A 49,784-nucleotide genomic window follows, 5' to 3' on the forward strand; every position below is an offset into this window, starting at 1 on the left:
GTACCGAATGAGAATCGTCTTTTTTTAATTTGATTTACCGTACTAGTTAGAAAAACGTGAGTTTTTCAGCAGCCTCACATTGTGTGCGGCCTTTTTTGCATGACATCCTTTTCAGTCGGTTTTGTCGTCTTAAGTGAATAGACCACCCCAATAAATATCAATGAAATACCCAAGATTTGAATCCTGTCCGGTTGAAATCCTGAAAACAGAATATCTAAAAGGATGGCCACTGCCGGATCGACAAAAATCATGAAAGATACTACATTTGTAGGTAAATGGCGGATACTATTAAAAAACAGAAGATACACGACACCTGTATGGATGATGCCGGTAAGTATAGTATAAAACCATTCGGAAGATTTTAGCGTTGTGTAGACTGAAAAATCGACAAAAGGAATCAGTAATAGAAATCCAATGAACATTTGCAGAAAAGTGGTCGCGTATACACTTGTCTTTGAAATGCTCTTTCCTAAAAGCATGGTTGCCGCATAGAAAAATGCAGCAATGACCCCATAAATAATCCCTTCCCATTCAGGGGTTGATGATCGAAATCCATCTGTTCCCATAATGAATAATGTGCCAATGAAGCAAAGTGAAATGGCCAGGATGGAAAATAAACTCATTTTCTCCCTGAAGATGAAGCTCCCGATAATGAGTACAATGATCGGCGCTAAATGATAAAGCGAAATGGCAATTGTCACCGATATCAGTTCGAAAGATTTAAAGAGGAATATCCAGTTTAACAAGTTGGCCACCGCGCAGAAAATGATGAGCATTATCTCTCTACCATTCCATATTTCGTTCTTGAAATGTCCTGTAATCATCCATGCTGCACATAAGAATATGGCAGCACAAATGCAGCGAACAAAAACCAGTTCCAATGCAGGAAGTCCTGATAGTCCTGAAAAGAAACCGACAGATCCAAAGATCGTCATGGCTAAAGACAGTTGAAGAAGTGCTATTTTATTCATTTAATTTCTCCTTATGAAATCACACATTATTTTACATATAGCTTATACTAAAAAGTAATCCAACCGGTAATGGGCTGAAAGAACTTCATGCATAAATGAAGAAAAAACAAGAATCCCCTTTTCATGAAAAAGGGGATTCTTGTTTTGCAGCTTATCACCCCAGGAATAGATCCAGCAGATTACTGCCTACAGTTGATTGCTTATTATAAAACTCCGAATAACCGCAATTCTTGCAATACACAACCGTAAATTGATTATTCTGGACATCGAACATTTTTGACAATCCTGTTCCAGTCATTGCTACGTCCTTCTTGGCAGCATCATTGCTTCCGCATTTCATACAACCCTTTTCGCTCATGATCCTTCATCTCCTAATTTATCCTAGATTCATTTTAAGTAACTAATTTATTAACAATTCTTCCTAGTAAAATCAATATATCTTGTTCCTTGAAAGGTTAAAGTGCCGACACCCCCTTCTGCAAGAACACCAAAATTCTTTCCTGAAATATGGAATTCTGATCGATCGCCATTCTCAAGTTCAAATGTAATATAATAAGTCGTAGAGGAGCTTTGCGAATGGAGATTGTTATTGTGACCGTATGAATGACCATTCCTAATAGTATTTGTTCGTTTGACTTTCACCATTGCAGGAACAGATAAATGAGGAGATTTCTCGTTCTTCTCCCATTGACTAAGACCAGAGAATATATTAACTATGATCATTATAAAAATGATAACAAAAATAATTCCTATAAATACCGGCGCACCTGTGAAAATCCAACACCGTACATTTGATATTCCTCCTCGCCACGATGACATAATATACGGATAAAATGGAAATAGGTTTCAAATTAATTTAAATTCCTTCCCCTTTACTCCCCTTTGATTAACCTATATTTCCACCATCTATTAAATTGGAGGTGCAGTTCAAAAAAAATGGGACCTTTTTATAACTCTCTCTTTTGGATTGGCTCCCTTTTTTATTTTCAATAGATTTCAAAGTAGGAAAAGTATTTGAAAATAATAGATTAGATAACGATAAGATTCTAATCATTCCTTCCCGGTAAAAAAAAGCATTAAATAACATCTGAATCATCCAATCGTATTTCTGCGACCCTTCCACCTTGAACACACCAAAATTCTAAAGTAATATTCCGTTTATGGTCAATGTAGCCGATAATATCCGCTCCCTGTTCATAACTTTTATAATAATGATCCCCATACTTCGAAAGAACGTCCGCTTTCTTACTTCCTAATTTAATACCTTTGCCTGTTTGAAGGGAACTTTCAAATAGATCGTCATCCGCACTTGAAATGATTAACCGCATTATTTTCCCTTTATCCTCGTCCGAATTGATAGTGGCCGTTTTTAACCCGCCTTTCCAATAATAATAATCATATGCATTGTTATTGTCTTGATCGATGGGTTCTCCATATTCTCTAATAAATTCTGGACTCGATATGTTATCCCAGACTTTATATCCCCCGATAGACTCATCAGACAAGTCCGTTGATTTTGTCAATTTCTCAGAGAATGCCGAGTACACATAGAAACCTAATGTTGTTCCAATAATAATAAGTACGATTACTAACTTACGTTTATCATGCATTTTTCCCATCTCTAAAATCTACTCCATCCATATCGGAAATGAAAATATTGGCTATACCGATTTCCTTATTAAACATTAACCTGACTTGAATAGGACGAATTGTTGGCGCGCAGGACGAATTGTTCATTTTCATTGATCGTCCCTGCTGTAAAACTCAAATGGAGCTACTAACTAGCAAACAGGAAGGAGCTGATCCCCATTATGTATCCTCCGCCTATCCTGATCGCAACGCCAAAAACCGTCCATTGTGATATGTAAATACCTATTAGAAATAAAATGAATCCTATAAATCCAATTAACAGAACCTTTTTTTTATTCATTTTGCACCCCTTGGCCAAAATATCCTTATACTATCTTATACGGATAAAATTGGATAAAAGTTTCATTCTATTACTAAATTGATGATTCATTGAAAGAAAGTCTAGTAAATAAAGTAGTTTCAAAAATTACCTGCGTTTTTTTGCCCATGATAAAAAGGCTGCCGCAGCAACCTTTATCTTGAAGGGGATTTTATCCCATTATTACAAATAGAAAAATTTCATTTTTCTCTCGGCGGCTTCAATAAGAAAAACCGAAATCAGCCACTGATTTCGGTCGTTCCCTCTATTTAATTAGTGATATCTTTTTTCTGGAAGAAGAAGAAAGTTAGCGCTAAAAAGATAAGATAGTAGATGCCAAGTACACCCATCGAGAATCCTAGTGTGGCTCCATCAAACATTTCCATGGTTCCGGAAATATAGCCCCTTAAATCAAGGTGGGGGAATAAGACGAATTTTAACCACTCGTATTTACCGATGAATGATTGAATGACCATATTTAATGTCGAAGAGGCAAATAGGATGAAAATGGATATACCTACTGCAAGTGCTTGGTTTTTAAATAATGTGCTTAACATGAAAGCGATGGTCGTGATGACCAAGAATCCTGGTATCCAGTAAACGATCATGTCCACGAAATATTCTCCGACTACCACCGGACTGAATTCACCGAAAGATGCAGGATCCATTATTTTGTCTGAATACGAACCATTTCCAAAGAATATGATCCCGATTAGATAACTGAATATAAGCAGGCTCGCAAGTAATAACGCCGCAAATAACAGGGAAGTAATATATTTGGAAAGTAGAATCTTCCAACGTTTATAAGGCCTGATCAACAGTTGTTTAATGGTACCATCCGAAAACTCCGAGGAAACTAGCGAGCTGCAAACAATAACGACGAATAAAGTGACAAATGACGTTAATGTTGTAGTCCATTCCGCCATATATGTCCAATTCGTGTTTAAGTCAGGGTTTATATTATCAGCTAAAAGTTGCTTATTTAGATCAATGTCAGCCATGATTTCGGCTTTTTCATCGTCACTGATATCAGTAGCTTCCAGTGCCTTTTGCTGTTCTTGGATATCTGCCTTTAACTCTTGCTTCCAATCCTTACCCGATTCGCCGGCACTTAATTTATAATCGATGACTGCCGCCCCTAATGCTGCCAATAAAAGAAAAGCGATGAATATATATGTTGATACTTTTGAAAAGATTTTCATCCATTCATTTTTTACTAAGGATATCATACAGACTCCCTCATTTCCTGCTCAGTGATTTCAAAGAATTTATCTTCCAGTGATTTTCTAGTAATGCCAATTTCATAGACATCCAGTTCATTTCCATTAAAACTCCTGTTTATATCAGCCGTTTGTTCTCGAGTAGCCGATACGGAGATTGTCTTCGCATCATATTTTAGAATCGTAATATCCACAAACTGTTCTTGAAGGATTTTTTTAGCTAGCTCCCCATCACTGACAGTGAATGAAACTTCATTTACCGTTTCGGTTTTTTCATCTACAATATGTTCTTTCGTATGTATCAGCTTTCCTTTTTCGATAACGGCAAAACTATCACACATCAATTGCATTTCCGATAGTAAATGTGATGAAATCAATATCCCGACGCCTTCACTTGCCAGTACTTTCAAATAATCACGAAACTCACGAATCCCTTGTGGATCCAAGCCATTCGTCGGTTCATCAAAAATCAATAACGACGGTTTATGTAAAATGGCCTGTGCCACGCCAAGGCGCTGACGCATTCCTAATGAATAGGTTTTAACCTTCTTATCGATGGCATGATCCAGTTTGACAAGCTTTATGACCTCTTCTATTCGCTCGTTGGATATGTCATTGGATGACATTCGGGCATAATGCAGGATATTCTTCCTGCCCGTCATGTACTTATAAAACTCCGGGTTTTCAACAATGGCCCCCAATTGATTCATCGCACCTTCGAAATCTTTATCGAGGTCACTGCCATTGATCATGACAGTACCGCCCGTACGGTTGATAAGACCAGTGATCATACGGATGATAGTGGTCTTACCGGCCCCATTCGGACCAAGCAAACCAAAAATTTCATTACTTTTTATTTCAAAGCTGACATTGTCTACAATGGTCGCTTTTCCAATTTTTTTAGTTAAGGATTGAACCTTAAGAACCGTTTCAGACATATAATACCTTCCTTTTTTTATATTTTCCAAAATCACACAAATCCAATATTACCATATTATGCATATTGTTACTATACTGATATTCTTCCATTTGGATAAAAGCATCCCTTGAATCAGCTGCAATCAATAGATTTGAATTTCACCGTTCTTACCGATGGACTACAAGGTTATGGCAGCCTCTCCGACATACCCATTTTCAAAATACCCAATGTTGGTTTCCGTATGCCGCTTCCCTTCCCTATCCTTATTGCGCAATAACATCGAACTCACACTAAAGTCTTCAGCCGGCGTCAGCTACCCGCCCTCATAATTCTCATTATCAATATCACTGCAATGACTTTTTTCATCGAAATAGCTATGTATCGTTTCTTTTTATTACGTTTCCGAATGAATAAAGTTACAGGTTTTTTTATATTAAAGGAAAATTCATGTTAATTATAAATAAAGCAACGTATAGGTAAAGCCGATGGAAATGGCCAGACCCACTGCAAAAAGAAAGATTCTTCTAATAAAAGAAGGGAAAAGTCTATAAACCATCATTAAAATAAAATCGATGAAATTCGTTGGTATTCCAGAGCCGAATTCTTTGACCACTTTCTTGTCACCAAAAACGGCGAACCACATTACAAAAAGACCACATAAAATGAAAATGAAGGAAAAAATCTTAAACCACATTCGATGTCACCCGTTCCTCATAACGATATTGTTTTAGTCTTATCTTAACTGGGTTTTAGGATTCAAGTTTTCAAAATGAATTCTTCAACCCATATGGGAATCCCCTTTGTCCTCACCAAATCTTTCAAATCCGCATTCTTCCGGCACCAGGATAGATCATAAATTATCCTTGACTGCCCGGGCATAAAGAGGACGAACATTTACTTTCGTCAAAAAATTGAGCCCTGTAGCAATTCCTTTACCCCAATATTGCTTCCCAAACCAGTAACTCACTCCTCGGTTAACAATTTTACAGAATATGGTCATTTTTTTTGAATATCCCGATTTGATGTGATATCCTTCCATCGAGTCAAAAACCACTTTGTCTAAACTTTCTAACCCTTCTATGAACAAAAAACAGGCAGTTATTTTTCGTACTCATATAGCTAGTAACCGCGGAAAGCTATCCATGAAAAACTCCATCATTGCTTTTCCTCTAAATTCCAACAACATTCTTCCAGGATACCTTACTAGTATCTGACTGCGCTCCCTCAAGATAACACTAATTGCCATAAAAGAAAGGACTAGCAACAAATTACATGAACAAAACTCCCAAATTAAACTTCACTTAAAATATAACGTTTTTTCATTAAAGCTGTCTTCATTTGGAAGCGGAAACCCTCAACTCCTCGTGATTTCTTGAGTACATATCGTTTTTATTGGAAGAAACCTTTAAAATTTTTCTTATAAAACAGAACGCCATATCTTTGCTTAAAGTCCGTAAATGAAAAGACCTGACTTGAAGGAGCGGATTATTGAAAAAATCTATCCCTCAACGATGTTGCCTGGATTTAGTACACTCAATTCTTTTCCTGATTCTTTTTAATAGAATCCAGAATCCGCTAATTACTAAGGATATGGTAACCCGTTCTCCGCCTCATTTCTTTTCTTTCACTAACATGTTTTAACAATTCCTTAGTGCCTTCGCGGTGTTTTTCCTTATCTGCGCCTAAAAGAGTGATCGTTTAACGAATGGTTTAATTGCAGGAAACAACGAGGAGGATAAACATGAAGAAAATTATAATAACGATCCTAACGGCTTCTGTATTCATTCTAGGAGTTTGCATGCCAACTAAAGGCGAAGCCGCTGCTTTGGATCGCACACTCTCATCAGGAATGAGTAATGGTGATGTAAAGGAACTACAAGAATTATTACTGACAAAAGGGGTTTTTCCCTATTATGAAGCAACAGGTTACTACGGACCGATTACAAAAGAATCCATAAAGAAGTTTCAGGAAAAATCAGGGCTGAAAGCCGATGGAATAGCAGGAACAAAAACGAATCAGAAAATCCAGGTACTGAAAAGCGGGGATATCGGAAGACCTGTAGCTGAACTGCAGAGGCTATTGAAAGCCTCGGATGTTTACACATCAACGATCGATGGAATTTATGGTACAGGTACAAAACAAGCAGTCATGAACTTTCAAAAGCAAAAGGGATTATCCGCTGACGGTATAGCCGGTGCACGGACTTTCAGTAAATTAGAAGAAAGAGCCAGTTTAGCAAGCTCGGCCGTTAAAGAACTGACGGTAACAAGTACTGCATATACAGCGAGCTGCGAAGGATGTTCAGGCACCACAAGAATGGGCGTCGATTTACAAAAATATGATGATGCCAAACTGATAGCAGTCGATCCGAACGTGATTCCGCTAGGCTCCATCGTTGAAGTCGAAGGCTATGGACAAGCAATCGCTGCAGACACGGGCGGCGCGATCAAAGGAAACAGAATCGATGTATTCATCCCAAAAGAAGCGGATGCTTTAACGTGGGGAAGAAAGCAAGTGAAGGTTAAAATAATTAAATGATGCATGACGGAAACATCGTTTTAATATAAAAATAGATACATAACAAAACCGAAAGAGCATGTATGGATCAATTCATGCTCTTTCAGTCTGTTCAAACCAACTTGTACATGATAATATCATCGACGTAATCACTTTCGTTCATCTTAAATTCCTTAATTTTACGGCCTTCTTCAACAAACCCCATACTTTTATAAAGTGATATTGCCCGATGATTTGTTGAAAAAACTCCTAAACTCACCTTTTCAATGAACGGATTGGCTTCTGCCCATTCCAATAATGCTTTAACTAGTTTTTTTCCAATACCCATTCCTCTGAATTTTTCTCTAATCATGATCCCAAATGAGCCCTTGTGAGACATTCTCCTCCTATTTTCCGATTGAAATCCTATCCATCCAATCACTTCACCATTTATTTCGGCCACGATGATGGTTTCTCGTTCATTTTCCAATAACCTTCGTATCCAATCCCTTTGTTGTTCTGGTGTTTTATTAAACTCGTCTGACAACGCAATAAAGTACTCACCTTCGGAAATTACGGAATACTGTACATCCAAAATTGCTTCCGCATCTTTTAATTCACCAGTCCGAATCATATATGTAAGACTATTATTTTTCGTTTCTGACATGCCAATCCCCCTTATAAAGACTGCCCCCACTTGGATTCATTGACTGTGAAAACCTTAGTAAATAACCATCTGGATCTTGAACTAAAATCTCTTTTTTTACAAACACCTCATTATCGCTTTCATAATGGTTTTCCATCATTTCTCTAAATAATTTTATTCCATGCCTTTTTAAAGCAGCCGCCAATTTTTCAACATCTTCAATATCAATTTGAAAATTAATCCCTCTTCCCAATGGAAATTTTAATACTCCTGTATCCCAACTTCCATTTATTTCTTCCAGCATAATTTGCGATTCTCCCAAAGAAAGAAAGGCAAATTTATCATCAAAACGATCATATTCTAAATGAAATCCCAAAATTTCAAGGTAAAATTTTTTCGATTCCCTTATATTCGATACTGATAGTTCAGGTACTAGTGCATTGAACTTCATATTCAGTTAAAGCCTCCTTGTCAGTACCCTCTTTAATGTTCAGATACATCAATCTTTCAATAAATCAGGTTCGAATTGAAGTGAACAATAGGACGGCTTTCCATGATTCTTTGTTCGATTTTCTGAACGGTTTTATATAATTGATCATCCGCATTCTTCAAATCGTACTTTTTATGAAAAAAATTATATAACGTTAGATCCCTTAATTTTAAAAATAGCGGGATCGTATCGTAATCTACAGGTGCGAGTATATTTTCCGTCTCATAACCTTTTATAAAATCCCCCATGAATTTGGCAGCATATCCATCGAGTTCTTTTACACCTTCACGTTCTAAACTCCACATAAGATAATACAGAGGTATGGCCAAGTCGCTCGCTAACCAGTGATAGGAACAGTCATCAAAGTCAAAAACATGAATCTTGCCTACATGGAAATGGAAATTGCCGTTATGGATATCAGAATGAATCAATCCAAAATTATCTTGATGAATTGGAAGTGCATTTAATTTATTCATGATTAATTCTTGCTGGTGCATCACTTGCTCTGGAACATCAGATTGATAGTGCTCCGCATTCAATAATTCTTCTTCATGCCAATCGAGCCTTTTATATTCTGTTTCAGGCTTGTAACTTTTTGTTTTTTTATGCAGGTGGCCTATTGTTCTTCCCCATTCAAAAAATAAATGACCGTCGAAATTTTCATCGGTGACTTTCACCCTTACGCCAGGGGCTTTTTCAAATAAACAACAATAAAAATCTGTGCCATCCAGACCCTTTACAATTTCAACTAAGTTATTTTCAGTCGAAGGGATAACTTTCGGTATTTCACTTCCATTATTCTGTAAGTACTCTATCCACTTTAACTCAGCAAGCACTTGGCCTTTTGAACGATGTGATTGGTGTGTCATTCTTAAGATGTATGGTGTTCCATCCCTGTGAACCTCAAATACGTAGTTCTCTGCATCGCCAAGTTTTACTGAACTCTCTGTACTCACTAGAAAAAAATGCCCGGCCAATTCCACCAATGCATTAGAAAAAATCCGCTCTACCGATGCTTCCATTATCTTCACTCCCATTAATGATGATTTTACTTAGTTAATAAAAAAAAGAATTATAATATGCTTTATACGATATCAAGACGCCTTTTCCCTTTATTTGTATATCATTCTTCTTCTAAATTCTTATGGCAACAAGGCGAAAGATATGTTTATAGTGTTGAAGCGATTACAGATTATCGGCTTTTATTACTCTATCTTCGTTATACAAATGGAACATGTCATGATCCCGTAAAAACTTCGCTTTTATTCATCATTGGAATTTCAGTTTTTTTTGCATCACGATGCAATAATGTCTCATCTGTAAGGTCCGATAGTGATAAAATCAAACAAACAGAGCTATGAAACCTTATATATAAAATATGAAATTGGCTACTAACAGGCATTGTGAAAAAGTCATTAGAATAAAGGGGAAAGATATGAATGGCAGAATTAATCGATTGGAAGAATAGTGCTCGCGGGCATAAATTTATAGCTTCTTTTAGCGGTGGAAAGGATAGCGTCTTAGCCCTATATAAAGCAGTGAAGGTTGGAGAAGCTGTTGGGCTGATCGTCATGATGGAGGAAGAAGGGAAACGTTCCAGATCCCATGGAATGCCTCCGGAACTCATTCGTGCCCAAGCTAAATCAATAGGTTTGCCCGTTTATACTGCAGCTGCAAGTTGGACAGATTATGAAAAAGTATTTATGCGCCTTTTAGAAAAAGCTAAAAATCAAGGGGCAGAAGTGTTAGTAACTGGAGACTTGGATATGCCTGCTCATGGCTGTTGGCACGACAAGGTTACGAAGAATGCTGGATTAAAGCTTGGGATGCCTTTATGGGAGATGAACCATCGTGAAGCTGTCGAAGAGTTCATAAATCTAGGATTTGTAACGAACATTGTAACTGTTAATTTATCACTTGGAATGCGAGAGGACGATTTAGGGCGAACGTTAACCCATGAATACGTGAAGGAGCTTGAAGCTCGTGGTATTGACCCTTGCGGAGAAGGCGGAGAGTTCCATACCACGGTAATAGACGGGCCCATTTTTAAACATCCTATTCCAGTTCGTAAATGTGAGATCATTAAGGACGGAGAATATGCTTTTTTACCTTTGGAGCTAGATCAGAACATAACATAAAAAAGACAGTTTTCATCCAGGATTTCGTGGCCTCGCCTCTGAATTTTCAGATGTAAAACTACTGCGGTTGTGAGGATACCCCTCACAATCTTTTTCTGTTAATTTATTTAGCGGAAAGGCTAATATGAATTTTCTCCATATCGAGCTAGGATTCTTGGCATGACTTAAAAATTCTTTTCACTTCCTGCTTCAAAAAAAACGCCCTATGGGGCGTTAAAATCAAGATTCCTTTTCTTCTTCATTTGCTATTTTATTGAATTTCAAGATGGATTCTTGGATTACTGGATTATTGAATTCTTCTTGGATGGCTGATTGTACAAATGAATCTTCAACATTCGTTACGTCCCAAGCATGAACCATGTAATCTGGATCATTGTTCGAATGCTCTCTGTTATACTCTGAACCTTGCCGACGATTTGATTTACCGTCTTGTTTCTCATTATTCGACAACTATTTTCACCTCTATTAGAGTTCGTAATATTTAAAAGCCCAAATCTGCTAAAAACCTTCCACCATTCTAAAGATCCTGGTCCTTCATTGAAATGGGTGATCCAGTAGAGGTATGTTGATTTACCCAGTCCAGCGACACTTTTGAAACGGCAGGCCACTCAGGTATTTGGGTTTTATGTTGTTCCACCCAGCTCATGCAATATTGCGGGTCTATATTGCTTTCTTCGGATTTTGCCAAGAATGACTGAATTGTAGTTTCCGTACAGTTTTCCCATGATCCACATGTATCCTGCCAAATATTTTCCATTTTATTTTGAATATTTTCGTTAGACATACGGGTTCCTCCTTTAGATAAATGGTTCTTTTATATATCTTAATTAAGTATGTCCAAGGCTAAATAAATCATTACAAAAATTTAAAATAAGGCTTTTCAGCGAAAGAATGAATTAAGACCCGCCAGCTCCCTTCTTCAATCCCTTAAACAGCCAATTGTATTGAAACAAACCAAAAAACGATTCACATTATAAAAACAAACTAGTTTCCAACACCTTCGAATCCTCACTTTTCATCCTGCCGTAATTTTCATTAATTATGTTCCATATATAAAAAGGCTCTGCAGCAACCCGAGATTCAAACTTGAATATAAATGATTGAGACGTGAATTTCGGCAATTTACTCGTAAATTTCATGCGTTTACTCGTGAGTTTCGGCAATTTACTCGTGAATTTCACGCTTTTACTCGTGAATCAGCAATTTACTCGTGAATTTCAGCAGTTTACTCGTGAGTTTCACGCCTTTACTCGTGAGTTTCAGCAATTTACTCGTGAGTTTCATGCGTTTACTCGTGAATTTCACCGATTTACTCGTGAATTTATGTTAAATGAATCAATGTAAAAAAAGCTGATTACTCAGCTCTTTTCCATCGCTATTTCCACTCACGGCGTTTTTCTAAATGAGGAGCGCCTAATTTCTCTTCATAGAAGCGGTGGGCAACATCGATCAATCCGTACAGAGGACATGCAACTTTGATGGATTATACAGCGACAAAAGGGGCAATCGTCGGATTCACACGCAGCCTTGCACAGAATGTGGCTAAAAAAGGGATCCGCGTCAATATGGTGGCACCAGGCCCGATTTGGACTCCGCTAATCCCGGCGACGTTCGACGAACAATCCGTTGCCGAGTTCGGCAGGGCACCGCTTGGCCGCCCTGGACAGCCGGCAGATCATGCGCGCCTATGTACTGCTGGCATCTGATGAAGGTGCTTATATAACAGGACAGTGCATTCACATCAATGGCGGGATCACGATGTCCTCATAAACCCGAAACGACCGAAAAGCATGGTGCTTTTCGGTCCTTTACCGTGTAAAATTTAATTTCCTATTCCTGGCGAATTCATCAATACAATTCTCCAGCCATCCGGATCTTCAATGGTAACACCTGATTTTTCCCAATATGGATTTTCCGGAGAAACCGGTTCATACCCCATACCTTTCAATCTATTCGTGATTTCCTCAATGGTTTTACGTTCAGGAATATAAAAGACGAGCAGATTATCTTGTGATGGGGCCGGACAAGGACTGCCATCTTTATGCTGAGTGAACTCTAAATGATAGCTGGAATCAGGCAGCCCAATCATGATGCCGTCATATCCCTCGTGCCCTTCAAAAGAACCGATTTTTTTCAAACCTAATCCTTCACAATAGAAGTCTACTACCTTCTTGAGTTGATCAGTAGGACGTGCAACGCGGATTTGCGCTACTCTCATTTCTTTTGGCCATTTACTTTCCATTGTCCCATCCCTCTCTGAATCGAATTACGGCGGAAACCCTTATTTGTTAATCGAATTTTCTTCTTTGCAATGGCAGCACCTAAACAACTGAAAAGACAGCCAGCAGCCAAGTAAATGGATGGATCTGATTCACCAATCATCACTGAAACCACACCTCCAATTGCTGGAAATAGGGCAAAATATGTACATAAAGTTAGTCATAATAAAAGGCTCTTTTCGTAAAGATTGTTGTTTTTAAAACGAAACTATTTAAGGTTGATTGGAGCGGAAGTGCGAGACTCCTGCGGGAGCAGCGGGACAGGTGAGACCCCACAGGCGTTTACGGGCGAGCATCTGGAGGGGAAATCAACCACTACTCACTACCTGGTAAATAGCAACAAAGTATGTGAAATTAATAATGAATATTTATAAGTAACAAAATTAAAGAATTAACAAGCATATAAATGTAATAATAAAGAAATATTACTAAGTATAAGGTAATTGTCAATATAAACTGTCCAAAAAAAAAACATACCCGGCGTATCAATAAACAAGACCAATAATGGTTGACTAAGAAAAAAAGCCCTCCAGTTTATTTGGAGAGCATTGACTCAATTCTGGATTGCACTTATGATTTAGCCTTTATAGCTAACTTGTCCAGCTTCAGCCAATTCCTTCAGACCCATAACCATAAATTCAAGCCATGTTCCGATCGAGCAAAGCACGTAAAGGGAATGCCTTTTGTTTAAGGAGTATTGAATGCTTTTTTAGAAATGGTTTTATTTGCCCAAATGTTAAAAGGATGAGGATTCACATTGAAAAAGGGTGAGGTCCGAAGACCATCACCTCAACATTTGACGGGGAACAACAAAACATATATGCTCCTTTATTTTAATCTTATGCCTGAATGCTTGACTGTTCGGTTTGAACTTTATTCCATCCCTCCTGACGGAACTCTTTTTCCCACTTCGAAACCACAATACAAGCGAGAACATGTCCAGGCGTATTACAAGCGGTACGTGCCATATCCAGCACACGGTCAATGCCTGCTATAATTGCGACGCCTTCTGCAGGAAGCCCTACCGCTGAGGCGGTGGCTAAAAGGACAACCAGCGAACCGGATGGAACAGCAGCAATTCCTTTTGAGGTTGCAACAAGAACCCCCATTACAATCAATTGTTGGCCAAAATCCATCGGGATGCCATATGCTTGTGCTAAGAAAATAGAGCAAACAGAAAGGTACAATGTCGAACCATCACAATTCAGTGATAGCCCAGAAGGAATAACGAACGAAACAACACGTTTCGAACAACCGTATGCTTCCATTCGATCCATTAACTGAGGCAGAATGGTTTCCGTACTTGTCGTGGAAAATGCGATGAGGAACAAATCCCATACCATTCGAAACACTTTAAAGTAAGAAATTTTCAAGAACCAAGCAATTATTGGAAACAGTCCGAAAATAACAATAGCAAGCCCTAGATACACAACCCCTATCAACTTTGCCATAGGGATTAAAAGAGCGATACCATACTGTCCAACAGAGGCTGCCATGAGCGAGAGTACACCAATCGGTGCTGTTACCATGACCATTTGTGTCAGTTTAAACATGATATTTGCAACTGATTCCATAAACTTCATTGCCGGCTCTGACTTTTTGCCAATTGCTCCAGCAGCTACACCAAATAGAATAGCGAAGAATATAACAGCTAATAAATCACTTTTTGCCATCGCATCAACAATGTTGCTTGGAATGATGTTAACAAGCATCGTTTTAAAATCGACAACTTTGGTAACGCTTTCATTTAATTGTGTGATATCTTTCTGGGCAAGATGGGACAAATTAAGCCCAGCACCAGGCTTTAAGATGTTAACAAGTAAAAGACCAATACCTAGAATCAGGGTGGTAATAAATTCGAACCAAATAATTGTTTTAAGTCCTAATGAACCCATTTTTTTCATGTTTCCGTCGCCTGATGAACCAATGACAATAGTAGTGAAAACAATAGGCACAACAATCATTTTAATGAGATGAATAAAAGCGTCCCCAATCGGTCTTAAGGATTGGCCAAGTTCAGGAAAAAAATGTCCGATAAGTGCCCCAATAAACAATGCAATTAACACTTGAAAAGCAAAAAACTTTTTCATAGGTTGCCCTCCCTGAACGAAAGATTAATAGCAATCACACAATATTTCAATAAATAGAATAAACTTTCTCTTTTGACTATTGAATGAGAAAGAAGAAATAGCTTTTAATTGTTCCGGCTTATTCCATACAAAACCTCCCTTATAAAAATATTTGTAAATATAGAAAATACTGTATCATTTTTTCAAAAAATAGTAAATTATTGAATTACTATAAAGTTATAAGAATAAATTATTAATCCCGTTACGAATAAAAATTGCACTTCCAACATATGTGCAGCTTTGAAAAAAGATCAATCAAAACATGCGATTATACCAACACTTTATAACGGTGTTACTGCTTTTTTATTTATATTGAAAATAGTATTCTTTAATAATTATAGTATGGTTAAACTACGTATTCCGTCTTTCGTAGAATATATTTACATGCTTCTGTAGCTTTAAAATAACGAACAAAAAGAAAGAGCATGTTTTGAAAAAAGATCAATCAAAACATGCTCTTATTTAATGTGATCGATTCACTTCTTTTATTGAACCTTATTCCACTAAAGCCCATGATAGTTTAAGTGATTTCATTCACAATATTTCAGTAAAAAATTGAAATTCCTTTAGTTCACAATCAATACTACAATCCCTATTATAATACACAGAATTCCACTCAAAAATTGTCCTAATCCTGAAGCTTCTCCCATTAACAGTAAATTGAATATGTTTTTGTTTTTTCGATTTTTTCCAAATAAGCCATCATCTGTTCTCATACGATAAATACCCCAAACTACTAAAACTATCCCAAAAATAAATAATATAAAAAGCATCTACATTCCTCCGTTGTTTGTTTAATATGTGCATCTTTGTGAAATGTACTATTTGTCATCCTCATCGAAAATAAAAGTTTCTTCGATTGATAAATCAAAAACTGAAGCTATTTTATACGCAAGTAGTACAGATGGATTATACTTTTGTTTTTCTAATGAGATGATCGTCCTAGAAGATACACTTACTTTATCAGCTAATTCTTGTTGCGTTATTCCATATTCTATTCGCAATTCTTTTACTCTATTTTTCATAAAGCCTCCTAATTAAAGGACAAGATTGTAATACTTTCTAGACCCAATTTCACTAATTATTAAAGATACTAAGAAAACAAATAATGCAGTATTTGTTGGGATTGCCACAAAATTAGTTAAAAACATAAGAATTAAAATTTCGCATATCACAATATGCAAAGAAAAGCGGGCAACTTTTCCATCAATTAAAGCATCTCTTTCGTCATATTCCTTTGATAATTCCTTTTCTAGTGATTTATTCTTTCGGGATGTAATGTAAGAAATTGTTGAGTACAACAAAAGTATTCCACCTAGGAATACAAAGATATAGCCAAAATTAAAGCTTACTGATGTATCGAGAATCATTCTAATGATTCCAAATATAATTATCAAGGTTGAAACTAAAAAACGCTGTATGAATAGATTTTTCAAACTACCTCTCCTAATCAACTTATTCTCCTCGGGTAAAGTTAACTTCATGTGAAGTTTATTTCACGTGAAGTTAACTTCATAATATACTTTTATAAAACAAACGTCAATCGATAAATAATGCAAAGTATCGCACCATTTTTTATAAACGCCGGCATAAAGAATAAACTTCCTTATAGGCAGCTCCGATCTTCAGCTAACGCATCTGTTTGTTTAAGTGCATTTCTTCACCAATCTATTCAGTGACATTAACCTAAATATCCATAAAAAAATCACCTCACCTTTAAGGACTAGAAGTTAGGTGAGATGAATTCAATCAAACTTTACATAATCCCCTTCTTTGATTTGATTCTTTTCAAACCATCCAAGATTCACTTCAATTGCATAATGATAAGAAAGTCCCGGATCATAGGTAGGGCATTTATCCTCTTTACAAGGTTCCATATCAAGTATTTTCAATATTTCCCCATCTGAATCAAGAAAAGCAATAGATAAAGGAATTAATGTGTTTTTCATCCAAAATCCACTATATATTTTTTCTGAAAACACAAATAACATCCCCTCATTTTCAGGTAATTTCCCAACAAACATTAAGCCCTTTTCTCTTTTTCTTTGAGTATCTGCAACTTGAACGATTAATCTAGTTTCCCTGTTTCCACTGAGTATTTTTATTCTATTTTTCATGTTCACTCACCTTTGAGTATTATTATTAGCAGGAAAGAAACTTGATGTCTTTTTAAAAGAAGTTCATGAGATTGATATTTCCTTTATTCGAAAAAACGTCTTTTTCCCCTAAGAATAAAAAGGAAGAAAGTTGGAGATAAAACGAGAACTAGAAGAAAAAATAACTAGGCAAGATTCTGGATCAAAAAATCCAGTTAAAGAGTGCGTAAACTCCGATTAATGCAAAAATAATTGTTAATATTATTATTGAGAAGCAACCAAAAATAACTAACTTATCTTTGAATGGATCTTCAGGTTCTTCCAGCAAATTTTCTTTAACTTTATTTTGTATAGGGGAAATTACCTGATCTAATTGCAATCTTTTCAAAACTTCACTATCACCTTTAAATTTTATAGCTCTTCCTATTCTGATAGGATCGTTCCCCATAGATTTTTCGAATTGAATACACGCTTTTACCATTTCTGGTGACTTATTCTTTTCTAAATACCAGTATCGACCAGCCATTGAAGGGTATTTTAATGCAAAATATATGTCCCCCAACTTTCTACGGAGGTCTAATTCATTAGGAAAGGTTGAAATTAACCCGTGTAGTCTATCCCGTGCTTTCCCTAAATCATTTTTTTCAATGTCCTCTTCTATCTTCTTTATAGTTTTAACAGGTATCTTATCTATTAAAAACACCTCATTCACCTTTGTACTTTACGGTCTTTATTTCTCGACAGTTCAAAATATTTCCTTTTTTCAACTAAACTGCCCATTTAGTTTCATAAGAAAACAACCTGGCTTATTGAAGTTAGCAACCTTTAGCACAACAAAAACTCCCCATTAAGTCCACTCTTTTCCATGTTCACAAATGAATTTAATATCGTTTTGGTAATGTTCAAGATGCCCTTCATCTATCATCTTTTGAAAAGTAATGTCACCTTCACTGGCTTTTCTTGTAATTGTTTTACATACCCCCTCTAATCGTAGCAATCCTATTTCCAAATACTCTTCTTCTATTCAATACGATCTAACTCTTTGTTTTATACGGTACCCCTTTTTAATTAACCAATCGTCTTCAGAACATTTTTTAATTGTACGATATTGTTCTGTTCGCCTTCGTTCATCTTAAAAACGAAAACGGTATTTATGACATTGTTAAAGCTTAAATTGTAGTAGTGAATGTTTGTATAGTTATATAAGTCTATAAGCTTAGTATTCAATACTGCAATGGTATTGCTGATTTGCAAAAAATCTTGGATACTGCTGATTGATTTTATTTCCTTTAATTTATATGGTATTTGATTATTCTTAAGCCATTCGGTCACAGCTCTTGTATACATACAACCTATACTCAATACGAGCAATGTAATAGGTGTTTTCCAATCAAAATTGATGATATGGTCCTTACTTGAAATGATTTCGAATGTTTCAGTTGCAACGATGTCATAAATTAAGTCTGGATATTTCTTAATAGGTTCACTAATGAGTGCACAATCCAATTCGGAATTGTGCACTTTTTGGTTTATGGCATTACTGGAATCTACAGCGAAATCCACATCCATTTGAATGTCGTTCATATTCAAAGTGTTCGCGATGTGGGCACCATAGATTTTCAAGGTTGTATGTGATGCGCCAAAATCCACCTTAGAGCTAGTTTGGAAGGCACCAATGCTTTGTAAAAATTCTTCGTACTCTTTGGCAATAAGTTGAAGATAGTTTTTATACTGTAATCCTACACTAGTGATTTTCAATCCTTGAGGCGTGCGATTAAAAACAAGTTTGCCAATTTCCGACTCTATTTTTTTCACTTTAGCCGTAAGGGCGGATTGAGTATAGTTCGTGATTTCTGCAGACTTACTTAAATTTTGACGGTTTAATATTTCAATTTTCAATGCTATTTCTTTGATGTTCATATAGTTTGCACACCCTATAAAAAAAATTTATGAACCCTATCATTTTCCTCCATTTTACGCTTCTGGGCGGGCAGAGTAAACTCTAGTTAGCTTAATAAGTAAGGGAGACTAGATAATGTTAGAAGCTAATAATAAGAATATATCCCACCGAATTCTTATTGAACGATACATCAAACATAGGGGGAGCATTAATGCATACATATTATAAATGGTTAATCGTATTGGTGGCCACGTTATCCCAAACTGCAGCAACTTTTGTGACATATGGCATGGGACCCATCGCTGCATTTTATCAAATTGAATGGAATTTAACACCGCTTCAAACAGGCTTCATTGTTTCAGCGGTCAATATTGGGCCGATGTTTTCAATGCTGGCGTTCGGTTACTTGATGGATAAAAAAGGGGAAAAACACATTATCGGGTGGGGGACCATTTTATTGGGGCTCTCAGCTTTAACGCTGGTTTTTGTTAATGATTATATTGTATTGCTGCTTTTATTATTGTTGGTCGGTATATGGTACGGAAGTGCTCAAACCGGTGGAAGCACGGCCATCGTAAAATGGTTTCCAAACGAACATAGAGGGCTGGCTCTAGGGATAAGACAGACGGGAATACCGCTTGGAGGATCTTTAGCCTCTGCAGTTTTATCCTATACATATTATCATTTCAATTTGTCATCAGTTCATTTAGTACAAGGGATCGTAGCAATAATGGGAGGGCTGCTCTTCCTATTATTATATAACGAACCAGAAAGAACGAGTGAAACGGGATCAACCTCGGTCGGGTTCAAGGAGAAAATGAGTGTCATCAAAAATAATAAGGAGTTATATCCGATGTATATAGTAGGTGTTGTGATGATGTCATTACAGATGATTATCATTGCGCATTTTATGAGTTATTTGCACAATGAAGGGGGCTATCCATTAACAGAGGCAGGAAAATATTTAAGCGTCATTTTAATAGGTGGTATGGTTGGACGGGTAGTCATCGCCTGGGCGAGTGATCAATTCTTTGAAGGTCAAAGGGAAAGATTATTGCTTATTGTGATGGCTGTTACCGTAATTCTTACAGTGATGCTGCCGCTCATCATGACTGTTGAAATGGAAATCTTGATGCTATTATTTTGTTTTCTTTTGGGCTTTGTAGCCATTGGTTGGTATTCCATTTTTATTGCTTGTATCACAGAGCAATCGGATTCCCGTTTTATAGGTTTAACGGTGAGTTCAGCATTGACATTAAATCAATTATTCATTGTCATAGCACCCTCTTTATTCGGATTAGTCGTTAATCTATTGAACAGTTATCAACAAGCCCTATATTTGGCCGGAATATCTGTAGCTTTGGGAGCGATTAATTTATATAGAGCAAAAATAAAAAAAAGAATGGATCATGGGATCACCACGAAGTTTGATCAAATTAATACAAACAACCTTGATAAATGAATAAATTGAAAGGGCATGTTTTGAAAAAAGATTAATCAACACATGCCCTTATTCTCTTCAATTGGATTATTCTTTTTTAAAAAATCGATCATTTTTTTGTGTTCCTTAATCAGCTAACGCACTCGTTAGCTGAAGTACAATAATTCACAATCTTACTTTTTTAGATAAAAACTATTACTAAAAGTTTTATATTGTATAAATATTTTAAATATGAAAAAAAGCTTACTCAAAGAGTAAGCTTAACCTCTATAAACACTATCACATGTTGCAGGTTTTGGTTCATAAAAACAATGTTCTTTAAATTGACCAGTTTGAGGTTGATCATACCATGTTGGAGGGCATGGAGCATGTGGATTAAAATACCAAAGAGCATATCTAGCCGGATGCTGTCTCCAGTACTTCAAATTCTGTTCTGCTAATCTTCTTTCAATACCTCTCGCTCTTTGATAAAATACATTCCCTTTTTGAACAGCTTCAAAAGAATAATTTCCTCCTTGTACATGATAAATGACTTGTGGAATTGTTCTTAAACCTTTAAAGTCTAAACAATTAGCTACAAGACGATTTACAATTACATTTCCAACATATAACATTCCTTGTTGTCCTTCTCCTTCGGCTTCTGCTCTCATCATCCTTGCCATTAAGTCAACGTCTGAACTTCGGTAGCTTGCTCTTGCCATTTTTTCCACCCCAAAAATATTATATGAAAAATAGCCTACGGCCATGTCTTTTATTTATGTAATATAAAGTGCTTAGTTATAATAACTTACAGCTTTTAAGTAAAATGAAAACTATTGCATTCTTTTTTCCCTTTATGCAACTAAACTGCGTATAAGAAAAAGCTGCCTTAAAGACAGCTCTGATCTTCAGCTAACGCACCCAGTTAGTTTAAAGTATATTTATTCACAAACTCCCCATATAACACTATTTATTGATAACAATCGATAATTTATAGTTTGCATGCTCGTTTAACCCTTCTAAAAGTTTATTCATTAGTTCATTCGATGGAAATTTACATTCAAGAAGATAACAGCCATCTCCACTGATTTTATAGTTACGTACAAGGTATTGTTCCTGAGTTTTGATGAATGATAAATATGGCTGATGGTTAGTGCTTTGTGTAATGATAGTTAGAAAAGCATGTATATAAAATCCCAATTTGACTTGATTAACTTTAATGCCATATCCCTCAATAACTCCACTATCCTCTAATTTCGCAACTCTGGCTGAAGTAGCTGGACCAGTCAAATGGACTTTCTCACCTAATTTTTTCATCGTGATACGACTGTTCTTGGATAGTTCATCAAGGATATCCATATCCGTCTTATCTAACATTTTAATAATCCTTTCATTAATAAAGTAAAACCGCCAAAAGACTTTGTTTACCCCATGTATTCAGTAGTTAGTCATAGTTTAAACTAAAAGAGTGCTTTAAATCAAAAAAAAGAAAAGGAGTTAATGATTATGAATATAGATCACATTCGTAATGCAACAGCAGTTGTAGAATATGCAGGTAAAAAGTTTTTGATTGATCCAATGTTAGGGGAAAAAGGGACTATGCCGCCTTTTGGAACTGGTGTTGGTTTACCCCCTGCACCAAGAGAAGACCAAAATAATCCTTTGGTAAGCTTACCGACATCCATTGACGATATTATATCTAATATTGATGCTGTCATTGTCACTCATCTGCATCCTGATCACTGGGATGATGCTGCTAAAGAAGCATTGCCAAAAGAAATTAAAATTTTTGCCCAAAATGATAACGATGCGACAGAAATTCGAAGTGCTGGTTTCAAAAATGTGGAGGTTTTAAAAGAGAATACAGTTTTTGAAGGGATTCAATTGATTAAAACAAAAGGCGAGCATGGTAGAGGCGAAATCTTACAGCATGCTGGTCAAGTGTGTGGCGTTGTCTTCAAACACTCAAAAGAGAAAACACTATACTTTACTGGTGATACAGTATGGTATCAAGCAGTTCAAGAAATCATTGATGCACATAAACCGGAAATCATTGTGGTTAATGCAGGAGATAATCAATTCCTTGTGGGTGGTTCTCTTATCATGGGGAAAGAAGATTTATATGAATTGTACAAGGCTGCCCCTGATGCAAAAATCATTGCTGTTCACATGGAAGCTGTAAACCATTGGGGCCTATCTAGAGAAGAATTAAAAAGCTTTATTAACGAAAAAGGAATCTCATCTAATGTGTCAGTTCCTGATGACGGAGAATCTTATTCATTTTAAGGTACAAACGGTTAAGAAATTTTAATTAAGGTGGTTCAATGATATGTCAGGTGAAGCAAATAAAGACTTAGTTCGCCGTTTTTTTGAAACGATTGAAGAAGAGAATTATGATGCACTTAAAGATTTCTGCCATCAAGACTTTGTGTTTTATCCGCAACTTGATACGCCATATCCTGGTGTGGAAGGTCTTATAGAATCAGAAAAGAAAAACTTCGATGCCTTTCCCGACTTTAAAATGCCAATTATATCTTTGGTTGCGGAAGATGATTTAGTAGCAGCCTATTTTATATTCGAAGGCACTCATACCGGCATCCCATTTGTCGGTGTTCCTGCAACCGGAAATAAGGTTAGATTTTCTCTGATGATACTTTTGAGAGTTTCTGAAGGTAAAATTATTGAGCAAAGATCTCATGTTGACATAAATGACATTCTTCGCCAACTTGGCGTTAACTCCTAACTCTTTAAAAGATAATAATTTCTTAACTAGTCAAATTAGCTAATCATGAGACCCTTTAAGGATCTTTGTTATTATTTTAAAAGCTATCAATCTGATGATTTAATAAAAACTATCCTTTTAGTCCGTAATCTGTGTGTCCGCCAGCTCTAATGTCGTTTTCTTTTTTGAATTATTTAAACGTCCGTTTGTTTAATTTACTTGCAATAAAAAAGTGCACAATTCCTCCTTGAATTAGTGCACTTTTTTATATACCTTATTCAACTATTCTGCCCCGTTAGTTAATTAAGAAAAGGCCTAGCAGGAAAGAAAGGAATTAGCCATTTCCTGATAACATAACTAAGTCATACAAGTAATTAACAACCTTACCCATTCTCCAGGCTATTATTGCTGAACTAATTGCAATTACAGCTAAACTCACAACTTTTATTAACTCTAATTTGCCTTTATCCACCTATATCTCTCTTCAACCTGTTTAACTAGCGCTAAAGCTTTAATCAGCTACAGTCTCAATAACAAATTAGCAAATAAAGAAGCCCGTTCAGGGAGTGTATCAATTTGAATATGTTCATATTCTGCATGAATTCCTTTTCCACACGAACCTAAACCGTCAAGAGTTGGAACACCAATAGCTGCTGTAAAATTCCCATCACTTCCTCCACCAACAGATGCTTCTTCTAATTTCATGCCAAGTTCGGATGCAATAGATTGAGCACATTCAAACAGTTCTCTTGTTTGCTCAGATTTCACCATTGGTGGTCGATTCAAGCCACCGGTTACTTCTAATTTGATTCCTTTTAAAATTGGTTTTAAATTTAAAATAATATTCGTCACTCGTCTTGCTTCTTCTTCTGTTGAGACACGTAAGTCAACATGAGCTTCTGCGTATTCGGGAACCACGTTTCTCCCACTTCCTCCAGTAAACGTTCCTACATTGACAGTTGTTCCTTTTTCGTAATTGGTCAATTCTTGCAGTACAATCACTTGCCGAGCTAGTTCTTCAATAGCATTGATGCCTTCTTCATGATGATTACCAGCATGGGCAGCCCGTCCCCATATTTTTATAACGAAAGATCCTGTTCCTTTGCGAGCTGTTTTTAAAGCTCCTGATCCAGCTACAGCAGGTTCAGCCACTAATACAGCATCACTTTTTTGTGCTTCTTCTTCAATGTATTTCTTAGAAGCGCCTGAACCAATTTCTTCATCTGAATTGCAAAGAAAAACGATTTTTTTATTTAACGGAAGATTTAGCTCTTGAATGGCTTTGATTGCCCATAAAGATTGGATAATACCACCTTTCATATCTAAAATACCAGGACCATACAGTTTATTTCCTTCCTTTCTAAGGCTAAGTCTGCCTTCTTTCCAAACTGTATCAAAATGCCCTATAATCAAAATTTGTGGTTTACCTTCTCCGATTGTAAATTTCAGGTGATTCCCCACTTTTTTTTCTTCTATTAATTCGTATCCTACATCCAATCGCTTTTGAAAGAGCTGGCTTAAATATGTACCGCACTCATCAACTAATTCTTTATTGTATGAAGGTGATTCTTTTTTTACAAATTCAATCAAATCATCCAACATATCTTGTTTATGAACTTCGAGATAGCTAGAAACGTCATTCTCGATTAGTAACTTACTCAAAATAATTCCTCCTCTAAAACACTTCTGTACATTTTTTTCTTTCAATTAATGTATTTGCAAGAATTATGCCAATTTTTTTCTTTATAAAATTAACTACCTTTGTTTCTTAGTTTTATTTATAGGTTATTTTTTAAGTTATTAATACCTATAAAACAACCTATAAATGATCCGTTTATTTAATATAAGCCGCTTTGTAGAATCTATTCCTTTCCTCACAGAATTGGCATGCTTTTTGCATTATGTTTAATTGTGAGTATTCGTACTCGAATCTTAATTCAAAATAAAGGAAATACAAGCAGAGGAGGAGAGACTTTCAAGCTTTATCATTGAAATGCTATTATGTAATTAGGGGGAAACATATTTATGCAATCTACGGCTCAAAAACTGGTTCCTAAACCTATTAAAAGAAAAACATTTAAACAACCTGATGCTTATGTTCTTTTGTTTTATATTTTAATTGCCTGCACAATTGCGACATATCTTGTACCAGCTGGGGTATTCGATCGAATTGAAAAAGGTGATATTACGATGACTGTCCCTGGAAGTTATCATGTAGTAAAATCCACTCCTGTTAATTTTCTTGAAATTTTTACTGCAATTCAAAGTGGAATGGTCGCCGGTGCTCCTTTGATTTTTCTTATTTTATTTACTGGTGGTGCATTGGCAGTTATTGATAAAACGGGAGCGATTGATACTTTCATTCGGAGTATTATTAATTTATGTAAGGGGAAGGTACTTCTACTCATTATTCCTATTTGTTTCATGTTTTCTATACTTGGTACTACCGGAATTATCGTAAACTCCGTTATTGCCTTTATCCCTATAGGTGTAATGATTGCTCGCAAATTAAAATTAGACGCTATTTTTGGAGTATCTATCATTTATCTAGGTACTTATGCAGGGTGGAATGTTTCTCTTATAAGCCCACAAACATTAGGCTTATCACAGCGTATTGCTGAGCTTCCATTATTATCTGGAATGGGTTTCCGTATTGTCATTTATCTAACTTTCTTACTATGTACAATATTATATATATATCGATATGCACGTAAAGTTAAAAACACTGGGCACAGTATTTTAGGTTTAGAAAGATTTCCTAATTCTTTAGGTGTCAGCGAGAACGAAATACAAACACAGAAATTAACATTACAACATAAGCTTGTTTTATTATTTTCAGGTGGATCTTTACTAACATTTATTATTTGCACACTCATTTTCAAATGGACTGAAAGCGAAATGGCAGGTTTATTTATTTTTATAGCTATAGGTGCTGGGCTTATCTCTCGAATGAATGTGAATGATATCGCTAAAACATTTATGGCCGGATGTCAGAAACTTGTATACGGTGCATTAATTGTAGGAATGGCCCGAGCTGTAATTGTTGTGCTTGAACATGGCCAACTTCTCGATACCATTATATACCACCTTTCGACTCTTTTGGCTCCACTTTCTCCTGTTACAGGAACCTTAGGTATGTTTTTAGGAAGTGCAGCTCTTCATTTTTTAATTTCTTCTGGTTCAGGAGAATCAGCTATGTTAATGCCAATATTGGTGCCACTTGCTGATTTGTTGCATATTACTCGTCAAGTAGCTGTACAATCTGTTTTATTTGGGGAAGGCGTAGTGAATTGTATTAATCCAACCTCAGGTGTGTTAATGGCAATACTGGCTACTAGTGGTATTTCATATGGCAAATGGCTTAAATTTATGATTCCGTTATCGATCTTATGGGCAATCTTAGCAGCCATTTTCTTAACAATTGGTGTATTAATAAAATGGGGTCCTTTTTAAGTTACCTTAAAATCTGTTAGAATAAGAGCAAAATGTAATTGTGTGGTAAGGAGAAGAAGATGAAAAAGCCTACTATACTTCTTGTAACTAGCACTAAAACAGTAATCAAAACATTTGAAGAAAATCTTCAAATGTTTTTTGGTTCAAAAATTGACATTGATACATGTTATGAAACATTGCCATTAAATGAGAAGGTTATCCATAAAGCTGATTTAATTTTACTGTCTAGCCCAGTGCTAGAAGAAGCTTTTAGAAAATTGAATTTAAATATTCCTCTTATGGTTGCTCGACGTTCTGTTCAAATTGCAAAGTTAGAACAGCTTTTGGATTTGCCTGCTAAAACAAAAATTTTATTAGTTACTACCTCTATGGAAGGGGCTAGAGACTCTATTGATGTTCTACACGCCTTTGGATTTGGACATTTAAAGTTAATTCCTTATATTCCTGGTCTTACAAGCGTCGAACAGACAGAGAACCTAGACTTGGCTATTACGTTTGGACAAGCTGAACTTGTGCCGAAACATATCAAAAGCACTATCAATTTAGAAAACCGACCAATTGATTTAACAACTATGCTTGATATTGCTCGTCTTTTAAACCTTTCCTTAGAAAAGGCGCACTTCTATACGGCAGAATTCTTTAAAGATTTTGTGAATATGGGAAGGAATTTATCATTAGCAATTCAAAATGAAAAACAATTAACACAAAAATTAGAATCGATTTTAAATGCAGTACATGAAGGGATTATAGGGCTAGATGAAAAAGGCATTATTACATTGATAAATGAAGATGCATATCAAATTCTACAACTCCCTTCTATAAATTTTATTGGAAAGCATTATAGAGAAATTCTACCTGATTTTCAGATTAATGAGACATATTTAGATCAAAAAGAACAACTTGATAACTTATTTCAAATAAACAATCGCTCTTTGCTAGTATCGAAAGTTCCTTTAATCTTGAACAAACAACTAGTAGGCCTTGTCATCACATTTCAAGATGTTACAAGGGTTCAAAGAATGGAGCAAGAAATTAGACGGAAAAGTACAGAGTTAGGTTTAACCACAAAATATTCATTTGACAATATTATTGGGGAAAGTTCTTTGATTTTATCTGCAAAACAAAAAGCAGTTCAATTGGCTAAAAGTGATTATACAGTGTTAATTACTGGAGAGAATGGTACTGGAAAAGAAGTCTTTGCTCAAGCTATACATAATAGTTCCGAAAGAAAAGATGGTCCATTTGTGGCTGTTAATTTTGCAGGACTAAGCGAAACACTAATAGAAAGTGAATTATTTGGATATGAAGGTGGGGCATTTACAGGAGCTAGAAAAGAGGGAAAAATGGGCTTATTTGAATTAGCCCATAATGGAACTATTTTCATGGATGAAATTGGGGATGCTTCCCTAAGTCTTCAAGCATCCCTTCTACGCGTTCTTCAAGAACGTCAAGTTATGCGTGTAGGTGGCAATAAAATAATACCGATAAATGTACGAGTTATTGCAGCTACCAATCAAAACCTACATCAAATGATTCGAGAAGGTGCGTTTCGTGAAGATTTATATTATCGTCTAAATGTTCTACCATTGCAAATCCCTTCACTTAGAGAAAGGAAGCAGGATTTATTTATATTTATAGATTTCTTTTTAAAATCAAATAAGAAAAATCTAATGTTTGAATCAAATGTAAAAAAACTTTTAATGAATTATAATTGGCCAGGTAATATACGAGAACTTGAAAATTTTTTCCATTATTTAATGGTCACTGTTGAAGGGAATGTAGTCACTAAAATTCATCTACCAGATCAGATTTTACTATCACAAGAGACTGTTAGCTCCTCTGATAATTCATTATCAGAGATTGATGAGACACTTCTCTTCTTAAAAACGGGAAGTTTTATAGAAGATTATAAATCGATATTACAAATACTATGGAATTGTAATAAGAGAGGAAAGAACGTGGGAAGAGGTGTGATACAAGAAATGCTCCCTTATTTTTTGTCAGATTCCAAATTGCGCCATCGATTATCAATATTAAATAAAGCTAATTGCATTAAAGTCGGAATTAGAAAACAGGGAACAGAGATTACTGAAGTTGGTATAAAAATACTTAATAAATTAAACGAGTGAATATTGCATTCAAATTGGGTTTTGGTAGAAAACTTTAAGTTTCTAAGTAAGATAAAAACAGACAGAAATAACTCTTATTCTGTCCGTTTATTATCTTAAAATGAGTATGATTCGCAATCAGCTGGCACTAAAACATTAGAGGATATTCCTTTTACTTATTAATAATTTTATTTGTGTATTACCTTATTGATGCTGCAATAAATACTCCGATTGGTAATGCCAGTATTATATTGCCTATTAAATATCTACTTAATTTTATGCATAAAATTACAGTTAATACACCTAAAACCAAGCTAATTATCTTGTATATTATTTTCTTCACATGATCCAGCCTATTACCTAACCTGTCCCGTTAGTTGCATAAAGAAAAAACTGCCTTAGAGACAGCTCCGATCTTCAGCTAACGCACCCGTTAGTTGAAGAGTGGATAATAGATTATTAAAAAAACTCCTAATAATATAAGACCAAAGATAATGATTAATCCACTTGTATCTAGTAAGACACCTAATATTACCCATAATGAATAGAGAATTTTATTTTTTGTACTTTCATTCTTATTATTTTTGTAGGCTTCTTTAATTAGCCACCCTAAAATGCTGCACCCAACAACAACCAATATTATGCCAATAGTCATTATTTTCATAAATTCACCCTCGATTATTAAATAATTTTTTTAATATCTTATTTAATTATTCTGCCCCTTTAGTTCCATTAGAAAAAACTGCCTTAGAGACAGCTCCGATCTTCAGCTAAGGCACCCGATAGTTTAAGTACATTTCTTCACAATCTTATTTCACTATGTTGATAAATAATCAGTAAAAGCAACTTTCACAAAAATGGAAAGTTGCTTTTTTTTTAGGGTATTGGTTATGATAACAGAATAATAACAGGAGGGCTGTGGACATGCTGAAAAAAAAGATGAAAATCGAGGTTATTCAAAAAGTATTAGACAATTGGAGTGGGTTCTTTTTACCTTACCAAATGGCCCTACATGAATTAGAAAGTGATTTCAAGGTTATTGACTTAGAATGGAAAACACAACATGGCTATTCTCCTATTGAACATATGAAAACACGTATGAAAAAATTAAGTTCTTTGGTGGAGAAAATACAAAAAAAAGAAATTCCTTTAACACAAGAAGCGGTGAGGAATGAAATAAGAGATATTTTGGGAGTTAGAATTGTCACAAGTTTTATTGATGACGTATATATGTTGAAGGAGCATATCGAGCAACGTGAAGACATTCGAATGATACGCGTAAAGGATTATATTCAGGACCCGAAAATGAGCGGATATAAAAGTTTGCACCTGATTGTAGAAACCCAAGTCATCCTATCCAACGAAATAATATGGGTTCCTGCAGAAATACAAATTCGTACTTCCGCTATGGATTTTTGGGCATCCACCGAGCATAAACTAAACTATAAATATCAAGGCGAGACTATACCAGAGGATGCTCAAAAGCAGCTAATTGAGCTTGCCAAAGCTTCTTCCTTAATGGATAAAGAAATGTCAAGTTTAAGAACAAAATTACTGGCCAATTAAGCAAACAATCGTGACGCCTTTCTCATTTCAACCTTAAGTCAATCTGACAAATAAAAACACTTAGTCTTAGAATCTAAGGGTTTCATCCTTGTTCCGTCCAAAACGATCCAGTGAATGAATGTAAAGAACATCCCCTTTCCGGATCATTCGTTTTAACAATTGATATTGTTCTCGTTCAAAATTTTTCCCACTTTGTTTATCCATACTTTAACGGACGTTAAAAGTAGGTGATTTTATAAAACGCTCATACCTTTTAATTTACCTTTCTCATATGTCACAGTTTTTGTTTAAAAAGAGGGAGCAAGACAAAAAAAGTATGATTATATAAAGAATCATACTTTTAAAAGGCCACCAATTGGCGGCCTTCTTTGGCGCTAACGCACCCGTTAGTTTAAGTGTTATACTTCACAAATTATTAAAAAGTATTTAATTCTAGAAATTCATCAGTTTCCATAAAACCAAACTTCTTATATACTGGTCTACCCATTTTTGAAGCCCCAAGCCATATTTTTGAAATACCTGAAATCTTAACTTCATCAACTAATTTAGTTAACAGCTTTGTTGCGATTCCTTGCCCACGATAATTTTCATTAGTATACATATTTGTGATATAAGCCTTTTTTCCAGTCTTATTGGTGTAACAAGGTGGAAATTCATAAAAAATTACTGCACCACAAGCTATAATTTCTTCATTATCCTCCACTAGCCATTGAATTAAAGTACCATCACTTAGTTTACTTTTAAAGAAAACATATAGTTCTCTATCAATATCTATATTAGGTTCTATCCCCTCATCAACTAATTGCTTTTTTCTTAACTCGACCAATTTATCAATATCATCGATAGTTGCTTTACGATATTTCAACTTCTCACAACTCCTTTATAAAATTACAACTGACCAGCCCCATAGCATAATTAATTCTCATCATTTTACCATTGATTCTTATTAAACTAAACAAAAAAGGTAAAAGTTCCCTTTCCTTATTTATTTTACCATAAAAGACCATTTCCCTTATAAAACTCCCTCAGTTTGATACGAATATCTCTCGAATGCTCACTTATTCGCAGGATTTCATAACCCTTGTAATTTTCCATACCCACTATTGTGGAATCTAAGTTTTTTAGTTTTTGTAAGTTTTGAATCCAACTTAATAGTTTTACGAACCCCTCTTCATTATTTTCAAATGTAAGAGGATCTCCAACTACAATTCCACGGAAGTTAACATTAACTTGTCTTGGAGTTTAATCCCTTTATAGAGCCTTAGTATCAGATTCCTGTTCGTCGAGCCAAGATTTTATTCCACGCTTCCTCCAGCCCTTACCTCACGATAAGTACCTTGCGCTTCCTTAGTGGTTGGTCGATGTGTACCCCCACAGTGGACTTTCACCACCTAGATAGTTGCCATGCCTGGCACACCTTAAAGACAGCTCTGATCTTCAGCTAACGCACCCGATAATAGGATTCGTCTTGATTACGTAAGAAACACATACCGTTAGATGAAATTTAGCTTGGTAACAATAATTTCTATCATTTCTCACCAAATTTTACATCAAATAGATAATCAGATAATACAGTACCTTCGAAACTTTCTTGTGTGATATTTCCTTGGTCATCCCTTTCTTCTCCCGTTTTCTTCGTTGCAAATGTTGAAATATAATAACCTTCAACTGGTAATTGCTTATCATCTAATAATTGTATTTCTCCATTTAATACGACATAAGCTCGATTTTCTACTTCATAATTTGTTCGTTCCCCTGTACTTTGTATACCATAGGAAGAAAAGTCACCCTTAGCATGAGTAATATCTTTAATATCAAGCACATTAAGATTTTCAAAAAAATGCTCAGCATCAATTAATCGATTGTATTGGAGCCATGTTTCAAGCTGACTATTCATAACTTGATACCTATTCCTATCAATATCATATCGAATTTCATAGAGATTATAGCTATTGCCATTTTGCCCAATTAGTTGCCAGCTTAAGTCTGTAATTCTACCATCTTCAGTATAGTCTACTTCAAAATCCTCAAGCCTCAAACTGTTATTCTCTAGATTTAATTCTTGCTTGACTAGTTCATATTCTTCTTGAAAGTTCATCGTATATACTGAACCAAGTTCATGCTTAATGAATATTGGGCGATTTCCCCAGTCATCCATGGCATATGGTATGGCCCATTGGACGAATATAAATGCAAGAAAACCAAAAACCGCAGCTATTCGTTTTACCTGTACATTTAACTTAGGTCGAAAAAATATCAGATACACTACAAACCCAAGTGGAAGTGAAATTTGATTGAAATTAAAGGCAAATGAACCTAATATAAAATATCCAATTATTTTTAACGGAAAATAAGACTCTTGATCGTCATTTTTCCACACTAAAAATAAAAAACTAACAATTAATATTACTGTGTAAACAATAGATGCCATTTTTAAATCACCCTATCTGGTAGGAAATCGCCTAGAATCACCTAATATATATGAATATTTCACCATTATTATAATTATTCGAAAAGACATTAAGACTATTACTTAATAACTAGACAAATTTCAAAAAAGAACGGCTTTATTATAACCAGAATTATCCCCGTCTGTCGGGTCCTGGTAATGAAGTAAAGCACTGTTAGTGAAATAATCATTATGTATTATTCACAGGATACAGACCAGTTAATAGCTAATTCTTTACAAACTACCAGCTAGTTTAATTCAATAAGAAGATATAACGTACTGTTGACGAAATTGTTGTATGGTTATGTTTTTAATTATCGTGATTAGAAAGGTATTCTGCTACATCTTTTGGAACTTTAAAATTTAAATTTAGTTTCTTGGTTCTAAGCTCGATATAAGGACTATCTTTATATGTAATAATTGTAGCGATTTGTTTAAGTTCCTTTTTAACTGTAATAGGCTCTCCAAGTTTGACTGTATTCTCTTGGTACATCTTATAAATATACCCTTTAGTCGAATTCGAAGGAGTATCTACAATACTCCATTTATCAACTTCTAGTGCATTAACAAATTCACTTACATCTTCTTGATTATCTATAACGTTTAAAACCGATTCTGGATTTTCTTCTGACGATATTTCTATCTTTTGGGCTCTATCAAGCCCAGGATCTTCTTTCAAATCTTCTTTTTCTATACTACATCCGAATAAAAATATAGATACGCTAAATGCAAATATAAATTTCATACAAACTTTTTTAATAATTGTTGTCCCCCCTCCAAGAATCAAAACCATACCTCATTTACTATAAATTACTTCACTTAAGCTATCCTGCTCCTTTAGTTCCATAAAAAAAGAGCTATCTTAAAGACAGCTCCGATCTTCAGCTAACGCATGCGTTAGTTGCATAAGTAAGAGGTTTGAAAAAATAGCCTGTGTATATCTGAACGATGAATAACTTACCTATTTTCTTGTGTTTGTTTGCACCATATACAAAAAATCCGGAAAAACGTAACCAAAACCGTAACCATTTTTATAAAGAACTCGTCCAACGTAAAATTGAAAGTATGAATTTTCTATATTGGAATGCGTTGCTTTATTTTCTATTGGAGCATATCAGATATGTTAGCTGTGGTAAGAAAACTACTAGCAATAAAAGTTATTAAGCTAAACGCTGGTAGCTTGCTACATACCATCTATGCTTATTAATCAGCTTTGTGTGTTCAGAAAACCATTCTAAGCGATTTTCAAACTTTCTATTGATGTTCGATAAGCTAATTTTGTCTAAGGCTTACTCTAACTCATCATCTATCTATTTTTTTATATAAAGAATTCCATAATTGCGTTAGTAGGTTTTTTATAGGTTTACTCATTGGTTTACCTTTAAGTTATTAGAAGTAAATTCAGCGCATTGGGATTCCCTGATTTCTTTGAGTGTGGGGTGTTGAGAAAGTATCTTGCTGAAAAGATCGAGACTTACCTTTTTATTCAGCTACCTAAGCCAAGTGAGTATCCAAATGTTTTAAAAATTTCTGCTGGAGATTACTGGTGTATCCAAAATAACGGCTGGTCTATTGATTCTGCTACTGAAATTTTTAGTGAGGAATGGATATCTGATGACGAGTTTTTTGTCACCGAATCTGAAATTTATGGGAATAATAAACTCCATCATCAATTGTAAAAAGAACCTCGAATAAGAAAAACATAGGGAGGTTTTAATCTTCCTATGTTTTCATTCATATTATTTATCTGTTTGTTTTTGCTTCTTTTTCAAATACTCCGCACGTATTTTTTCAAGGTGCTGCTTTTTATCAAATTTGGCAGGCGCCTGTTTTTCATGAAACTTTGTCACAGCTACCTTACCTTTGGTATCCAATTGATATTTTCCCACTTTGTTCACCTACTTTTCTTGTCTTTAAAGAGAATCTATTCATTAAATATAATATACCTTATTTTACTGAAGTAAACCTTATTACTTTATTAGTGTACTGCAACCTTTGCATATATCAGTAAAAACATTAAAAACTTAGTAAAATAATTCATCGCCAAATGGTATTCATTTCATTGCTATAATCAAAATAAAATGCCTTAACACTCTCATAAGCCTCAATAATTCTATTTCTTGTTTGTTCAGCTCTCTTCTAAAGGTCCAATTGTTCGGTAAATAAGGTTTAAATATTAAAACAACTACTTATATCTATCTTAATCCAAATATTACCTTATCCAACTAACCTGACCCTTTAGTTCATTAAGATTGGTACAATTATAAATTTTTATTCATAACTATCCTATGTTCATTTATTACATAATCATTTTTTCGATAAAATGCTTCTGCAAGCCCGCCGTTAGCAGTTAATAAATAAAGACTTTTTATCTCTCTCTTCTGTAGTTCCTCCTCTAAAGAATGCAGTATTTTTGAGCCATAACCTTTACCTTGTATTTCATTATTTACACAAAGCTCTGCCAAGTAAAAAGTTAAACCTTGATAAGACACTTTACTATTTCCAGCAATAAAACCAACTAGATTGTTATCAATATGAAATAAAAAACCAAGAAATTTAGGAGTATGTAATAAGTCAGTAAGTCTCTCTTTGGCAGTTTCGTATGTCCAACTTTCACTCCATGGCTCATTATTAAAAACTTTCGTGTAAAGTTCGATACATTGCTCTAAATTCTCCGATGTAATGGGTAACATTTCTGTCATAATCATGCTTCCTTTCTTTTTTTTATTAAAATTTAATATTTTAATCTAAATTATATCTTATCTTTGTTCAACTAACCTGCCCCAATATTCCATAAAAAAAGTGCTGCCAAAGCAACTCTCTTATTGAAGTAGTGCACCCGTTAGTTCATTAAAGGCTGTCGAGGGTTTCTCAACAGCCTGAGCCAATCACTGAATTAATGATCGGCTTTTTTCTTACCAGAATCTCCAAATAACCAAAGTAAAAGTGAAAGAAATGCTACGAAATAGAATGCGTATGCTAAATTCCCTAACCAATTTATCGTTTGTCCCCTGAAGTATTGCAGTCCAGAACTTGCAAGATACTTGAGTATGATACCCACTATACAAATAATGAAGAATCTTTTCTTTGTTATTGCCATAAATTCAAACCACTCCTATTCTTTGGCAGGCAATCCAACTAACCTGCCCCTCTAGTTCCATAAGAAAAAGAGCTGCTGATCAGCTCCTGTTATTGAAGTAAAAGTACCGGTTAGTTTTTAATCAAATTATTTTCACTGTTTATCTTCGTTATTACTTCTCTCATTATTTTGAAGATAAATCTTTTTAAGAGTTGAATTTATATTATTCAAAGCAATTAGAATAACCCCCAACATAACAAAGGTTACTATTTCCCCAGTAAACCAAGATACTATTCCTAAAATTACAGCATAAAGAACGTATAGCCAATTACTCATTTAATATCCTCCCCACTCCACATAATTAACTAATTTTACCACATAATTTTCATTATCATTATGGAGCTAACCTGCCGCCCCGTTAGTGCCATAAGAAAAAGGCTGCCTCAGCAACCTTCCTAAAGCACCCTTTAGTTCAATAAAGTCTATTAAATTTTTTCTAAATTTTTAGTGAGTCTGATAATCCAATACAATACTATCCACGGAAGTATGAACTTTGAAGCCCATTCAATTACATTAGGAATTAAATATGATGAGTTTATATTAAATAACGGAAGTATTAGCCAAAGTACCAATAAAACTATGATACCAATAATCAAATTTTTCATTTAGATAGCCCCCCTATAATCTCATATTACCATAATAACCCATCATTCTTCTTCAACTAACCTGCCCCGATAGTTCCATAAGAAAAAGCGATCCTTCTTAATGAAGACCGCATCCGTTAGTTGAAGTTCAAGGATATGTTTTTATGTGCTTATAATCTATTAACTCACCCCTTGTATTTACAACAACCTCATCTATTCCATAACTATTATGAGCATCATAATAAGGGTGGACTTTTAGAGTTATCTCATATTCTCCACCAACTCCGTACAGTTGCTTAATTTTGAGTATTTCTGTGTCATACGAAGCCCAAGTAAGATTACTTGGTGCATCTTTATCATCTTTATATATTGCAGCAATTGCTTTATCTACTGGTTGTCTAAGGCTTTTTATAAGTGCATATTTAAGTGTTTCACATAGTTCCGTATCAGCTTCATTTATTGTTTTTGAATAAACTGGCGTATTAGAGCTTATTAAGAATATTGCTATCAAAAGCATTACTGCGAAATTTTTCATTTTATCACCCACTTTAGTTTCCTAAGAACTGTAAAGTTTTATTCAATTATTTTTCCCCAGATATTTTAATGGTATTGAAACCAAACAAACCATCCTTTTTCCTTACTTTTAGCTAAAAATATTTGACCTTGGGCTAAGTTAGCTCCAGGAGCTTTGGGGAAATCTAAACGTACAAGCCATGATTTTTCAGCAATTTCTTTGCCACAAAAGGTCTTTGCCATTCCAAAATAGTCTTCTTCATCTTTATTGCCAACTGTTTCGGGAAAAGGTTTGGCAGTTACTACATCCCACTTAGTATATATGTCAGGAAAATCATCTATTCCAGTTCCATAAGTTTTTGGTATTAAAGTATTTAACGCTTTTGTTACCTCTTTTTTATCTTTAATCGATGTTTTCTCTAATTCACTTAACACAGGACATTCTTTAGGTTGTGCGTATACTTGCATTGAACAAAGAAACAACATCGGAATGGTAATAATCAATATATATAGCTTTTTCATAAAACTCACCTCATAAGTTATCTTTCCTAGTTTTTAAAAAAATAGTCCAGTTTTTGAGGTATAATGGTTCAATTGTTATTCAAATAATCTGCCCCTTAGTTCCATAAGTAAAAGAGCTGCTGATCAGCTCCTGATAGTGAAGTAAAGCACCCATTTGAGGGTTAGTATAGACCTTTAATGGTAGTACCACCTTTCTCCGTTTCCTTCAGTTATTGGCTCTTTTGTCTCAGCATCTACAATTAAATATTTATGGATAAAACTTTCTTTTTTCTCTTTAATAGAACAAAAAAGATATACCTGCCTCTTCGGATCAATATGTGGGTGTGGATTATTGTAACTATTAACTAGTGAATATTTTTCCGCATATTTATTTACTGTTGATTTTAAATCTTTATACAGAATTTTTTCTCTAATATTCAGGGTTGCCGATTTGAATTCATCATAATAATCTAAGTTGTTTTTTTGATAAATTTCATTTGCACTGATTAGTTGTTTTTTGCTATTATCCGTATACTTTTCGGAAGTTTGTGCATTTACATTAACAGTTATTAACATAATCATAGTTAAGATTAAAATAGACAATTTAGTTTTCATTGGGCCTCTCTCCTTTAACAATTTTAAAGGTATTATCCCCAATTTTTGATTTTCCTATTGAACTAAACTGCCCCGATAGTTCCATAAAAAAAAGAGCTGCTGAAGCAACTCTGTTATTGAAGTAAAGCTTCCGTTAGTTCATTAAGGATGGTTTTTATACCATTAGATTATCAAATAAAATTCCTGTACAAATTAACGTCATCCCAATAATAATATGGACTTTTTTTTCATTTACTTTTGAATTCTCTAAAATAGTGAATATGATCCCAATTACGCCAATAAATACAACACTTCTTATAAAATAAGATGTATTTACAAGAAAAAGGTTAGGAAACTTCTGATAAAGACCAGATGTAACACCCATAACAAACAAAAAAAGAGGAATTCTTAATTTCCAATACATTTCTACACCTCATTTAATCAAGGAAATTATTACTTTATTTTATCATTGACCAATTCATAAATAAGTTATTGAAATCCATATCTCCAATAAGAACTTTTTACCTTCTAACGAATACCGAATATTCCATTGGATTTTCGAATCCTAATCTTTCAGCCAGCTTTATCGACGCAAAGTTGTTAACAACACAGTCCCAATTGGGTTTCAAATTTCTTTCAATACAATGTCCAATGAATATTTCTGCAACATTTTGAGCTAAGCCCATTCCTCTATACTTATTTTGAGTTGCAATATCAATTTCAGCAAATTGTGATGAACTGAATATAGATGTACACTCACTTACAACGGTATCATTATGTAACAAACAATAACCAAAACCATTCTCAAGAAAATTTGATACTGAACCCCAATATTCATTATAATAAGCTTCATTAAATTCCAGACTTTCAGTAATTATTTTTTCATCTATTCTCTTTACTATAAAATCATTGGGTGATTTCCCCCTTTTTATTGTTGAATATGTATCCTTATTAAAATGAAAAGAATATCTCTGCATTTGTCTTAACTCATTTCCAAACAACTTATTTATAACTTGATCCCATTCTTTTGATGGAGAAAACAAAGTGAATCGCATTTTTTCATTTTTTCTACTTCTAAAAATTTTTAAAAATATGCTGTCAAGACCATTGTTCCTTTCGTCTCCACCAACAAAAAAAATACCTGAATCAGTTCCAACAATAACTGTTCTCTTTAATTCATCCATATAAACCTGTCCAGGAATATAATTATTTAATACAGAGTAAGCAAATGTCGGATAAGTTTCTTTATCACTTTTTTCCAGTAAATTCAAGGCCTTTTCAAATTCATTATTCATAAACTGCTCCCCTTTTGTTTTACTATTCCTCAATCTTTTTGTACTTCCCTTCTCACTAACTTGCCCCCGATAGTTCTTGATGAAAAGAATTCCGAGGCAACCTCCCTTTTTGAGGAAATATTACTTTTCACAAGAAAAAATCAAGAATAGTGGAATTCTCATTCGACGTTTATATTCACTTTCATTGCTAAATTCCTCAACTCTTGGAGTGCCTTCTCTAATATCTTCAATCTTGAATCCAGCTAGCTTTAAAAATTGATAATATTCTTCAAAAGTTCGATGATATTTAACAACCCTTTTATCAATCCAGGGTTCTATTCGTTCGCCACTATTAAAATAATCATCCACGATCCAATCTGCTTTTAAAGAAGAAGCTACTGCACTTTTTATTGATGAAGTTAATACGGGATGCTGAACACCCCCTACTTTAAGGGAACTTTGCTCAAATTCTCAGGAATAACGAGTGTTTCTTTGTAAATAATAAGGTTGTTAAACAATAAATTAAGGAGGAGTTGTATGCAACAGGATCAACAAGCTAAAGCGAAATTGGGTTCAATTATGAAACCACAATTTTCCGGAACAGATGCACGAAAAGTAAAACAAGAAATTCAAAAAGATGTAAGCGAAGGACAAGGTGCAATGACTTCCCGAGAGGCAGGAGCAATGCGCGATTAAAAAACCACTTTGAGTGGTTTTTTATTTTTCTGCGTCAATTAAACACTTTACATGTCTCATTTCAATTTGATGGAGTTGCTGCAAACTTAATGATTAAGCACGGTTGGTTTGAAAGACCACCTCAAGCCATTGACCGTTAATATCTAGCTAAAGAAGTAAAAAAATAAATATAGCAGAAACATCTAGCTCAATACGTGTACATAATGTGAAAAGTTCAATATTAATCCTGTTAAAGCAAATAATAGTCCAATGTAAAACGTCCAAGGATTATCCTCTTTTTCAGAATCAAAGGTCCGGTAAGTAATAAAACCCAATAACAAAGATACGATAGGAATAATTATATACTGTGGCCCAAAGATAAAGGATACTAGACCTAATAATAGAGTTAGCATCCCATAAGGATTTTGTCCCTTTATAGTATTTAAATGCTCAATTTCCTCCGGGGTCAGGCCTTCGTGTTCGTACTTAGTTATTATTCGTTTAAGCATCCCTTGCACATCCCTTGAAAAATGATGTATATAACAAAATCAAGCTTACCACAATTGTAAATTATTGGTCATCCCGATTTGTAAAAAAATTGTAGTAACATCACCGTACCCTCTTACAACTTCCCTTATATGAAAGAGCCCTTTTTCTGACAATGTAATTCAACGAACGCACCCGTTACTTTAAGTGTATTAAATCCCAAACTTAGCTGGTTTTGTTTAATAAGAGAGATGTGCTCAATACTAATTTTCATTTATTACAGGAATACTGCCCCATTAGTTCCATAAAGAAAACGCTGCCTTAAAGACAGTTCTGATCTTTAGCTAACGCGTCTATAAGTTGAAGAAATAATGGTCAATAGCTATCCAATAAAAGAGTAATGCACTAATAAACCAAATTAAGTAGTCCTTACGCTTTTTGTCTCTATCTCGTTCATAACAACAGTTTAGAAACTCATTTTACCATGAAATTCCAATAACTGGGTTTAAATATCATTTTAAACTATCCTGCCCCTAGTTCCATAAGAAAAGGAGTTGCTGGTTTTTTCGTTAAGCCCTTATCGCTTCCACTGTTGAAGACCGCTATACTGCCATACGTTTCGCCGCCTTTTTTATCCATTTGCTTTATCATCTCTTTAGAAACAGCGCATTTGTTCAGTATCTGGGACCGTAATTTGTCCTTTTTCTTTGGTCAAATGGTCCATATTAGGCATTGTTGTTAACGACACAATCGTAACGATTATCCATAAGACAAAGGAGAGGCTTCCCCAAATTTTTCATTTGATTTCACCTTTCTTTTATATAGGAATGAATATTCATTCCTATTGTTGCGAAGCTACCCGAATCAAATGACTCTAATAGCATTCCATGCGCTTTCTTCAAGTTCTTTTAATAATTCCGGTGTCTCTGCTAGTTTCCCTGTCTCGATCATCTTAACTAACATTACAATTGGTCCATAAACCATCGCAATTAATGCAGATGACGGTAAGGGGCGAATATATCCTTTTTCCTTTCCATCCTCTATTACTCTTATAATGAAGTCCAGAAAGTCATTAAACGTTTCTTTACTATTCTCATCCAGATAATAACCATCATCATGAGAATTTATAAATATAAAAGCATTCACATTTTTTCTTGCAAAATCAAATATTCTAATTAAAATGTGGGTAAACTGCTCACGTATTATTGAATTAGAAGGAAAGTCGGTTCTTATGGCTTCAGAAAACTGAAGAACACATTTGATAAATAAAGAATTAACAAGGGATTCTTTATTGGCAAAATAACGATAAATGGTCCCAGCGCCCACTTTTGCTTGGTCAGCTATCATTGGTACTGTGGTTCCATCATAACCACGTTCCGCAAAAAGTTTCATAGCTGCTTCAAAAATATCATCTTGTTTGTTTTTGGACATTTCTCTCACCTCATACCAGGAATGAATATTCATTCTGTTATTATTATAGTTTAAAGTTGTTAAAAGTCAAGTAGTTTGAAGCTATGAACAGAGGTACTGTCAGAAAATGCGGATTTACACAACCAGTACTAAAAAAGCAACCCCTCAGTGATATCAAAATAAGATTTTTTAACCGTACTGAGTGTCATACAAATAAAAAAATTCTATTTCATAGTAATCTCTTTTTGGTGCACGTACTCAATAAATCCATTAACAACTTCCTTATATTTTTGTTCGACTTTTTGTTGATCAATTGTTTGGATTTGGCGTTCTTTCATAATCCACTTACCATCAATCATTACATGTTTGATAGAATCTTCTTTCAAGTAAAGTAATAAATTATGCAGCAATGTAGAATAATGCTCTGTTTCGAGTAATGGTAAAAGAAAATCTTCTTTTTTAATAAATACGAGGTCTGCTTTATAACCTTCTTGAATTTGTCCAACTTCTCGTTCCAGCCCATAAGCCTTTGCACCGTGAGAAATCGCCATTTTAAAAATATTCTCTGCGCTAAACTCTTCTACCGGTTGATTGACCTTTAATAAATAATAAGACATCCTCATCGTTTCCCACATATTTGTTTCCGCGTAATCCGTTCCTAAACAAACATTAATTCCTTTTTGTAACATAGATCCTATGTTTGCTATTCCTGCACCTGTAGCTAAATTGGAAACTGGGCAGTGAACAATTGAGCTTCCGTACTTAGCAATGATTTCAAAATCTGAATTAGATAAATATACGCCATGGAAAAGGACTGTTTTGTTATCTAACAAAGATTTTTGATCATAAAGTTCCACACTTGATTTATTAAATTGATTTTTCACTAAATCATTTCGCCACCTATTTTCCATACAATGTGTCATTTTTATATGATCATCATTTTTCTTTTGCATAAGGAATTGTAAAGTGTCCTCTGTAATATCTTCTTCTTCTAATAAATGTGTTCCGAATAGGACTTGATGATCTGACTCCAAGTAATCATCAATGGCATCATAGACATCAATGATTCCTCTTATGCCGATATCATTCATAGCTTTACTTAATAATTTAGGGTAATCGCCTGGGTCGGAGTCACTGACAAACGTCACGCCACATCTAATCATATCTAGATAACTCTTCTTTGCAGCCCATACAAAATCTTCTTTTGAGACAATATTATCTATATAATCAAAAAATAATTGTTGGATTTTCCCTTGCTTAGAATCGTTACACCAATCCTGTATACCCATATCTTTTACCAGACCTCTTGTAAGTGGCGAATAGCTATGAAAATGTGCATTTATTAATCCTGGTAAAATTAGATAGTTCGTACAATCAATTGTCTCCTCAGAATCTATTGTTGATTCGAAATGAATTGTTCCATCAGTAATATAAAGGTCGCCTTTTTCAAATTTCATTTCATTACTTAAAAAGGTTACATTTTTTAATAACATTATAAATCTCCGTTCTATTTTTATGTATTTATTAAAAATAAAGTTTGATCAAAAATCTCCCTTTAACCCTTAAAAAAACAGCAAATAAAAAATCGTTATTCTGAAAAAGATTGATCATTCCTTATTGAACTAAAGCACCCCTTAGTTCAACAACAAAATTTATTATTATCCTATTACTTCTCCCAAAGCTCAATACGTCTTCCCTCTGGATCTTCAATCCAAATAAACTTTCCAAATTCATTAATCGTCTTTTCCCTAACAAGGGGAACGCCCAGTTTTTCTAGATGTTTGATACTGTCACCCAAATTTTCAACTTGAAAGTTTAACATCACTTGTTGTTCTGTTGGAAAATAGGGGTCACTTTCAGAAAAGAAGGAAAAGATAGTTTCATTGCCTGATTGTGGTGTAATAATGGTACCATTCCAATTTTCAATTTCAATGTTCAGGACTTTACTATACCATTTTTTTATATCCTCTAGATTTTTAGTCCTCCAAAAGATTCCCCCAAAACCCTTTATTATCATAAGAATCTCCTTCCTATCCCATTAGTTATTTATTTAAATTCTAGTTTTGAAAGCGAATTCCTTCTTTCAATAACCTTCCCCGTCAGCCATTCATGAAGCGCAAAGATCAGCGCTTCACCACAGAGAATGAAAATTGGTCCCTATATCGATACTGTTTTAATGGCTGGTGAAGAAGGTCGTTGAATTGTGGTGCCTTGGAGCCATCCGTTAGTCACTCCAACGACCACGGTGTACCACCGACTGTGACACTTCTTTGGAAATTAAAAATTTGGAGCTAAATCTTTTGCTTGTGCAATAGCATTTTCTTTAATTTCTTGTGCTTTATCAGGCATTGCCGCATGTCCTTCAACGAATAAACCTTCAAAAGAAGGAACTCCGAAGAATTGCATAATGATATTTAGATATCGGTGACCCATTTCCATTTCAGCTAATGGCCCTTCGGAAAAAATACTACCGCGAGCTTGAATATGTATGGCCTTCTTATCAGTTAAAAGGCCAACTGGACCTTGTTCAGTGTATTTAAATGTTTTACCAGCAACAGAAACGGAATCAATATATGCTTTCAATACTGGTGGGAATGAAAAATTCCATAAAGGTGTTACAAATATATATTTATCGGCAGCTATAAATTGCTCACATAACTCTGAGAGTCGGCCAACTTTTGCTTTCTCTTCCGACGAAAGTTCTTCAAACCCCTTTCCTGATTGAAGTTTCCCCCAACCACTGAAAACATCTACATCAATTTCAGGAATATTTTCCTTATAAAGGTCAATGTTTACAATTTCGTGGCTAGGATTTACTTCTTTATAAGTTTCAATAAATGCTTTTCCCACAGCCATACTGTAAGATTGAGTGTCATCATGAGGATGAGCTGTAATGTACAATACCTTAGTCATTTTGTATCTTCCTTCCCTTCTATCTTTGAACATTCTAGTTTGTGGTAATAAATTAACATTTATACAATTACCTCGTGATTAATTTAAAGTTTAAGGCTATTAAAATTTTCCAGTCTGTTTAGTGAGTGTATAGTTGGAAATCCTTGTATGACGGGAATCCCACCCGCTATATAATACGACCCATGCTCGGCCGCACACACACCTGTTAGCTTAAGTAAAAACCTTCACAATCTTGCTAACCTGCCACGTGAGCTTAACAATGAAAACAAACTACAATACAAATATCATAGAAGCCATAATTAGCAATATTACTACTCCTGTCTTCCAATTATTTTTTATTTGAAGTAATTCCTTCTTAGCCTTTTCCTTATTTTTAAGCGACCATATAATAATTTCGACCCAATAAATTGCTAAAAATATATAACTTGAAGTATCCAACAATCATTCTTTCTCCATTCTGCCCCGTTAGTGGCATAAGAAAAAGGCTGCCTCAGCAACCTTCCTTATTGAAGTAAAGCATCCGTTAATTGATTAAAAATTAATTCCGACTCAATCAATTAAAATAAACTCTTTACTAAACGAACTATCATTCTTGGGATAAGAGTTAAGATGTTAAAAATCAATTCAGATAAGATTGAATCACAGATTTCATTCATTATGCCTTTGAAAAAACCTTTGCCTTTCTTTTTTTCTTTTATCATCATTTGTATCCCCTTTATCTTTCATAATTACTCCAATTATGTTCCAATTCCCTAAACCATTCCTTAATAATTCTGCGCCGTTTATTCAATAAGGAAAGCGATCCCTTATTAAAGAATTGCACCCTACAGATAATTAATGAAGAGCGCTATTGGTCTTTTTTAAAAATCCTTTAATTGTTGTATAAATCGAATATAACAATAACAAACCTCCAAATAGCCATATCCCATATTCTTCACTAGGAAGATATTTATCTAATAAATCATTTGAAAATAGATTTCCCATTATGATTAGGCCTAATGTGAAAAATGTTAAAGACGTTTTTAAAAAATAATTTGTATTAAATTTCTTGTCCTTAAAACAATTAATTAAGCCTATACCCACAGACAATATAATTAAATCAGTGACATTCATACGTCTTAACCTTCTTTTTTATTTTCAGCATAAGCGAAAAAAATTCTATTTCAAATATATAAATATTCCCACCTTGTTGAACTATCCTTCCCCTTTACTGCATAAGAATAATAGCACGGATGCAGGAAGGGGAATTTGAGCAATAAATTTCAAAATATTCCCTTATTTAATTATAATAATTAATAAAGTTTTTTGTAAATAAGGGGGAAAGATTTTTGGTTAATTATATTTGTGAAACATGTGGAATCCAATATGAATGTTCTAAAGAAGTACCCAATCAATGTTTGATTTGCAGGGAAGAAAGACAATATATTAGTCCCAAAGGGCAAACATGGACAACATTAGAACAGATGAAAAGAGATGGAATATTTAAAAATTCTATTAATCTTGACGAAGAGGGGTTATATAGCATAAATACTAGTCCGAGTTTTGGAATCGGACAAACTGCTTATTTAATACAAGATAAGAATTTTAATTTATTATGGGACTGTATTACATACATTGATCAAGATACGATTACCCAAATTGAGGATTTAGGTGGAATCGATGCAATAGCGTTATCTCACCCTCATTATTTCTCTAGTCAAGTGGAATGGGCCGAAGCTTTTGACACCCCGATTTATATTCATGAAGATGAAAGAGACTGGGTAACGAGGCCAAGCGAAAAAATCATTTTCTGGTCTGGAGAATCGATTGAATTACAGGAAGGTGTCATCCTTCAGCGAATTGGCGGACATTTTAAAGGCGGCACCGTTTTAGAATGGAAAAATGGAAACAGCCAGAACGGAATATTACTGACTGGGGATATCATTCGGATCGTTGCTGATCGTCAATGGGTAAGTTTTATGTATAGTTATCCAAACTTCATCCCAATGCCAAGTGTAACAGTCGAAAGAATCGCAAAACGGGTTGCTGAATTTAACTTTGGCCGTTTATATGACGCATTTCACCGAGTAATTAAAGAAGATGCCCATAACCAAGTTCAAAAATCTGCAGCTAGGTATGTTAAAGCACTAAATGGAACATTGTTTACTACATAAATACAAGTACGATAATTAATAATAAATCAAGGATATTTTTCAATTTCGTCTACCGAAATGATTTAACTTTTTTACAAACAGAAATGCTAATATCCGAAATCATAAAACGTTTTTCTCAAACTTTTTTCAAACCAACAAAAGCCACCAAATTGGTGGCTTTCTTATACTACTAACGCCCTGTTAGTTCATTAAGAAAAGCGATTCTGGAATATTGAAAAAAAGAAGCCATCCTTTTTGGACAGCCCCCTTTCCGCTAATTAATAAAATTTCTAGTAGAGCTCGATATCATTATATTTGTCACTTTAGAATATTACCATCTATACTTCAGAGAAGGTATCTCCAAAATGAATCGTGGTTTTCATTCTTTGAAAAAAAACTATGAGAATACTGCAATTTTACGTGCGATAGATTCTGTTAAACGAGATGCTACTTTTGGAACAGCCCATTTAATAATTGGTGTTAACACCGCACCAGATAATCCGCCTGCATGGATTTCCACCGTACAAGTCATTATTGTTTCACCATTAACATCTTCTGCAGTAAAGTGACCGCTTCCTGTAAAATTATCTGATAAACCTTTTAGTTCAAACTTAATATTTGAAGGTTCATTCCATTCGGTAATATCTACCTGCGCTTGTATTGTTTTTTTAATACCTTTCACACTGCCTTCAAATGTCCAAATAGATTGCTTGTCATTTATGATTTCATGTTCTTTATAGGCTGGTACTGTCGTTGCCCATTTTTCGAGATCACTGACATAATCCCAAACTGCTTGTACATCTACTGGAACTACTACAGTATGCGTTCCCGTTGCCATTATGATCCCCACCTTCACTATGTATGAATTGTAACTTTACATTTCTTCAATATAATTATTACATAAAAAGCATAAACTTACATCACTAATTACATAGCTTTCCTTCTTCCAATCCCCCAATTATTTGTATAACCAAATTTTTCCGCCCCTCTACAATCCGGCCCTTTAATGGAATAACAGGACTGACGTTTTAAACGACTTTAATGTCACTTAACAGTATTCCTTATGGAACCATCCTACCACAAGAAAAAGGCTGCCTCAGTTGGGGTAAGCACCCATTATAAACATACATTAGATTTTTCCATAAAAATTACCAGCTATTTATTAGAAGCTATAGAACATTATAAAAGGGTATGATTTATCTACTTTAAGGAGGTTTTCTAACATGACCAAGAACAATCAACAGCAAAAACAAATAGACACTCAACTACCTGATGCAAACTTTACTGATACTGAATTAGGACAAGAACTTGCAAATATTCATCAAGAAGTTTCTCAATTAATTCAAACCGTGTCTCAATTTCGAGATTCTCCACAAGGTGCCCAAGCAAATCAAGCTTCAAACTCATCAAAAAACCAGATGGAATCATCTAGTTCTCAAGCTCAAAAACAAATGCAGAAAACAGATCAACAAAGCCAACAAGAAGAAACTCCAAAAGAAAAACACAATATAAGAGATTATGATAGAGCATGGGAAGATGACCGTCTTTAATAGAGGGCATCTTCCTTTAATTCATTGACTCAAGTCCTTCATTTCTTCTTTCACTAACTTTTCCCGTTTTTGCTTAAGAAAAGGAGCTTCTCATCAGCTCCTTGTAATATATAGTAAAGCACCCGTTAGTTGAACAAAGAGCAATCACCTTATTCAGCCATAGGTCTCGTGCCATTCATTTTTAAAGTCTATTTATCAATAAAGTCTATGTTATTGTCTAGACACCATTTAATCGCAATTTGTTTATATCGTTCGTCACGATAAGAATACCATTGGTCCTCCATTTCAAAGTCAATGATTTTGTCCTTAAATCTTCTAAAAGCACCCTTCCCCTTAATTGAACTTAATAATTTATCTTGTTTTCTTTCATCACTAACAGTAAAACAAAAATCTTCTATGATCTCATATTCATTTATTTCATATTTTGTTGGGAGTTCCTTGTAATTCCCAAAGTTTTCAAATACATCATTAGCAACTTTTCTATCTTCTTGTTCCCACTCAGGTAAATGCCCGAATTCTTCTTCATCTTCAGCTGCTCTCAAGTCATCCAAAGTTACTGAAATGATTTCACCAGTTTTTACATTTAAAAATGTCCGAGACTCATCAAACTGCATTTCCAATTCTTCAATAATGGCCTGAATCTTTACTGGATTTTTCAATTAGTGATCACCCTTCAATTTTTTACTAATGCACCTGTTAGCATTCCTGTAGCTCGTTAAATATCAGGTTTAATAGAGCCCCTCAGTAAGATACGAGTATAGAGACCAATCTAACTCAAAGCCTTAATGAGGAAGCCCTACTATGAATTTTAAAATGTAAAACAAACAAAATCAACTAATTGAGAGAATTACGAATCAACATCCAGTTGTTGGCGGACATACTAGAAAAACTACACGTTATTGTGAAGGAGGAATAGCTAAAATATGGCCCAATTGTTGAATAAAGATCAAACAGCACTCTTCAACTATCCTGCCCGATAGTTCCATAATCGAGTAGGAGGAGGCGCCTAGCCTCCGACCTCTCACACCACCGTACGTACCGTTCGGTATACGGCGGTTCAGT

Annotated in this window: 59 protein-coding genes and 6 pseudogenes; 14 read left to right on the forward strand and 51 right to left on the reverse strand. The window is 34.7% G+C overall.

The annotated features are described in order from the left end of the window. Positions 1–74: 74 nt before the first annotated feature. The 9 genes from SB775_RS21525 to SB775_RS21565 form a co-directional block, all read right to left on the reverse strand. Positions 75–971, reverse strand: a complete 897-nt coding sequence (locus SB775_RS21525; RefSeq protein WP_410863202.1) for a DMT family transporter — start codon at positions 969–971, stop codon at positions 75–77. A 154-nt stretch (positions 972–1,125) separates the two neighbouring features. Continuing rightward, positions 1,126–1,329 carry a zinc ribbon domain-containing protein gene (locus SB775_RS21530; RefSeq protein ID WP_410863203.1) on the reverse strand — a complete coding sequence of 68 codons (204 nt, stop codon included), beginning with the start codon at positions 1,327–1,329 and terminating at the stop codon, positions 1,126–1,128. A gap of 50 nt (positions 1,330–1,379) precedes the next feature. Beyond that, on the reverse strand, positions 1,380–1,790 hold the full coding sequence (locus tag SB775_RS21535; RefSeq protein WP_410863205.1) for a DUF2500 domain-containing protein: 411 nt from the start codon (positions 1,788–1,790) through the stop codon (positions 1,380–1,382). A gap of 257 nt (positions 1,791–2,047) precedes the next feature. After that, positions 2,048–2,590 (reverse strand): hypothetical protein, encoded by a 543-nt coding sequence (locus tag SB775_RS21540; RefSeq protein ID WP_284469668.1) that lies wholly within the window; start codon positions 2,588–2,590, stop codon positions 2,048–2,050. Continuing rightward, positions 2,574–2,714, reverse strand: a complete 141-nt coding sequence (locus SB775_RS21545; RefSeq protein ID WP_410863206.1) for a hypothetical protein — start codon at positions 2,712–2,714, stop codon at positions 2,574–2,576. Before SB775_RS21545 ends, SB775_RS21540 begins: the two co-directional genes overlap by 17 nt. 34 nt (positions 2,715–2,748) lie before the next feature. Beyond that, a complete protein-coding gene (locus tag SB775_RS21550; RefSeq protein WP_410863208.1) occupies positions 2,749–2,901 on the reverse strand; it encodes a hypothetical protein in 153 nt (50 codons plus the stop codon). Between the two features lie 287 nt (positions 2,902–3,188). Then, positions 3,189–4,148: an ABC transporter permease gene (locus tag SB775_RS21555; protein ID WP_410863209.1), complete on the reverse strand. Its 960-nt coding sequence runs from the start codon at positions 4,146–4,148 to the stop codon at positions 3,189–3,191. After that, complete coding sequence (locus SB775_RS21560) at positions 4,145–5,077, reverse strand: ABC transporter ATP-binding protein (RefSeq protein ID WP_410863211.1); 933 nt, start codon at positions 5,075–5,077, stop codon at positions 4,145–4,147. Before SB775_RS21560 ends, SB775_RS21555 begins: the two co-directional genes overlap by 4 nt. Before the next feature lie 435 nt (positions 5,078–5,512). Beyond that, the gene (locus SB775_RS21565; RefSeq protein WP_089364391.1) at positions 5,513–5,752 is read right to left on the reverse strand and encodes a hypothetical protein; all 240 of its coding nucleotides are present in this window, start codon (positions 5,750–5,752) and stop codon (positions 5,513–5,515) included. Positions 5,753–6,799: 1,047 nt separating this feature from the next. On the opposite strand from SB775_RS21565, the gene SB775_RS21570 reads away from it, so the two are divergent. Beyond that, positions 6,800–7,597, forward strand: coding sequence for a peptidoglycan-binding protein (locus SB775_RS21570; RefSeq protein WP_410863213.1), 798 nt, complete (start codon positions 6,800–6,802; stop codon positions 7,595–7,597). Positions 7,598–7,688: 91 nt separating this feature from the next. Here the strand turns inward: SB775_RS21570 and SB775_RS21575 are convergent, their stop codons facing one another. Genes SB775_RS21575 through SB775_RS21585 form a run of 3 tightly spaced genes read right to left on the reverse strand, consistent with a single transcriptional unit; the run spans position 7,689 to position 9,713 of the window. Continuing rightward, positions 7,689–8,222 (reverse strand): GNAT family N-acetyltransferase, encoded by a 534-nt coding sequence (locus SB775_RS21575; protein WP_410863215.1) that lies wholly within the window; start codon positions 8,220–8,222, stop codon positions 7,689–7,691. Next, entirely contained in the window at positions 8,203–8,652 is a 450-nt protein-coding gene (locus SB775_RS21580; protein WP_410863217.1) for a bleomycin resistance protein, read from the reverse strand. Before SB775_RS21580 ends, SB775_RS21575 begins: the two co-directional genes overlap by 20 nt. A gap of 56 nt (positions 8,653–8,708) precedes the next feature. Beyond that, the gene (locus SB775_RS21585; protein ID WP_410863219.1) at positions 8,709–9,713 is read right to left on the reverse strand and encodes a phosphotransferase enzyme family protein; all 1,005 of its coding nucleotides are present in this window, start codon (positions 9,711–9,713) and stop codon (positions 8,709–8,711) included. Positions 9,714–10,130: 417 nt separating this feature from the next. Here SB775_RS21585 and SB775_RS21590 point away from each other — a divergent pair, with 417 nt between their 5' ends. Continuing rightward, a complete protein-coding gene (locus SB775_RS21590; RefSeq protein WP_410863221.1) occupies positions 10,131–10,829 on the forward strand; it encodes a Dph6-related ATP pyrophosphatase in 699 nt (232 codons plus the stop codon). 219 nt (positions 10,830–11,048) lie between these two features. Here SB775_RS21590 and SB775_RS21595 read toward each other — a convergent pair whose 3' ends face one another. Beyond that, the gene (locus SB775_RS21595) at positions 11,049–11,279 is read right to left on the reverse strand and encodes a hypothetical protein (RefSeq protein ID WP_410863223.1); all 231 of its coding nucleotides are present in this window, start codon (positions 11,277–11,279) and stop codon (positions 11,049–11,051) included. A 67-nt stretch (positions 11,280–11,346) separates the two neighbouring features. Further along, a complete protein-coding gene (locus tag SB775_RS21600) occupies positions 11,347–11,613 on the reverse strand; it encodes a hypothetical protein (RefSeq protein WP_061464967.1) in 267 nt (88 codons plus the stop codon). 323 nt (positions 11,614–11,936) lie between these two features. On the opposite strand from SB775_RS21600, the gene SB775_RS21605 reads away from it, so the two are divergent. Together SB775_RS21605 and SB775_RS21610 are read left to right on the forward strand one after the other, a co-directional pair. Beyond that, on the forward strand, positions 11,937–12,173 hold the full coding sequence (locus tag SB775_RS21605; protein WP_410863225.1) for a hypothetical protein: 237 nt from the start codon (positions 11,937–11,939) through the stop codon (positions 12,171–12,173). 98 nt (positions 12,174–12,271) lie between these two features. After that, positions 12,272–12,599: pseudogene (locus SB775_RS21610) on the forward strand (SDR family oxidoreductase); the annotation flags it as partial. 52 nt (positions 12,600–12,651) lie between these two features. Here SB775_RS21610 and SB775_RS21615 read toward each other — a convergent pair. The 10 genes and pseudogenes from SB775_RS21615 to SB775_RS21660 form a co-directional block, all read right to left on the reverse strand. Beyond that, the gene (locus tag SB775_RS21615) at positions 12,652–13,071 is read right to left on the reverse strand and encodes a VOC family protein (RefSeq protein ID WP_089364382.1); all 420 of its coding nucleotides are present in this window, start codon (positions 13,069–13,071) and stop codon (positions 12,652–12,654) included. Next, positions 13,044–13,247, reverse strand: a pseudogene (locus SB775_RS21620) (hypothetical protein); the annotation flags it as partial. The pseudogene SB775_RS21620 and the gene SB775_RS21615, both read right to left, overlap by 28 nt. A gap of 700 nt (positions 13,248–13,947) precedes the next feature. Then, the gene (locus tag SB775_RS21625; RefSeq protein WP_089364379.1) at positions 13,948–15,198 is read right to left on the reverse strand and encodes a dicarboxylate/amino acid:cation symporter; all 1,251 of its coding nucleotides are present in this window, start codon (positions 15,196–15,198) and stop codon (positions 13,948–13,950) included. Positions 15,199–15,803: 605 nt separating this feature from the next. Further along, complete coding sequence (locus tag SB775_RS21630) at positions 15,804–16,010, reverse strand: hypothetical protein (protein ID WP_410863227.1); 207 nt, start codon at positions 16,008–16,010, stop codon at positions 15,804–15,806. A 48-nt stretch (positions 16,011–16,058) separates the two neighbouring features. Continuing rightward, positions 16,059–16,262: a helix-turn-helix transcriptional regulator gene (locus SB775_RS21635; RefSeq protein ID WP_061464978.1), complete on the reverse strand. Its 204-nt coding sequence runs from the start codon at positions 16,260–16,262 to the stop codon at positions 16,059–16,061. A 12-nt stretch (positions 16,263–16,274) separates the two neighbouring features. Continuing rightward, positions 16,275–16,673 carry a hypothetical protein gene (locus SB775_RS21640; protein WP_061464980.1) on the reverse strand — a complete coding sequence of 133 codons (399 nt, stop codon included), beginning with the start codon at positions 16,671–16,673 and terminating at the stop codon, positions 16,275–16,277. A gap of 309 nt (positions 16,674–16,982) precedes the next feature. After that, complete coding sequence (locus tag SB775_RS21645; protein WP_410863229.1) at positions 16,983–17,354, reverse strand: DUF192 domain-containing protein; 372 nt, start codon at positions 17,352–17,354, stop codon at positions 16,983–16,985. Between the two features lie 181 nt (positions 17,355–17,535). Continuing rightward, complete coding sequence (locus SB775_RS21650; RefSeq protein ID WP_410863230.1) at positions 17,536–18,036, reverse strand: DUF6584 family protein; 501 nt, start codon at positions 18,034–18,036, stop codon at positions 17,536–17,538. Positions 18,037–18,180: 144 nt separating this feature from the next. Next, positions 18,181–18,357, reverse strand: a pseudogene (locus tag SB775_RS21655) (aminoglycoside phosphotransferase); the annotation flags it as partial. A gap of 44 nt (positions 18,358–18,401) precedes the next feature. Next, complete coding sequence (locus SB775_RS21660) at positions 18,402–19,253, reverse strand: LysR family transcriptional regulator (RefSeq protein ID WP_410863231.1); 852 nt, start codon at positions 19,251–19,253, stop codon at positions 18,402–18,404. Between the two features lie 191 nt (positions 19,254–19,444). Here SB775_RS21660 and SB775_RS21665 point away from each other — a divergent pair, with 191 nt between their 5' ends. Further along, a complete protein-coding gene (locus SB775_RS21665; RefSeq protein WP_410863232.1) occupies positions 19,445–20,695 on the forward strand; it encodes an MFS transporter in 1,251 nt (416 codons plus the stop codon). A gap of 239 nt (positions 20,696–20,934) precedes the next feature. Here the strand turns inward: SB775_RS21665 and SB775_RS21670 are convergent, their stop codons facing one another. After that, positions 20,935–21,375 carry a cell wall hydrolase gene (locus SB775_RS21670; RefSeq protein ID WP_061464990.1) on the reverse strand — a complete coding sequence of 147 codons (441 nt, stop codon included), beginning with the start codon at positions 21,373–21,375 and terminating at the stop codon, positions 20,935–20,937. 244 nt (positions 21,376–21,619) lie between these two features. After that, complete coding sequence (locus SB775_RS21675) at positions 21,620–22,030, reverse strand: Lrp/AsnC family transcriptional regulator (protein ID WP_061464993.1); 411 nt, start codon at positions 22,028–22,030, stop codon at positions 21,620–21,622. 129 nt (positions 22,031–22,159) lie between these two features. On the opposite strand from SB775_RS21675, the gene SB775_RS21680 reads away from it, so the two are divergent. Both SB775_RS21680 and SB775_RS21685 read left to right on the forward strand, forming a co-directional pair. After that, positions 22,160–22,939 carry an MBL fold metallo-hydrolase gene (locus SB775_RS21680; RefSeq protein WP_089364372.1) on the forward strand — a complete coding sequence of 260 codons (780 nt, stop codon included), beginning with the start codon at positions 22,160–22,162 and terminating at the stop codon, positions 22,937–22,939. A gap of 43 nt (positions 22,940–22,982) precedes the next feature. Continuing rightward, positions 22,983–23,396, forward strand: a complete 414-nt coding sequence (locus SB775_RS21685) for an ester cyclase (RefSeq protein WP_410863234.1) — start codon at positions 22,983–22,985, stop codon at positions 23,394–23,396. Between the two features lie 313 nt (positions 23,397–23,709). Here SB775_RS21685 and SB775_RS21690 read toward each other — a convergent pair whose 3' ends face one another. Further along, entirely contained in the window at positions 23,710–23,847 is a 138-nt protein-coding gene (locus tag SB775_RS21690; RefSeq protein WP_157830938.1) for a hypothetical protein, read from the reverse strand. Positions 23,848–23,894: 47 nt separating this feature from the next. Then, positions 23,895–24,977: a M20 family metallopeptidase gene (locus SB775_RS21695; RefSeq protein WP_410863266.1), complete on the reverse strand. Its 1,083-nt coding sequence runs from the start codon at positions 24,975–24,977 to the stop codon at positions 23,895–23,897. A 423-nt stretch (positions 24,978–25,400) separates the two neighbouring features. On the opposite strand from SB775_RS21695, the gene SB775_RS21700 reads away from it, so the two are divergent. The 3 genes from SB775_RS21700 (at position 25,401) to SB775_RS21710 (ending at position 30,502) form a co-directional block, all read left to right on the forward strand. Continuing rightward, positions 25,401–26,828: a YfcC family protein gene (locus SB775_RS21700; protein WP_410863236.1), complete on the forward strand. Its 1,428-nt coding sequence runs from the start codon at positions 25,401–25,403 to the stop codon at positions 26,826–26,828. Positions 26,829–26,887: 59 nt separating this feature from the next. Next, the gene (locus SB775_RS21705) at positions 26,888–28,957 is read left to right on the forward strand and encodes a sigma-54 interaction domain-containing protein (RefSeq protein WP_410863238.1); all 2,070 of its coding nucleotides are present in this window, start codon (positions 26,888–26,890) and stop codon (positions 28,955–28,957) included. 903 nt (positions 28,958–29,860) lie between these two features. After that, positions 29,861–30,502, forward strand: a complete 642-nt coding sequence (locus SB775_RS21710; protein ID WP_410863239.1) for a GTP pyrophosphokinase — start codon at positions 29,861–29,863, stop codon at positions 30,500–30,502. A 72-nt stretch (positions 30,503–30,574) separates the two neighbouring features. On the opposite strand, the pseudogene SB775_RS21715 reads toward SB775_RS21710, so the two are convergent. The 5 genes and pseudogenes from SB775_RS21715 to SB775_RS21735 form a co-directional block, all read right to left on the reverse strand. Next, positions 30,575–30,706, reverse strand: a pseudogene (locus SB775_RS21715) (recombinase family protein); the annotation flags it as partial. A gap of 211 nt (positions 30,707–30,917) precedes the next feature. Next, a complete protein-coding gene (locus SB775_RS21720) occupies positions 30,918–31,367 on the reverse strand; it encodes a GNAT family N-acetyltransferase (protein WP_410863241.1) in 450 nt (149 codons plus the stop codon). A gap of 224 nt (positions 31,368–31,591) precedes the next feature. Continuing rightward, positions 31,592–31,726 (reverse strand): annotated as a pseudogene (locus SB775_RS21725) (IS110 family RNA-guided transposase); the annotation flags it as partial. Positions 31,727–32,030: 304 nt separating this feature from the next. Further along, a complete protein-coding gene (locus tag SB775_RS21730; protein ID WP_410863242.1) occupies positions 32,031–32,933 on the reverse strand; it encodes a hypothetical protein in 903 nt (300 codons plus the stop codon). 328 nt (positions 32,934–33,261) lie between these two features. Beyond that, positions 33,262–33,738 carry a hypothetical protein gene (locus tag SB775_RS21735; RefSeq protein WP_410863244.1) on the reverse strand — a complete coding sequence of 159 codons (477 nt, stop codon included), beginning with the start codon at positions 33,736–33,738 and terminating at the stop codon, positions 33,262–33,264. 622 nt (positions 33,739–34,360) lie between these two features. Here SB775_RS21735 and SB775_RS21740 point away from each other — a divergent pair. Beyond that, positions 34,361–34,630 (forward strand): hypothetical protein, encoded by a 270-nt coding sequence (locus SB775_RS21740; protein ID WP_089365002.1) that lies wholly within the window; start codon positions 34,361–34,363, stop codon positions 34,628–34,630. Between the two features lie 60 nt (positions 34,631–34,690). Here SB775_RS21740 and SB775_RS21745 read toward each other — a convergent pair whose 3' ends face one another. From SB775_RS21745 to SB775_RS21790, 10 genes are all read right to left on the reverse strand, one after another. After that, the gene (locus SB775_RS21745; RefSeq protein ID WP_089365001.1) at positions 34,691–34,840 is read right to left on the reverse strand and encodes a hypothetical protein; all 150 of its coding nucleotides are present in this window, start codon (positions 34,838–34,840) and stop codon (positions 34,691–34,693) included. 372 nt (positions 34,841–35,212) lie between these two features. After that, on the reverse strand, positions 35,213–35,653 hold the full coding sequence (locus SB775_RS21750) for a GNAT family N-acetyltransferase (protein WP_410863246.1): 441 nt from the start codon (positions 35,651–35,653) through the stop codon (positions 35,213–35,215). Positions 35,654–35,847: 194 nt separating this feature from the next. Further along, positions 35,848–36,051 carry a hypothetical protein gene (locus tag SB775_RS21755; protein ID WP_061465007.1) on the reverse strand — a complete coding sequence of 68 codons (204 nt, stop codon included), beginning with the start codon at positions 36,049–36,051 and terminating at the stop codon, positions 35,848–35,850. Positions 36,052–36,183: 132 nt separating this feature from the next. After that, on the reverse strand, positions 36,184–36,366 hold the full coding sequence (locus tag SB775_RS21760; RefSeq protein WP_061465009.1) for a hypothetical protein: 183 nt from the start codon (positions 36,364–36,366) through the stop codon (positions 36,184–36,186). A gap of 456 nt (positions 36,367–36,822) precedes the next feature. After that, positions 36,823–37,209 (reverse strand): DUF3888 domain-containing protein, encoded by a 387-nt coding sequence (locus SB775_RS21765; RefSeq protein ID WP_410863248.1) that lies wholly within the window; start codon positions 37,207–37,209, stop codon positions 36,823–36,825. A 65-nt stretch (positions 37,210–37,274) separates the two neighbouring features. After that, complete coding sequence (locus SB775_RS21770) at positions 37,275–37,709, reverse strand: hypothetical protein (protein ID WP_410863249.1); 435 nt, start codon at positions 37,707–37,709, stop codon at positions 37,275–37,277. A 174-nt stretch (positions 37,710–37,883) separates the two neighbouring features. Further along, positions 37,884–38,303 (reverse strand): hypothetical protein, encoded by a 420-nt coding sequence (locus SB775_RS21775; RefSeq protein WP_410863250.1) that lies wholly within the window; start codon positions 38,301–38,303, stop codon positions 37,884–37,886. A gap of 154 nt (positions 38,304–38,457) precedes the next feature. Then, positions 38,458–38,706 carry a hypothetical protein gene (locus SB775_RS21780; RefSeq protein WP_410863252.1) on the reverse strand — a complete coding sequence of 83 codons (249 nt, stop codon included), beginning with the start codon at positions 38,704–38,706 and terminating at the stop codon, positions 38,458–38,460. A 97-nt stretch (positions 38,707–38,803) separates the two neighbouring features. After that, the gene (locus SB775_RS21785) at positions 38,804–39,577 is read right to left on the reverse strand and encodes a GNAT family N-acetyltransferase (protein ID WP_410863254.1); all 774 of its coding nucleotides are present in this window, start codon (positions 39,575–39,577) and stop codon (positions 38,804–38,806) included. A gap of 120 nt (positions 39,578–39,697) precedes the next feature. Continuing rightward, positions 39,698–39,925 carry an SAM-dependent methyltransferase gene (locus SB775_RS21790; protein ID WP_410863256.1) on the reverse strand — a complete coding sequence of 76 codons (228 nt, stop codon included), beginning with the start codon at positions 39,923–39,925 and terminating at the stop codon, positions 39,698–39,700. A 168-nt stretch (positions 39,926–40,093) separates the two neighbouring features. Here SB775_RS21790 and SB775_RS21795 point away from each other — a divergent pair, with 168 nt between their 5' ends. After that, complete coding sequence (locus SB775_RS21795; protein ID WP_176432076.1) at positions 40,094–40,252, forward strand: hypothetical protein; 159 nt, start codon at positions 40,094–40,096, stop codon at positions 40,250–40,252. Between the two features lie 1,026 nt (positions 40,253–41,278). On the opposite strand, the pseudogene SB775_RS21800 reads toward SB775_RS21795, so the two are convergent. The 6 genes and pseudogenes from SB775_RS21800 to SB775_RS21825 all read right to left on the reverse strand — a co-directional run. Continuing rightward, positions 41,279–41,510: pseudogene (locus tag SB775_RS21800) on the reverse strand (MMPL family transporter); the annotation flags it as partial. A 71-nt stretch (positions 41,511–41,581) separates the two neighbouring features. Next, positions 41,582–42,148, reverse strand: coding sequence for a TetR/AcrR family transcriptional regulator (locus tag SB775_RS21805; RefSeq protein ID WP_089364942.1), 567 nt, complete (start codon positions 42,146–42,148; stop codon positions 41,582–41,584). A gap of 203 nt (positions 42,149–42,351) precedes the next feature. Further along, the gene (locus tag SB775_RS21810) at positions 42,352–43,620 is read right to left on the reverse strand and encodes an amidohydrolase family protein (RefSeq protein WP_410863258.1); all 1,269 of its coding nucleotides are present in this window, start codon (positions 43,618–43,620) and stop codon (positions 42,352–42,354) included. Positions 43,621–43,793: 173 nt separating this feature from the next. Beyond that, complete coding sequence (locus SB775_RS21815; RefSeq protein ID WP_410863268.1) at positions 43,794–44,141, reverse strand: VOC family protein; 348 nt, start codon at positions 44,139–44,141, stop codon at positions 43,794–43,796. Positions 44,142–44,404: 263 nt separating this feature from the next. Then, on the reverse strand, positions 44,405–45,040 hold the full coding sequence (locus SB775_RS21820; RefSeq protein ID WP_089364940.1) for an FMN-dependent NADH-azoreductase: 636 nt from the start codon (positions 45,038–45,040) through the stop codon (positions 44,405–44,407). Between the two features lie 834 nt (positions 45,041–45,874). Then, complete coding sequence (locus SB775_RS21825) at positions 45,875–46,153, reverse strand: hypothetical protein (RefSeq protein ID WP_410863260.1); 279 nt, start codon at positions 46,151–46,153, stop codon at positions 45,875–45,877. Between the two features lie 215 nt (positions 46,154–46,368). On the opposite strand from SB775_RS21825, the gene SB775_RS21830 reads away from it, so the two are divergent. Next, complete coding sequence (locus tag SB775_RS21830; protein WP_410863261.1) at positions 46,369–47,193, forward strand: MBL fold metallo-hydrolase; 825 nt, start codon at positions 46,369–46,371, stop codon at positions 47,191–47,193. A 376-nt stretch (positions 47,194–47,569) separates the two neighbouring features. On the opposite strand, the gene SB775_RS21835 is transcribed toward SB775_RS21830, so the two are convergent. Beyond that, on the reverse strand, positions 47,570–48,010 hold the full coding sequence (locus SB775_RS21835; RefSeq protein ID WP_089364937.1) for an SRPBCC family protein: 441 nt from the start codon (positions 48,008–48,010) through the stop codon (positions 47,570–47,572). A gap of 385 nt (positions 48,011–48,395) precedes the next feature. Between SB775_RS21835 and SB775_RS21840 the strand changes: the two genes are divergently transcribed. Then, a complete protein-coding gene (locus SB775_RS21840) occupies positions 48,396–48,722 on the forward strand; it encodes a hypothetical protein (RefSeq protein ID WP_410863262.1) in 327 nt (108 codons plus the stop codon). Between the two features lie 188 nt (positions 48,723–48,910). Here SB775_RS21840 and SB775_RS21845 read toward each other — a convergent pair whose 3' ends face one another. After that, the gene (locus tag SB775_RS21845; RefSeq protein WP_410863264.1) at positions 48,911–49,381 is read right to left on the reverse strand and encodes a UPF0158 family protein; all 471 of its coding nucleotides are present in this window, start codon (positions 49,379–49,381) and stop codon (positions 48,911–48,913) included. Positions 49,382–49,784 lie beyond the last annotated feature (403 nt).

The sequence above is a fragment of the Peribacillus sp. SIMBA_075 genome (genome assembly GCF_046534585.1).

Bases quoted from the DNA above. Each gene is read 5' to 3' on its own strand.
- SB775_RS21525 (WP_410863202.1), bottom strand. From the start codon at position 971: ATGAATAAAATAGCACTTCTTCAACTGTCTTTAGCCATGACGATCTTT.
- SB775_RS21530 (WP_410863203.1), bottom strand. From the start codon at position 1,329: ATGAGCGAAAAGGGTTGTATGAAATGCGGAAGCAATGATGCTGCCAAG.
- SB775_RS21535 (WP_410863205.1), bottom strand. From the start codon at position 1,790: ATGTCATCGTGGCGAGGAGGAATATCAAATGTACGGTGTTGGATTTTC.
- SB775_RS21540 (WP_284469668.1), bottom strand. From the start codon at position 2,590: ATGGGAAAAATGCATGATAAACGTAAGTTAGTAATCGTACTTATTATT.
- SB775_RS21545 (WP_410863206.1), bottom strand. From the start codon at position 2,714: ATGAAAATGAACAATTCGTCCTGCGCGCCAACAATTCGTCCTATTCAA.
- SB775_RS21550 (WP_410863208.1), bottom strand. From the start codon at position 2,901: ATGAATAAAAAAAAGGTTCTGTTAATTGGATTTATAGGATTCATTTTA.
- SB775_RS21555 (WP_410863209.1), bottom strand. From the start codon at position 4,148: ATGATATCCTTAGTAAAAAATGAATGGATGAAAATCTTTTCAAAAGTA.
- SB775_RS21560 (WP_410863211.1), bottom strand. From the start codon at position 5,077: ATGTCTGAAACGGTTCTTAAGGTTCAATCCTTAACTAAAAAAATTGGA.
- SB775_RS21565 (WP_089364391.1), bottom strand. From the start codon at position 5,752: ATGTGGTTTAAGATTTTTTCCTTCATTTTCATTTTATGTGGTCTTTTT.
- SB775_RS21570 (WP_410863213.1), top strand. From the start codon at position 6,800: ATGAAGAAAATTATAATAACGATCCTAACGGCTTCTGTATTCATTCTA.
- SB775_RS21575 (WP_410863215.1), bottom strand. From the start codon at position 8,222: ATGTCAGAAACGAAAAATAATAGTCTTACATATATGATTCGGACTGGT.
- SB775_RS21580 (WP_410863217.1), bottom strand. From the start codon at position 8,652: ATGAAGTTCAATGCACTAGTACCTGAACTATCAGTATCGAATATAAGG.
- SB775_RS21585 (WP_410863219.1), bottom strand. From the start codon at position 9,713: ATGGAAGCATCGGTAGAGCGGATTTTTTCTAATGCATTGGTGGAATTG.
- SB775_RS21590 (WP_410863221.1), top strand. From the start codon at position 10,131: ATGGCAGAATTAATCGATTGGAAGAATAGTGCTCGCGGGCATAAATTT.
- SB775_RS21600 (WP_061464967.1), bottom strand. From the start codon at position 11,613: ATGTCTAACGAAAATATTCAAAATAAAATGGAAAATATTTGGCAGGAT.
- SB775_RS21615 (WP_089364382.1), bottom strand. From the start codon at position 13,071: ATGGAAAGTAAATGGCCAAAAGAAATGAGAGTAGCGCAAATCCGCGTT.
- SB775_RS21625 (WP_089364379.1), bottom strand. From the start codon at position 15,198: ATGAAAAAGTTTTTTGCTTTTCAAGTGTTAATTGCATTGTTTATTGGG.
- SB775_RS21630 (WP_410863227.1), bottom strand. From the start codon at position 16,010: ATGCTTTTTATATTATTTATTTTTGGGATAGTTTTAGTAGTTTGGGGT.
- SB775_RS21635 (WP_061464978.1), bottom strand. From the start codon at position 16,262: ATGAAAAATAGAGTAAAAGAATTGCGAATAGAATATGGAATAACGCAA.
- SB775_RS21645 (WP_410863229.1), bottom strand. From the start codon at position 17,354: ATGAAAAATAGAATAAAAATACTCAGTGGAAACAGGGAAACTAGATTA.
- SB775_RS21660 (WP_410863231.1), bottom strand. From the start codon at position 19,253: ATGAACATCAAAGAAATAGCATTGAAAATTGAAATATTAAACCGTCAA.
- SB775_RS21665 (WP_410863232.1), top strand. From the start codon at position 19,445: ATGCATACATATTATAAATGGTTAATCGTATTGGTGGCCACGTTATCC.
- SB775_RS21670 (WP_061464990.1), bottom strand. From the start codon at position 21,375: ATGGCAAGAGCAAGCTACCGAAGTTCAGACGTTGACTTAATGGCAAGG.
- SB775_RS21675 (WP_061464993.1), bottom strand. From the start codon at position 22,030: ATGTTAGATAAGACGGATATGGATATCCTTGATGAACTATCCAAGAAC.
- SB775_RS21680 (WP_089364372.1), top strand. From the start codon at position 22,160: ATGAATATAGATCACATTCGTAATGCAACAGCAGTTGTAGAATATGCA.
- SB775_RS21685 (WP_410863234.1), top strand. From the start codon at position 22,983: ATGTCAGGTGAAGCAAATAAAGACTTAGTTCGCCGTTTTTTTGAAACG.
- SB775_RS21695 (WP_410863266.1), bottom strand. From the start codon at position 24,977: ATGTTGGATGATTTGATTGAATTTGTAAAAAAAGAATCACCTTCATAC.
- SB775_RS21700 (WP_410863236.1), top strand. From the start codon at position 25,401: ATGCAATCTACGGCTCAAAAACTGGTTCCTAAACCTATTAAAAGAAAA.
- SB775_RS21705 (WP_410863238.1), top strand. From the start codon at position 26,888: ATGAAAAAGCCTACTATACTTCTTGTAACTAGCACTAAAACAGTAATC.
- SB775_RS21710 (WP_410863239.1), top strand. From the start codon at position 29,861: ATGCTGAAAAAAAAGATGAAAATCGAGGTTATTCAAAAAGTATTAGAC.
- SB775_RS21730 (WP_410863242.1), bottom strand. From the start codon at position 32,933: ATGGCATCTATTGTTTACACAGTAATATTAATTGTTAGTTTTTTATTT.
- SB775_RS21750 (WP_410863246.1), bottom strand. From the start codon at position 35,653: ATGACAGAAATGTTACCCATTACATCGGAGAATTTAGAGCAATGTATC.
- SB775_RS21755 (WP_061465007.1), bottom strand. From the start codon at position 36,051: ATGGCAATAACAAAGAAAAGATTCTTCATTATTTGTATAGTGGGTATC.
- SB775_RS21760 (WP_061465009.1), bottom strand. From the start codon at position 36,366: ATGAGTAATTGGCTATACGTTCTTTATGCTGTAATTTTAGGAATAGTA.
- SB775_RS21765 (WP_410863248.1), bottom strand. From the start codon at position 37,209: ATGAAAAATTTCGCAGTAATGCTTTTGATAGCAATATTCTTAATAAGC.
- SB775_RS21770 (WP_410863249.1), bottom strand. From the start codon at position 37,709: ATGAAAAAGCTATATATATTGATTATTACCATTCCGATGTTGTTTCTT.
- SB775_RS21775 (WP_410863250.1), bottom strand. From the start codon at position 38,303: ATGAAAACTAAATTGTCTATTTTAATCTTAACTATGATTATGTTAATA.
- SB775_RS21780 (WP_410863252.1), bottom strand. From the start codon at position 38,706: ATGTATTGGAAATTAAGAATTCCTCTTTTTTTGTTTGTTATGGGTGTT.
- SB775_RS21785 (WP_410863254.1), bottom strand. From the start codon at position 39,577: ATGAATAATGAATTTGAAAAGGCCTTGAATTTACTGGAAAAAAGTGAT.
- SB775_RS21795 (WP_176432076.1), top strand. From the start codon at position 40,094: ATGCAACAGGATCAACAAGCTAAAGCGAAATTGGGTTCAATTATGAAA.
- SB775_RS21805 (WP_089364942.1), bottom strand. From the start codon at position 42,148: ATGTCCAAAAACAAACAAGATGATATTTTTGAAGCAGCTATGAAACTT.
- SB775_RS21810 (WP_410863258.1), bottom strand. From the start codon at position 43,620: ATGTTATTAAAAAATGTAACCTTTTTAAGTAATGAAATGAAATTTGAA.
- SB775_RS21820 (WP_089364940.1), bottom strand. From the start codon at position 45,040: ATGACTAAGGTATTGTACATTACAGCTCATCCTCATGATGACACTCAA.
- SB775_RS21825 (WP_410863260.1), bottom strand. From the start codon at position 46,153: ATGAATGTCACTGATTTAATTATATTGTCTGTGGGTATAGGCTTAATT.
- SB775_RS21835 (WP_089364937.1), bottom strand. From the start codon at position 48,010: ATGGCAACGGGAACGCATACTGTAGTAGTTCCAGTAGATGTACAAGCA.
- SB775_RS21840 (WP_410863262.1), top strand. From the start codon at position 48,396: ATGACCAAGAACAATCAACAGCAAAAACAAATAGACACTCAACTACCT.